The following is a 55,796-nucleotide window of genomic DNA, read 5'->3' on the forward strand; positions in this document are numbered from 1 at the left end:
CCGCCCCCACCCCCCCCCCCCCCCACCCCCCCCCCCGCCCCCCCCCCCCCCCCCCCCCCCCCCCCCCCCCCCCCCCCCCCCCCCCCCCCCCCCCCCCCTCGCGGGGGCCGGCCCCCCCCCCCCCCCCACGGTTCATAGGCCAGCCTACATGCCGAGCGAAGCTTTGTAGAGCTTGATCTGGTTGTCGCGGCCGATCTGGTCGGTCAGCTTCTCCCAGGCCGCCGCAATGGCGTCGGCGCCTTCCTGCGCCTTCATCTTGCCGGCGAAGGTGTTGGCCAAAATATCCTCGGCGGCGCTGTAGTACTGGAAGATGCCGGGGATGCGTGGCTCGATCGCCGCGTTCGGATGGTTGTAGCTGTCGGATTCCGACTTGAGGTAGGAGGTGATGAAGGCCTCGTCGTAGCCGGCCGCCACCCATTCGGGAATGTCGAAATGCGAGTTGCGGTAAGGCTGGAAGCCCGATGGATACATCGCCGTCCAGATCGACAGGTCCTTGCCGCCGAGATGCGCGGCAGCGGACCATGCCGCCTTCTTCTTCTTCTCGTCGGCATCGACGCGGGCCATCACATAGACGCCCCAGCCGAGATAGGCGCAGTTGGGCGCATAGTTCGGGCCGCTGGCGAGCTTGTCCCAGGCGCCGGTCTTCGCATTGTAGACATCGTCGGAGCCGGGCAGGATCGAGAAGCCGGTGACGTCGCCGACGACGGAAGAGTCGTTGGTCTTGACGTTGGAGCCGACGTCGCCCCACCAGGTGACCATCGAGCCGGTGCCGGCCAGGAACTGCTGGAAGGCGGTCGTGTTCGGATCGGCATTGATCTGGTCGGCGGGTTCGGACGGCAGCGCGTCGATGACGTCCTGGATGGCGCGCACCCAGGCCGGATTGTTGACGCGCGGCTTCATCGTGTCGGCGTCGAACAGCCAGGCCTTGTCGTCGGGGTGCTTGGCATAAGCGGTGGCGCGACTGCCGAGGAAATAGAAGCCGAAGCCGCCCCAGGGCTTTGGCGCGTCGAGATAGCCATAGACGTCCTGGTCCTTGAGCTTCTTGCCCTTGAGGAACTTGGTCACCGCCTGAACCTGCTGCCAGGTCTTCGGTACGCCCCATTCACCTTCGCCGCCGCCATCCTTCCAGGCCTTGGCGAGGTCGGCATCGGCGAACACGTCGGTGCGGTAGTTGAAGTTGTGCGCGTCGCCGTCGACGGTCACGCGGTATTGCTTGCCGTCCCAGGTGCCGACCGGCGGCTTCAGATAGCTGACGAGGTCGTCGAAATCGATCTGGGTCTTGACCCAGTCGGGCATTTCCGACGTCAGGCCCTTGCCGCAGACATCGCCTTCGAACGGCGCGCCCATTTCGATGATGTCGAAGTCGACGGTGCCGGTCGCGATCGACTGCTGCAGGCGGGCGTTGTAGTCGGCCTGCGCCAGGTCGATCCAGTTGATCTTGGCGCCGGTGTAGGTCTCCCATGGCTTCAGGAAGCCGCGGAACAGCACATTGTGCAGGTTCTGGTTGTTGAGACCCATGAAGGTCAACTCGACGCCGGCGAATTCGCCTTCCTTGACATTGGCCTTGGTCGCTTCGAGGCAGAGTTCACCGACCTTCTGGAAGTCGGCGTCCGTCGGCTGGCCTTTGCCGACGCCGGGGATCTGCAGGATTTTTGTGCGCAATTCGCTTGCCGCGGAAGCCGGGCGCGTCAAGGCGCCAAGTCCGGCGCTGGATGCGGCTGCGATCGCGGCCATGCTGGCCGCGCCCTTCAATATGTCGCGCCTTGTGGCGCCGGCTCGAACCAGTTTGTCGTAAAGACCCGTTCTCATCGCCTATTCCTCCCAGAACATCAGTGTGAATAAATCGGCCAACTGTCGGACGCCGGAGCGCCAACGATGCTCCCGTTTCGGAAACGAATTAGGCAGGACCCCACCCTGCGTCGATTGAGGTTCCGATTGCGGATCGGATACCGACATTTTGACCAGCGCCTGCCACTATTCTCACAACCCAACGCCGTGTCAACGAGAGCGGGTTTTTATCTATAAGGGACCGACTTGCCCTGACAGGTCGCGTTGGTTAGCTTCTGCGCCTACGGCTAATGGAGCCGATGGGGGAGATATGGCGCAAGTCGCGATCAGCAAGGTGGCCAAGGCCTTTGGAACGGTCAAGGTTCTGCACGAAGTCAGCGTCGATATCGCAGACGGACAGTTCGTGGTGCTGGTTGGCCCTTCGGGTTGCGGTAAGTCCACATTGCTCAGGATGGTGGCTGGGTTGGAGACCGTCTCCGCCGGTACGATCGCCATCGGCGACCGCGTCGTCAATCATCTGCCGCCGGCCAAGCGCGACATCGCCATGGTGTTCCAGAACTATGCGCTCTATCCGCACAAAACGGTCGAGCAGAACATGGCCTTCGCGCTCAAGCTCAGGAAAACCGATCCGGCCGTGGTCGCCGAGCGGGTCAAGCGCGCCGCCGATATCCTCGACCTCAATCCCTATCTGAAGCGCTATCCCCGCCAGCTTTCCGGCGGCCAGCGACAGCGCGTGGCCATGGGCCGTGCCATCGTGCGCAATCCGCAGGTCTTCCTGTTCGACGAGCCGCTGTCCAATCTCGACGCCAAGCTGCGCGTGCAGATGCGCACCGAGATCAAGGAACTGCACCAGAGGCTGAAGACCACCACCATCTACGTCACCCACGACCAGATCGAGGCCATGACCATGGCCGACAAGATCGTCGTGATGCGCGACGGCCGCATCGAGCAGGTCGGCGCGCCGTTGGAGCTGTTCGACAGACCGGCCAACCTGTTTGTCGCCGGCTTCATCGGCTCGCCGTCGATGAACCTGCTCAAGGGCACCATGCGCAAAGGCGACAAGCCCGGTGTCGACATCGCAGGCACGCTGTTCCCGATCGCATCGGGCAACGCCGCACAGGACGGGCAAGCCGTCGTTTATGGCGTGCGACCGGAGCATCTCGAAATCCATCCCGACGGCGTGCCGGCGAAGATTTCGGTGGTCGAGCCGACCGGCTCGGAAACGCTGGTGTTCCTGCGCTTCGGCGAGGGCGAGATGGTGGCGCTGTTTCGCGAGCGCCACGACTTCAAGCCGGGCGATACGCTGAAGCTGAAGCCAAGGCTCGACCAGATCCATCTTTTCGACGCAGAGACCGGCAAGCGTCTCTGATCCCAACTCACGAGGAATACCATGCTCAAAGGCATCAACCCGCTGCTCAATGCCGACGTGCTGCAGGCATTGCGGGCAATGGGGCATGGCGATGATCTGATCATCGCCGACACCAATTTTCCGTCCGATTCCGTGGCGCGCCAGACGGCGCTCGGCCGCGTGCTGCGCATCGATGCCTCGGCGGCGCAAGTGGTCAAGGCGGTGCTGTCGCTCTACCCACTGGATACATTCGTCGACGACTCGGCCGCGCGCATGGAAATTGTGGGCAAGCCCGACGAAATTCCGCCCGTACAAAGCGAAGTGCAAAGGGAGGTCGACAAGGCCGAGGGCAAGTCGTGGCCGATGATCGCGGTCGAGCGCTATGCCTTCTACGAGCGCGCCAAACAGGCCTATTGCGTCATCCAGACAGGTGAGCGCCGCTTCTACGGCTGCTTCGCCTTTCGCAAGGGCGTCGTGCCGCCGGATGCGCAGTAGCGGCATGGCTTCGGGCAAGCCGGTCGTCATGAAGCCTGTCGTCATATTGGGTGTTTTCGTCGCCGACACCGCCTACAGGGCGCAGCGGCAGCCGCGCATGGGCGAAACCATCCTCGGCACATCCTTCACGCTGGGGCCGGGCGGCAAGGGTTCTAACCAGGCGGTTGCCGCCGGCAAGCTCGGCGCCGACGTCACCTTCCTCACCCGCCTCGGCGTCGATCCCTTCGCCGACATGGCGAGGCAGACCTGGGCGCAGGCGGGCGTGAAAAATGCCGTCATCGATACGCCGGAAAGCTACACCGGTGCGGCCTACATCTTCGTCGAGGAGACCACCGGCAACAACGCCATCATCGTCAGCCCCGGTGCTGCCATGCTGATCTCTCCAGCCGATATCGAAGCCAATGCCACGCTGATCGGCGGTGCCGGCGTCTTCGTCACCCAACTCGAACAGCCGATCGAAGCCGCTATGCGGGCGCTGGAGATCGCGCGTGGGGCAGGGGTGACGACGATCCTCAACCCGGCCCCCGCGGCAAAGCTTCCCGACCGCATCTACACGCTCTGCGACTACCTTACGCCCAACGAGACCGAGACGGAGGAACTGACCGGGATGAAGGTGTCCTCGGTCGACGAGGCGCGGCGCGCCGCGGACAGTCTGCTGAAAAAGGGGGTCGGCACGGTCATCGTCACGCTCGGCGACAAGGGCGCGCTTTTGCACTCGAAGGAGCGCTCCGACCATGTTCCAGCCGTCAGCGCCGGCCCGGTGGTCGAAACCACGGGGGCAGGCGATGCCTTCAATGGCGGGCTTGCCGCAGCACTTTCGAGGGGCGTGGAGCCGCTGCAAGCGGTGCGCTTCGCCTGCGCCGTCGCCGGTATCTCCGTGACGCGACCGGGGACTGCACCGTCGATGCCGACATTGCGGGAGGTCGAGGCACTGCTGGCGAGGGGGTGATCTTGCAGGGCCAAGCGTAGGCAAGGGCTGAAAGGACCTGAGTGACCTCAGGTCTCTTGCAAGACAATGTTTTTGACAATCAATGTCGACATTTCTCTGAAGCCAAGAGCTTGATACCCTTGAGAGAAATGGCGCGAGTGACGGGGCTCGAACCCGCGACCTCCGGCGTGACAGGCCGGCACTCTAACCAACTGAGCTACACCCGCGCATGGCGAACACGTGTCAGCCGTGTTCGTCGTTGGGGCGCTGGATAAGGGGTTCGCCACCGGGTGTCAAGCGTGACAGGACAGCATAACAGCAAACAGGAGAAGGTTTTTTGACAGCCGGCGTTTTGTTGGCAAAACCGGCATCCAACCAGGGCATCCTGCGCTCATTTGGCCTTGCGAAGCGGACCCTGACCGCTTAAAGGTCCGGCCCGGAGCGGGCGATTAGCTCAGTTGGTAGAGCGCTTCGTTTACACCGAAGATGTCGGCGGTTCGAGCCCGTCATCGCCCACCATTCCATTAGTCCATTCAATCTGTTGCCAAGACACGGAACCGAGTCGTTCGGTAGGTGCTGCAATCACGGCGGCAACAGTCGAAAATCATTGCCCTCCGGCAGCAACTGCCCGCCATCGACGACGATGGTCGTGCCGGTGATGTAGCTGGCATCGTCGGAGGCGAGGAACAGGAAGGCGTTGGCGACGTCGCGCGGGCTGCCGAGGCGGCCGAGCGGGATGGAGTCCTCCATGTTCTTGATGTAGGCCGCGCCGCGATGCAGCTCGATGGCTTCGGTCAGGATGTTGCCGGGCTCGACGCCGTTGACGGTGATGCCGTAGCCGGAGAATTCCAGTGCCGCGGCGCGGATGAAGCCGTTGATGCCGGCCTTGCTGGCCGAATAGTGGCCATGGCCCGGGCTGGTGACATGCGGGCCGGTGATGGACGAGGTGTAGAGCATGCGGCCGAAGCCTTGCGCCTTCATCGGCACCAGGGCCGCGCGGCTGGCGTTGAAGGTGCCGCGCAGGTTGACCGCCATGACGCGGTCCCAGTCGTCGGCGCTGGTGTTCTCGATCAGTTGCCAGGGATAGATGCCGGCATTCTGCACGATGATGTCGAGGCGGCCATGCTGCTTCAGCGCCAGCGCCACGGCGGCCTCGGCGTCGCTCATTTGCGAGATGTCGGTGCGGATGAAGGGGACGCCCAACTCGTCAGCGGTGGCTTGCCCGGCATCGGCCTCGGTGTCGGCGAGCACCAGCCTTGCGCCTTCCTCGGCAAAGCGTAGCGCGATGCCCTTGCCGATGCCGCGGGCGCTGCCGATGATCAGCGCTACCTTGTCCTGCAACCGATTGGTCATGCGAGCCGTCCTGTCATGCGAGTCTTTGGCGAATGGTTTGCTTGAAGGCGTCGAGCAGCACGGCCGCCAGCACCAGCAGGCCGTGGATCACCTGGGTAAAATTGGCCGGCAGGCCCATCAAATTGATCGCCGTGTTGATGGCCGAGAGCAAAAGCACGCCGGCATAGACGCCGGGCAGGGTGCCGACGCCGCCTTTGAGGCTGACGCCGCCGATGACGACCGCGGCGAAGGCGTTGAACAGCAGCCCGACGCCGAGATTGGCGGTGGCGCCCGACGTGCGGATCGCCAGCAGCCAGCCGGCAAGGCCGGCAATCGCGCCGGCAAGCACGAAGGCGATGATGAGATTGCGGTTCACCCGGATGCCGGCGCGGAAGGTCGCCGTCTCGTTGCCGCCGATCATGATGAGGTGACGGCCGAACGGCGTCTTGGCCATGATCAGCGAAAAGACGACGAAACAGCCAACCGCGATCCAGGCGGTAAGTGGCAGGCCGACAAGGCGCTGGATGCCGAACCAGCGGATGGCCGGTGCAAGATCCTGCGCCGAGCGGCCGCCCGACACGACCAGCACCAGGCCGCGCACCCAGATGTAGGACGCCAGCGTGATGATGAAAGCGCTCATCTTCACCTTGACCACCAGATAGCCGTTGAAGGCGCCGATGAGACCGCCTACGGCCAGCGCCAGCAGCAGCGAAACCGGAACCATCAGCCATTCGGGATGCAGTTGCACGCCCATGCCGATGCCCGACGAGCAGAACAGGATGCCGACCGCCATGGCGCTAAGCGCTGCGACGGATTCGACCGACAGATCCATGTGGCCGGCGATGATCACCAGCGCCAGGCCGATCGACATGACGCCGAGCACGCTGGAAGCCTCGATGATGTTGGCGAAGATGCCGAGCTGAAAGTAGTTCGGGACGAAGATGGAGAAGACCACCAGCACGAACAGCAGCATGAACCAGACGAGGTTGTCGAGTACGAACTCCAGGGCTTTGCGTGTGCGCGGGTTCATGGGCTGATCCGGTTGGCGCATGCCCCGCGAAATCAATTCGATTTCGTCGGGTTCGGGCGCGGATTCAAATTCGCCACGGCGTCTTTTGGACGCGGCGTTGTGAAAGGGTAGGCTCCGGGCCGTTACGGCCCGGAGCGCTTTCAATGACTATTCGACCGGCTTGACGGTGTCCGTCGGCGGCTTCTGGTTGCCCCAGAAGGCCGGGTTGTCGACGTTCTCCTTGGTGATGGCGGCACCGGGGATCTTGATGTTCGGACCCCAGGCTTCCTTGGTCACCGTCGATTTCAGGCCAAGCACGTCGTATTCGCCGGGCTTGATCTCTTGCTTCTTGACGATCTTGTCCATGAACATGGCGACAGCCGCGGCCTGCGCGTAGAGCGGTTGCTCGATTTCGGCATTGAGCCAACCCTTGCGGATCAGGTCGAGGCCGACCGGAGCGCCGTTCGAACTCATCAGCATGACGTCGCCCGGCTTCTTGCCGGCTGCCTCGAGCGAGGCGACGGCGGCGACCGAAAGGTGCGCGGCATGGCTGAAGATCAGGTCGATGTCCGGGTTCGCCAGCATCTGGTCGGCAACGATTGTGCCGGCATTGCTGGCTTCCCATTGCATGGCCGGAAGCGAGATGATCTTGACGTCCGGAAACGCCTTCATCTTCTCCTCGAAGCCCTTCTGGATGTCGAGCGTATAGGGGTCGCCGGGGTCGCCGAGGACTTGCAGCACCTTGCCCTTCACCGAACCGTGCTTTGCCTTCAGCAGCTTCTCGGCCTGGTCGGCGGCGACGTAGCCGATCTCGACCGTTCCGGCGACAGAGGTGAAGTCGGATGGCGTCGAGGTGATCTGGCGGTCGAACTCGACCACCGGGATGCCGGCGGCCCGGGCCGCCTCGATCGACGGTTTCAGGGCATTGAAGTCGACTGCCGCCAGGATGATGGCCGCCGGCTTCAGCGCGATGACATCGTTCATCTGCGATTGCTGGGCGTCGGTCTTGTTGTCGGCGTTCAGCGTCTTCATCTCGTAGCCGGTCTGCTTCAGGAACAGTTCCAGCGCGCTCACCGAGCCGGTCTGGAACTCGTCCAGCAGCGTCGGCACCATATAGTAGACGATACCCTTGGACTGGGCGAATGCCGGCGTGAGCGTGGCAAAGGCCAGTGCAAGGATACCGAAGACAGCAAGAAGTATTCGCTTCATGTCGTTCGCTCCTCTTAAGCCGGACCCCTCTTTTGTCCCTCAGCCTGTCGGTCCGGCACCGGCAAGCGTCTCACCGGTGATCATGTTGATCACCGCATCGGGACTTGTTTTATTGCGTGCGACATCGCCGGCCACGACGCCCTGGCGGATCACCACGATCCGGTCGGCGACCTGAAAAGCCTGCTGCATGATATGGGTGATGATGACGACGCCGATGCCCTGGTTCGCCACCTGGCGGATCATGTCGAGGCCGCGCCGTGTCTGTTCGACGCCGAGGGCGGCGAACGGTTCATCGAGCAGCACCAGCTTGCCGCCCCAGTGCACGAAGCGGTTGAGTTCGATGGCTTGCCGCTGGCCGCCCGAGAGATGCTCGACATTGGCCCGCAACGAGGGAATGCGGGTGCCGGCATTGGCCAGCGCCTTTCCGACGACGGCTTCCATGGCGCGCTCGTCGAGCACGGGAATGCCGAGAAACTTGCGTGTGATCTCACGGCCCATGAAGAAATTGGCGACCACGTCGACATTGGTGCACAGCGAGAGATCCTGGTAGACGGTCTCGATGCCGGCCGCCTTGGCCTCGGCCGGTGATTTGGCAAGGAATTCCTTGCCCTCGAACAGCATGCGCCCGGAGGTCGGCTCCAGTCCGCCCGATATGATCTTCACCAGTGTCGATTTGCCGGCGCCGTTGTCGCCCAGCAGCGCCACGACCTCGCCCTTGCCGATCGAGAAGCTGATCCCCTTGAGCGCTTCGATCGCGCCATAGTTCTTGGTGACGTTGTCGAGCACCAGCAGGGGTTCACTCATGCCGCAATCTCCCTGCCTTTGAGAAGGTCGCGCTCGCGTTCGCGTTCGGCCGCGAACATCTGCCCGAAGCGAGGTGACAGCACCCCGGAAACCGCAAGGGCGGCGGCGCCGCGCAGCACGGAATGCTGTCCGCCGCGCGCGACCACAACCCTGGGCGTCGTGCGGTCCTTGCGGGCCGAGACGGAGTTGTGCAGGCCTCCGGCCGAACCAGCCAGCATTTCGAGCAGGTCGGTGGACGCCAGCCCGCCGAGGATGACCGTCTCCGGGTCGAACAGGTTCTCGATGACGGCGACGGCGTTGTGAAAGATCGGTGCGACTTCGGCGACCCAATCCGCCTCGCTGCCGTTCCAGCGCCGGAGTGCCTCGAGCGACAAATATCTTTCGAGACAGCCGCTGTTGCCGCACGGGCAGGCCTCGCCGCCCGGAATGACGGGAATGTGCCCGATCTCGCCGGCATTTCCCCAGGCGCCGCGCAAGGCGCTGCCCTCATGAACCATGACGCCGCCAAGGCCAACGCCGAAATAGAGATAGTAATATTCGGAAAACTGGGCGCCGAGGCCGTAGAGGCGCTCGCCCATGGCGGCCGCTGCCATATCGGTTTCAAAGAAGGCCGGCAATCCGGTGGAGGCCGCCAGCCGTTCGCGCAGCGCCACATCCTTCCAGCCGGTCATGGTGGTTGGCCCGACGAAACTCATGGACTCCACGTCGAATGGGCCGGGCAGGGCCATGCCGACGCCCAGCACCCGTCCGCCAGCCCGCAGTCTGGTCAATTCCACCACCATCGCCCCGATCAGCTCGAAGGCGTGGTCCGGCGCCGCGTTCGGCGCCTCGCGGTAGATGCTCTCGATCACGTCGCCGCTCAGATTGATCAAGGCGGCGCTGATACCAAGCGGAGTGATGTGGATGCCGACGGCATAGCCGCCCTCGGGGTTGATCCGCAGCGTCGCCGGCGGCAGGCCGCGCCCCTTCGGCTCTTCGCGCAGCGACAGGATGTAGTCCTGATCTTCCAGTTCGCGAACGATGGTCGATACCGTCTGGACGGTGAGGCCGACGCGCCGGGCGATCTCGCCGCGGGCGATCGGTCCATGAAGGCGGATGGACTCAAGCACGATGCGCCGATTGTACGGCCGCCCGAACTCCTGATTGGTCCCCCGCAGTGCCATGCCTTGCGCCCCTTAGGAGAGCGCAGCTTTGCATTGCTTATTTATTCAGTCAAATGGAATTCAAAAATAAATTCACGCCGAAGTTTTCCTGGGGAAGGCCGTGGAGGGCCTATTCGGTTCAGGACCTGCCCACGCGTCGTCCTGGCCGATTGCCGCCGTGGCGAAACCCCTTCAATGGTGAGCGAACCCCGCGACCGTTGATCTGACAAAGATGGAGCAAAGATGATTGAATTGCCGTTTGCCCGAGACGAGTACCAACAGCGGCTTCGCAAGATACGCACCGAGATGGCGAAGCGCGGTCTCGAACTCCTTGTCGTCAACGACGTTGCCAACCAGCATTACATCACCGGCTATGACGGCTGGTCGTTCTACACGCCGCAGGTGGTGCTGGTTCCAATCGAGGAGGTCGAGCCGGTCTGGATCGGGCGCGCCATGGATGCGGCCGGCGGTCTTCTGACCGCCTGGATGAAACCGGAAAACGTGGTCGGCTTTCCGGAAGACCATGTTCAGCGCGTCGATCGCCATCCCATGGACTGGATCGCGAGCTGGATCGTCGCCAGGGGCTGGGGTGTCAGACATATCGGCATCGAACTCGAAGCCTATTATTTCTCTCCCAAGGCGCACGCCCGGCTTGTCGCGGGACTTCCAAATGCAAAATGGCATGATGCCGACCTGCTGGTGAACTGGATCCGCGCGGTCAAATCGGCGCCCGAGATCGCCTATTTGCGCAAGGCGTCCATCTTGGCCGAAGCGGCCGTCACGCGGGCCTTCGAGGTGATCGCACCGGGTGTTCGCGAGTGCGATGCCATCGCCGCCATCCAGGCGGCGCAGATCGCAGGCAGCCCGGATTTTGCCGGCGACATCACCGCGCTTCCCCCGACAATCCTCGGTGGCGAGAATGCCTCGGCGCCGCACATCATGTGGAGCGACAGGCGGTTCGGAGACAACGAGACGATTGCGCTGGAACTTGCCGGCGTCTGCCGCCGCTATGCCGCAGGCCTCGCCAGGACCATGCAGCTTGGCAAGACGCCGACAAATGTTTCGGACACGGCAAAAGCGGTGATCGAGGGCATGGATGCGGTGCTCGACGCGGTCAGGCCAGGAACATCAGCCGAAGCCGTCGAAGCCGCCTGGCGCAAGGTCATCCAGCGCTACGGACTGAAGAAGGAATCGCGCATCGGCTACTCCATCGGCGTCGCCTATCCGCCGGACTGGGGCGAGCATACGATCAGCCTCAGGCCGGGCGACAAGACCGTGCTTGAACCGGGCAATGTCGTTCATTCCATCCTCGGCATGTGGATGGATGGCTGGGGCATCGAGATCAGCGAGACCATCCTGGTCACCGAAACCGGCCATGAGACCCTGACGAAGTTCCCGCGAGAGATCCATGTCAAATCCTGAGGGTTCGGCCACGGCGGGTGGTGTTGCGAAAACCGTGACGACCGATATCGACGCCGGAATTCTCGATCGGATGATCGAGGTCCGCCGCCACCTGCACCGCAATCCCGAGCTTTCGAACCAGGAGGCCGGCACGCAGCGCTATCTCAGGCAGATGCTGGTGGATCAGGGAATTGCCGACATTCGCGACGTCGTCGGCTTTGGCCTTGCCGTCGATATTGTCGGCACCGGCAAGCCGTCAAATCGAAAGGTCGCCATTCGCGCCGACATCGATGCCTTGCCGATCGAGGAGGAGTCCGGCGTCGATTATGCATCGACGAATCCAGGCGTGATGCATGCCTGCGGTCACGACGCCCATGCATCGATGGCTTTCGCAGTGGCCGCGCATCTTCACCGGTCGCGGGACAGTTTTGGCGGCACCGTTCGCCTGATCTTCCAGCCGGCGGAGGAGGACGAACCGTCGGGTGGCAAGCGGGTGGTGGAAGAGGGGCTTCTCGACGACATCGACGCCGCCATCTGCGTCCATGTCGATCCCTACACGCCGTCCGGCAAGATCGCCGTCGGCTCCGGTCCCTACACTCTGGCCTGCGACACGTTCGATGTAGCCGTCATCGGCTCGGCGTCGCACGCGGCAAAACCGCATGAAGGTGTCGATGCGTTGGCCGTGGCTTGCTCCTTGGTGAGCGAATTGCAGAAGATCGTTTCGCGCGAGATCGACCCGTACGATCCGCTGGTGATTTCCGTGACGGCCATCAATGGCGGCAACGCCTATAATGTCACCGCCGGCAAGGTCACGTTGAAAGGCACCATCCGCAGCGGCAGCGATGCAACCCGCGAGCGGGCCTGGCGCCGCGTCCGTACGATAGCCGAGGGAATAGGGACGAGCCACGGCGCGCGTGTCGAGGTCGACATCCACAAGGGCGAACCTGGTGTCGTCAACGATGTCGAGATGACTGAGCTGATTGCCGCCAGCGCCAAGGCCTGCATCGGTGCCGACAACGTCCTCAGTACGCCCGGATGGACGATCGCGGACGACTTTGGCTACTACAGCGAGAAACGTCCTTCGGTCTATTTTCGGCTGGGAATCCGAAACGAGGAGATCGGATCGGTCTTTCCGCTCCATCACGCCCGGTTTCGTGTCGACGAGGCGGCGTTGAAGGTCGGTGCGACCACCCTGGTTGCGGCAGCGACGGCGTTTCTGTCGATGGAAGCGCCTTAGTCAGCCATCATGATGGTCATCGGCGCATGGGGCAGGAGCCCAGGATCGCTTACAGGTACTGAGCGACCTTCTTGCCGACCGTGAGGAAGCGCAAGGGATCGATCGCTTCGCCATTGTGGCGGACTTCGTAGTGCAGATGCGGGCCGGTCGAGCGGCCGCTGCTGCCGGTCTTGCCGATGACGGCGCCGGCGTCCAGTTTCTCGCCGACGGTGACGTCGATTTCGCTGAGATGCCCGTAACGTGTCGCAAAACCATTGCCGTGGTCGACTTCCACCATGCGGCCATAGCCGCCGTTCCAGCCGGCCTTGGTGACGGTGCCGGGTGCGGTGACCTTGGCGGCCATGCCGATCGGGGCTCTGAAATCCATGCCGGAATGCAGTGCCGCGGTGCCGAGGATCGGGTCGGTGCGCACGCCGAACGGGCTGGTGACGGAGTGGCCCGGTGCGGGGTTGGTCAGCGGCAACTGGCGCGCTTCCTTCTTGAGATGGTCGAGGGCGTCAAGCGCTTCGTCCAACTCCTTGACCTTGCTGTCGAACATCATGGAGCTGTCGAGCGGGATCAGCGGTCCGCCGACATCGCTGTCGCCCTTGCCGAAATCGCTGTCGACGGGCAGTCCGGCCGCCTCGAGCGCCTGGGTAATGGCATCGGCACTCTTGTAGGCATTGTCGGCAAGCGTGCTGATGCGGGTCAACTGGTCGCTCTCGATGGATTTCAGCGACTGGTTGATCGAGACGAAGAGCTTGTCGGCACGATCGGCGGCTGAATCGTTGGGCAGCGGATCGGAGCGGGTCGACCACAGCGAGAACGGCCTTGTGTCGCCGGCGCCGGGATCGGCGCTCAGGCTGGCGACCGCATAGTTCCGCGCGGGCTCCTTGATGCTGCCGGTCACTTCGGCGCGTTTGTCCGGCTTCGCAACCGCTGCCGGATCTTCGGCCGGCGCTGCGCCGACTTCGCTCTCGGCGCGTTCGAGCAGCGGGCCAAGGCGGCCGTGACGCTGGCTCAACTGGCTCTGCCGTTCAAGCAGTTCGCTGACCTTGGTTTCCATCAGCTGCTGGTCGAGCAACTGCCGGCTGGTGATGCGGTCGACCTGGGCGCGAAGCGCCGAAATGCGATCTTCATAAGCTTGCTGCATGCGCGCCTGGCGCGCCGTGGTGGCGCCTATCAGATCGTCGCGCAGCACCAGATAGGAGGTGGCCATGAGGTAGCCGACGGCAATGGCGGCGAGCGCCGAGCCGATAAAGGCCGCCAGCCACGGTCGGATCGTGAAATGCCTGATCTCGTTGCCCCGGGCGATGATGACCGTATGGGGCTCCTTACGCCTGCCGAAGACTGCGGACTGACCGGTTGCGTTCACGGGACCAAGCTTTCGTTTACGACACCACGACAGCTTGACTACACATTATTAAGGTTAACAAAGGCTTGCAGCGCCGGCTTGCCCGCAGCGAACGCCCGCCAGGCGTGCGTATGGTTGTAAGGGAAACCGGGCCAACCTCGCCGGCAAAACCTCAAAGCGCGCGAACGGCCTCGAGCACCTCTTCCGCATGGCCCTTGACGCGGACCTTGCGCCAAATCCTGGCGATCCGCCCGTCGCGGCCGATCAGGAACGTCGCGCGCTCGACCCCCATATACTTGCGACCATACATCGATTTCTCGACCCACAGATGGTAGGCTTCGATCACCTTGCGCTCCTCGTCGGCGGCGAGGTCGATGGTGAGATTGTACTTCGACTTGAACTTGTCGTGCTTCTTGACGGGGTCGGGCGACAGGCCGATCACCACGGCGCCGGCCTTCTCGAAGTCCGGCTTCAGCTGCGAGAAGCTGATCGCCTCCTGCGTGCAGCTTGTTGTGTCGTCCTGCGGATAGAAATAGAGCACGATGGGCTTGCCGGACGATGCGGCAAGGCTGACTGATCCGCCGCCGTCCCGCGGCAGGTCGAATTGCGGCGCGAGATCGCCTACGTCGAGGTCAGCCATACCGATGCCCTTGTTTGAGGTTACGCGCGAAGCCACACCGATATAGTGTCGGACGGGGATTCGTCCACGATCGAGTTCGTACAACGGAAAATTGCGTGGATCAGGAGCGACCGCAGCACGAGAAGATCCGGTTCAGGCGTGATGAGATCACCGACCTGGGGACCTTTCCGTCCGCCTGCCGTGTGCCGCCGCTCGGTCAGGCTTCGATCGGACGCGGTTTTCGCATCCTGTCGCGACTGTTCGCCGGTCTGGTCGCTTTCGCGCTGCTGGCCGCCGTGCTCGTTTATCTGGTTGGCGCCTCCGGCATCGGAGCCGACCGGCTTCGCACCGAGGCGGAAACGGCGCTTGAGAAACTGGCGGGCGTCGATGTCAATGTCGCGGTCGGGCCTGCCCGCATCACGCTCGACGGTTCGAGTTTCATCGCGCTTCAGGTCAGCGACGTCAGCTTGAAGACATCGGACGGCAAGCCGATGGCCGATGCCGGCCGCGTGCGCTTCGGCGTGCGTCTGTTCCCGCTGCTGTGGGGAGATGTGCGGCTGACCAGCGCCAGGATCTCGGATGCCCGCATCGTCGTGGCGGCGATGCCGTCAGGCGGCGACTGGACCGCCGGCCTGCGCAATGCGGACGGCCTCATCGATCCGGAGAAGCTGTCCGCCGCGGTGTTCGGAAACATCAACCACGCACTCGATGCCGTGCGGGAGGATTCGCTGCGCCGGATCGATCTTCGCAATGTCGAATTCGTGCTGCCCGAAACCGGAGCGATCAAGCTCGTCAAGATCACCGACGCCACCGTCGTGCAGTCGGGCCCGGGCGGCATGCAGTTCTCGTCCACGGCGGACATCGACGGCAGGACGGCTACCGTTGCCGCTTCCGCCTCCCGCGATATCGCGGCGCACCGCGTCACGGCACTGGATGCGAGCGTCGATCTGGCCGATACCGGCGATATGGCGGCCGCTGCCGGCAAGCTGGGAACCGTCGCGCTGAAGCTGACGGGATCGGAAGGGTTCGGCGCGAACGCATCGCGGCTGACGGCCGCTTTGTCGTCGACGGGTTCTGTCCTCGATCTCGGCACGCGAGGACTGCTGCCGGCGGACGTCGATATCAATGCGACGCTGGTTGCGGGCAGCAACAAGATCCAGGTCGACAGATTGCTGCTGAAGACCGGCCGCTCGACATTCGATTTCGCCGGTTCGATCGGGCCGAAGCCGGCAAGCGGAGCGGTGGGTGAAGAACCCTCCTATCGCTACGACCTGACCAGCGACGGATCGTCGCTTGCGCCTTCGGAGTCGCCCGAGCCGGCGCTCACCTTCCTCGCCCGGATTGCCGGCGTCTACAACACGGTGAGCCACAAATTGGTCGCCGAGCAGATCGCGCTCCGGTCCGCCGGCTCCGGCGAGATGCTTGGCACCGCCGCCGTGGCGTTCGTCGACGGCAAAGTGCCGGGGATCAATCTGGCGTTCAACATCCACGACATGCAGGTCTCTCACGTCAAGCAGCTGTGGCCGTGGTTTTCGGCGCGCAATGCCCGGCTCTGGGTGCTGGCCAATCTGTTCGGCGGCCGTGTCGTCGACGCCAACCTTCAGTTCCAGGTGGTGCCGGGCCGCCTGGGCAACGGCGTGCCGCTTTCGGCCGATGAGGTGTTCGGCCGCTTCCAGATCGAGGGATCGCGCTTCGACACCGCCGGCCGCATTCCGCCGATACGCGACGCGGTCGGCGTCGTCGGTTTCCACGGCAACGATGTCGATATCTCGCTATCCTCGGGCACCGTCTACATGCCCAGCGGCCGCACCGTGGCGGCCAGCAACGGCACGCTGACGGTCAAGGCGGCCAACCGCCCGCCGGTCGTCGGCGCGCTCGATATCGACGTCGACGGCGAAGCGTCGGCCGTAGCCGAACTCGCATCCTACGAGCCGATCAACGCCATGCGCCATGTCGGCATCCTGCCGGAAGACCTGTCGGGCAGCGTCACCGGCCACGTCAAGGCGGATATTCCGCTGCAGTCCGGTGTCGACTCCTCGAAGCTCGATTGGCTGGTGTCGCTCGACTACAGCGGCATGTCCTTGGCCAAGCCTTTCGAGGGCCAGATCGTGACGGATGCCGACGGTTCGATCACGGTCGATCCGGAGAAGGCGGTGATCTCCGCCAAGGCATTGCTGAACGGCATTCCGGCCGAACTCGATCTGGTCGAGCCGCTCAGGGATGACGGGCCGGCGCGCAGCCGCAAGGTGGCTCTGGTGCTTGACGACAAGATCCGCGCCGCCGCCATGCCCGGCCTGAAGCCGCTGCTTGCCGGAACGGTGAAGGTGGCGATCGACAAGAACGGCGGCGGCGACCAGAACGTCTCGGCCGATCTGACCAACGCCAGGCTGGACATTCCCTGGGCCGGCTGGGGCAAGGGGGCAGGGGTTCCTGCCAATGTCACCTTCGTCATGACCAAGTCCGGCGACACCACGACGCTGTCCGATTTCGACCTTGACGGAAAGACGTTCTCCGTCGACGGCAGCATCGTGCTGGTCAATGGCGCCTTGTCGTCGGCGCGGTTCAGCAAGGTCACCTTGAACAGGGGCGACGACGTTGCCGTGTCGGTGAAGCGGTCCGGCAAGGGCTATGCGGTCGAGATATCGGGCAACGCGCTCGATGCCCGCTCGCTGATCAAGCAGTTCACCTCGGACGTCGACACGGCTACCAAGACCACCGGTTCCGATGCCATTTCCGTCAGCGCCGATGTCGACCGGCTGACCGGTTTCCACGACGAGCAATTGTCCAATCTGAAGCTCGACTACAGTGCTGCCGGTTCGCGGGTGAACGGGTTGAAGGTCAGCGCCACGGCAAGTTCGGGCGCCGCCATATCGATCAGCAACACCACCGGCGCCGGCCGGCGCGCGCTCAACATGCAGTCCGCGGACGCCGGCGCCATCCTGAGATTCCTCAATATCTACGAGCATATGGAAGGCGGAACGATCACCCTGGCGCTTGCGGGGCCGAGCGACGGATCGCTGAGGGGCAAGGTCGACACCAGCAACTTTTTCGTCGTCAACGAACCGAAACTCGCCTCCATCGTCTCGACCACGCCGGCCGGTGACAACCGCAGCCTCAATCAGGCGGTCAAAGGCAAGCTCGACACGTCGCGGGTGAAGTTCGAACGCGGTTACGCCGAGATCGACAAGGGCAGCGGCTATCTGAAACTGGCCAATGGCGTGCTGCGTGGACCGCGCATCGGCACGACGTTCCAGGGCACGCTCTACGACCAGAACAACAACATGGACATGACCGGCACCTTCATGCCGGTCTATGGCCTCAATCGCATCTTCGGCGAATTGCCCATCGTTGGCGCGCTGCTCGGCAATGGCCGCGACCGTGGCCTGATCGGCGTCACCTACCGGCTCAAAGGCAATGCCAACAAGCCGCTGCTGGACATCAATCCGCTGTCGGTGATCGCGCCCGGAATATTCAGGTCGATTTTTGAGTATCGGTGAGTGGCGCGGATCATGGTCGCCAGGATATTGATTGCATTGGGTGCTGGTGCCGCACTCTTGGTCATCGCCGGCGGGTCACTCAACGCGTCCAATTTCTGCTTTGCGCAGCGCAGGTTCCTGTCGGAAGACGAGCTCTTGGCGGCTGCCGTTGCGGATATTCCAAAGCTTGTCGAACTTACTCAGGAGAGAGGAAGGTCTCTTCTGAGGTATGCAGACAAGTCTACCGATTTTTCCAATGTCACGATCGTCAACTACAAAGACGCTTCTGATTTTATGCAGAATAACCCAAACAGCTGTCGCATTGGTCGCTTTGACGGACCGCGTGAGCCTCTCTTCCCGCCGGATTGGTGGACCGTAGTGTCAGGCTATGCAGCAAAAATTGTCACCGTGAATTTCAAGCTGCGTTTCCTGACCCCGACGGGCAAAGAATCTTTCCAAAATGATCCTTTTTACGTCTGGATAGATTCTTGTGGGAAAATCAAACCGTACGCCTAGGAGGCGGCCGGCATGGATCGAGTTCTGCTCAAACCGGCCGTACCAGAATGTGTTTTTTCTTTCCCAGAGAAAGCTTTACGACGTTTTCCGGACTCAAATCCTGAGGGGTAACCAGGCGGCGCTCGTCGCTCACCGGCTCGTCGTTCAGGCGCACGGCACCGCCCTGCACATGCCGCCGCGCTTCGCCGTTCGATGCCGCCAGTCCGGCGGTGACCAGCAGCGACAGGATGCCGACGCCGGTTTCAAGCGCCGTTTTGTCGACCTCGACGGTCGGCAGCGACTCCGCGAGCGCGCCCTCCTCGAACGTCTTGCGTGCCGTATCGCTGGCTTGCTCGGCGGCTGCACGGCCGTGCAGCAGGGCGGTGATCTCGGTGGCGAGGATCTTCTTGGCCTCATTGATCTCGGATCCGCCGAGCCGTTCGAGCCGCGCCACCTCGTCCAGCGGCAGCGTCGTGTAGAGCTTCAGGAAGCGCGCGACGTCGGCATCCTCGGTGTTGCGCCAGTACTGCCAGAATTCGTAGGGGCTCAGCATCTCCGCATCGAGCCAGACCGCGCCCGAAGCCGACTTGCCCATCTTGGCGCCCGACGAGGTGGTGAGCAGCGGCGTGGTCAGCGCATAGAGCTGCGCGTCCTCCATGCGGCGGCCGAGATCGATACCGTTGATGATGTTGCCCCATTGGTCGGAGCCGCCCATCTGCAGGCGGCAGCCGAGACGCTTGTAGAGTTCGACGAAATCATAGGCCTGCAGGATCATGTAGTTGAATTCGAGGAACGACAGCGACTGCTCGCGATCGAGCCGCAGCTTGACGGAATCGAACGCCAGCATGCGGTTGACGGAAAAGTGACGGCCGACATCGCGCAGAAAATTGACGTAGTTGATCTCCATCAGCCAGTCGGCGTTGTTGACCATGATGGCGTCGTTCGGACCGCTGCCGAATTTGAGGTAGGGCATGAAGTTGCGGCGGATGCCAGCCAGATTGTCTTCGATGTCCTGCGGGGTCAAAAGCTTGCGCGCCTCGTCCTTGAAGGACGGGTCGCCGATCATCGAGGTGCCGCCGCCCATCAGCGCGATCGGCCGGTGACCGGTCTGCTGCAGCCAGTGCAGCATCATGATCTGGATCAGCGAGCCGGCGTGCAGGCTCTTGGCGGTGGCGTCGAAGCCGATATAGGCCGTCACCGTTTCCTTGGCGAAGATAGTGTCGAGACCGGCATCATCCGAAGTCTGGTGGATGAAACCGCGCTCGCTCATCGTGCGCAGGAAATCCGATTTGAAGGCAGGCATTTTTTCTTTCCCGAAAGCGTCCGGCCAGCGTGGCTCGGGTGTGCATGAACGCGGGCGTTTAGCATCCAAGCGCGATCAGCAAAAGTGGTTTCCGGTTTTGCGTCCGATCGCGCGCCAGACAAAGGTCCGGCGATCAGCAAAAGTGGTTTCCGGTTTTGGTGCCCGCGCGGATGGCATTTGCGAATCCTTGCTTCGCCGTTTGGGCTGGCGTATTGAGGCGCCGCGCAGGGCAGGGCCTGAGGCGCCGCGACGGGGCCATCCCGCAGATCAGATCCGGAAAGCTCCGCGATGAACAGGAACTATCTTTTTCTCTTTCTGTTCAGCGTGCTGATGACTTTCAGCGGACTGGCGAGCCTTCCACCCGTCGACCGGGACGAATCCCGTTTTGTCCAGGCCACCAAGCAGATGGTCGAAACCTCCGACTATGTCGACATCCGTTTTCAGGATGCCTCGCGCTACAAGAAGCCGATCGGCATCTACTGGCTGCAATCGGCGGCCGTGGCGCTGAGCGGCGAGGGGGCGGCGGCGCCGATCTGGGTCTACCGCCTCGTCTCCATGCTTGGCATTGCCTTGGCCGTCGTCGGCATTGCCTGGACAGGCACCAAGCTGTTCGGGGCCAATGCCGGTCTCGCCGCCGGCCTGATGATGGCGGCTATCTTCGCCACCGCCTTCGAGGGCCGTGACGCCAAGACTGACGCCATGCTGCTGGCCTGCTGCGTGGCGGCGCAAGGCGCGCTCGCCCAGATCTATCTGGCAGCGCGCCGGAACGAACCGGTAGCCGCCCACCTGCCGTGGATTTTCTGGGCTGCTCAAGGCCTTGGAATCCTTATCAAGGGGCCGGTGGCTCCGCTCCTGTCGGTGCTGACGGTCGCCGCCTTGTTTGCCTTCGAGCGCGACTGGCGCTGGCTCCTGAAGCTGAAGCTCGTGCGCGGTGCCGCCCTGGTGCTGCTCATCGTGCTGCCCTGGGTCGCCCTCATCACCTGGAAGAGCGGCGGCGCCTTTCTCAGTGATGCCGTCGGCAAGGACATGATGGCCAAGGTCGCCTCGGGGGAGGAATCGCACGGTCTGCCGCCCGGTTTCTACATGCTGACCTATTCCTTGTTCATGTGGCCGTTCGGTCTGATCGCGGTCGGCGCCGGGCTGCAGGCCCTCAACCGTCTGCGCGACGATCCCCGGCTGCGTTTCTGCCTCGCCTGGTACATTCCGTTCTGGCTGGTGTTCGAACTGATCCCGACCAAGCTGCCGCACTATGTCCTGCCGGCCTATCCCGGCATGGCGCTGCTGATCGGCTGGCTGCTGACCTTGCCGCCGCAGGAGGCGAATGCGCCGCTCAGGCGCTGGCAGGATTGGTTGTGGTGGTCGACCGCATTCGGTCTTGCCGTGGTCAGCCTTGGCCTGGCGGCGGTCTGCGTGGGAGCGCCGATCTATCTCACCGGCGCCTTCTCCTGGTGGAGCATCCCGGCCGCCGCGGCGGCGCTGGCGGCAGGATATTTCGCTTTTTCGCGACAGCTGCAAGTGCCGCTCTCCCGCATCGGCGCCATCGCGGTCTGCGCGGGCATCACCTATGGGCTGTTGTTCGGCGTCATCGCGCCTTCGCTGAAGCCGATCTGGCTGAGCCCGGCGATCGAGGCGGCGTTCCAGGCCAACAGGCCTTGCGACACCACGGTGCTCGCTTCGGCGGAATATCACGAGCCGAGTCTGGTGTTCCTGGTCGGCACCAAGACCCTCCTGACCGATGTCGATGGCGTCGCCAAGCATCTGCTCGGCGATCCTGCCTGCGCCCTGGCGCTGGCGCAGGTCGGCGACGAGCAGAAACTGAATGGGTTGCTGGCGGCGCAAGGCAAGTCGGCGAACCGCGTTGCCGAGGTCGACGGCCTCAACTATTCGTCGGGAGACAAGCTGTCGCTCGGCCTCTATCGTGTAACCCAGTGACGGCTCGCCGATGCCCATGACGGCGACAATGGGGTCGAATTTCCTATGCTGGTGAAATCACGCCCGCCCGTTTCGAGCCTGCTCCTTGGGATAGGGCGCCGGTCGCTCGACAATTTTCGCGATACGATGCAGATCGCCAAAAGCCGCCTTGCCACCCGCCCGGCCAGATACCCGAACGTTTTGTGGTCGGTCTGGGTGCTGGTCTGGGTTTTGCTGACGGCGGCAGCGTTTGTTCGTCTCGACACCCCGGCCGGAATGCTTCACGGCAAGTGGTCGGCGGGATTTGCCCGGACTGCCGACTTTTTCACCCAGTTCGGCCTGGGTGGCTGGTATCTCATTCCCTCAGTGCTTCTGCTTGTCGCCGCGAACCTGACGGATTGGCGAAGCCTCTCGCGGCGCTCGCTGATGCTGCTCTACAACTGGACCTGCCTGGCTTTTCTGGTGCTGTGCGCCACCGGCCTGTCGGGGATCGCCGTCAATGTGCTGAAATATGCCATTGGCCGGGCTCGCCCCCTCTATTACGAGGACTTTGGCGTGCTGACCCTGCACCCCTTCGCTTTCGATGCGCGCTTCGCCGGCTTTCCGTCCGGCCATGGTACGACGATGGGCGCGGTGTTCGGGGTCGCTTTGCTGTTGTTTCCGCGGCGCTGGTACATCGCCCTGGCGATCACCGCTTGTATCGCCTCGACCCGTATCTTCGTTGGCGCGCACTATCCCAGCGACACCGTCGCCGGCTTCGGCCTTGGCTGCGGCTTCGCGCTCGCCTGCGGGCTGGTCTTTGCCCGGCTCGGCTTCATTTTCCGGCCGATGCCGTCGGGACTGCCGGTCCGCAAGAGAACGTTTCGGCTGATCGGACCGACAAGGAAGGCTGCCTGAGCATTCGAAGTTCAGTTGCCGTCCAGTCCGCCATAGGATCTGACCAGGCCGGCCATGCCGGGCGACTGGTGGTCTTCGCTTTCCAGCCCCTGTGCAACGCCGACGCGATCGGCGACCGGCCGGTTCTGGCTGACCTTCCACTTGCCGTGGATTTCGCTGATCTCGATTTCCAGCCCGATAATGCCCTTGATCTGCGACTGGATGAAGGGCTCCGGCGCATCGGTCACCGCCCAGGGTGCGGCGCGGGCGCCTTCCTGGGAGACGGTCAGATCGGCGATCTGCTGCGCCAGCCAGTCCTGATCATCCATCACCTTGACGGTGCCGCGAACCTGCACGATGGCGTAATTCCACGTCGGCACCACCTTGCCGGTCTCGCGCTTGGTCTCGTACCAGGACGGCGTCACATAGGCATCGCTGCCCTGGAAGACGATCAGCACGGGGGATGCCGGGTTGTCGGCCAACAGGCGCCATTGCGGGTTGGCCCGCGCCAGATGGGCGCGCAGCCTGCCGTTAGGCCCGATTTCCGCGTCGAGCAGGAACGGGACAGCGTTGGCGACCGGCCCATCGGGCCCGTTGGAAACCAACAGGCCCAGCGGATGCGTCCGGATCAGCCCGTGCAGGATTTCCGGCCGCGTTTCCCTGAAATGAGGAGGTTCGTACATCGCCGTCCGTTCTTGCCTTGTTTATCTCAGCCGCTTCGGACGCGGATCCGACAATTCGCCGGCCAGCCGGCGGTCGAGATAGTCGGCGCATTCCTCGAGCAGCAGGTCGGCATCGTTGGCGAAGAAATGGTTGGCGCCGGGCAACGTCTTTTGCGTGATGGTGATGCCCTTCTGCGTGTGCAGCTTGTCGACAAGGCCCTGCACATCCTTCGGCGGCGCCACCTTGTCGGCATCGCCATGGATGATCAGGCCCGATGACGGGCAGGGCGCCAGGAACGAGAAATCATAGGTGTTGGGCTGCGGCGCGATCGAAATGAAGCCTTCGATCTCCGGCCTGCGCATCAGAAGCTGCATGCCGATCCAGGAGCCAAAGGAGTAGCCGGCGACCCAGCAGCTCTTGGAATCGGGATGCAGCGACTGCACCCAGTCCAAAGCGGCGGCGGCGTCCGACAGTTCGCCGGTGCCATGGTCGAACTCGCCCTGGCTGCGGCCAATGCCGCGGAAATTGAAGCGAAGCGTGGTGAAATCCCGCTTCTGGAACATGTAGAAGAGGTCGTAGACGATCTTGTTGTTCATCGTGCCGCCGAATTGCGGATGCGGGTGCAGGACGATGGCAATCGGCGCGCTCTTTTCCTTGGAAGGCTGATAGCGACCCTCCAGGCGGCCGGCAGGACCGGTGAAAATGACCTCAGGCATAAAATACTCCACTTGGTAATACGAACGCGCGGTGCCTGGAACGTTTCCTCTGGCCTTGACGCAGGGCGAGCGTCTTCTTAGAAGCTAGTTTAGAATTGTTCAAAACTGAGTGGCAAGACATCGAGCCCGGCCACCCGCGCCGCAAGCCGCGTAAATAGGACGGCTCGCCTTGGAATTTCAAGGAAATAACGCCATACGACAGCGGAATGGCTTCTGACGGGATTTGACGGACGAAAATGGCCGGAATACGCGCCTATCTCGACTACAATGCCAGTGCGCCGCTGCTTGCCGTGGCCCGCGAGGCTATGGTCGCGGCCCTTGACGTCGCGGCCAATCCGTCATCGGTTCACGCCGAGGGGCGCGCGGCCCGCCGCCTGATCGAGACCGCCAGGCGTGACGTGGCGGCGCTCGTCAACGCCAAGGCGGAGCATGTCGTGTTCACCTCCGGTGCCACGGAAGCAGCCTCGACGCTGCTGTCACCCGACTGGCAGATGGGGCGCGGCACGGTGCGTATGAGCCGGCTTTACGTGTCGGAGGCCGATCATCCCTGCCTGTTGAACGGCGGACGGTTCCCCGCAGCGCAGGTGACGCGGATCGGCGTCGACGCCAACGGCATCGCCGACCTCGGCGCCTTGGCGTCGGCGCTCGGCGGTCACGACAAGAGCGAAGGCCTGCCGCTGGTCGCCATCCACGCCACCAACAACGAAACCGGCGTCATCCAGCCGATCGATCGCATCGCCGGGATCGTCAAGGCGGCGGGCGGTATCCTTACAGTCGACGCCGTGCAGGCCGCTGGGCGTGTTTCCATCGATCTATCAGCGGGTTACGCCGATTATCTGATTCTGTCGTCGCACAAGATCGGTGGTCCCAAGGGCGTCGGCGCCATCGTCGCCGCCTCTGACCTGATGATGCCGAAGCCGTTGATCAATGGCGGCGGCCAGGAGAAGGGCCATCGCGGCGGCACCGAAAACCTCGCTGCCATTGCCGGTTTTGGCGCGGCCGCCCGCGAGGCCCTGGCCGGATTGCCGGCCATGGATGCGGTGCGCCAGCGCCGCGACGAGATCGAAGCCATCGTCAAATCGCTGGTGCCGGACGCGGAAATCTTCGGAACCGGTGCGCCAAGGCTTGCCAATACGGCATTCTTCGCTATTGCGGGCGTCAAAGCCGAAACCGCGCAGATCGCCTTCGATCTGGCCGGTGTAGCGCTGTCGGCCGGCTCTGCCTGTTCGTCTGGCAAGGTCGGACCGAGCCATGTGCTGAAAGCCATGGGGTACGGCGACAGTCTCGGCGCCTTGCGGGTGTCGATCGGACCGGCGACCGGCGCGGAAGACATCGAGCTGTTTCGCGTCGCACTGGCGGGAATTACCGCACGTAGGGCGGATAGAGAACGGGCCGCGTAGCGGTTGGACGAATTTGGGCCTTTCGGCCTGGTAGAGCCGTGCGTTTCATGCTGGCCGGGTGAATTCCCGGTCGAAGCGCACTATATTAAACTTACGCTGCCGCGAGCACCTCTTCGGGGTTCGTTTTTGGCGGTGCCATAGTTTGAAAACTGTCGGGCCTTGACCCCGGCGTGGATGGAGAACGCATATGCCTGCTGTGCAGGACACGATCGATCGGGTCCGAAAGATCGACGTCGACCAATACAAATACGGATTCCAGACCGAAATCGCGATGGACAAGGCCCCCAAGGGCCTCAGCGAAGACATCATCCGTTTCATTTCGGCCAAGAAGGACGAACCGTCCTGGATGCTGGAATGGCGTCTGGAAGCGTATCGCCGCTGGCTGACGCTTGACGAGCCGACCTGGGCGCGCGTCCACTATCCGAAGATCGATTTCCAGGACATCTATTTCTATGCGGCGCCCAAGAGCACGCCCGGCCCGACCTCGCTCAGCGATGTCGATCCCGAACTGTTGAAGGTCTACGAAAAGCTCGGCATTCCGCTGCGGGAGCAGGAAATCCTTGCCGGCGTGCAGAAGACCGACGCCTCGGAACTCGAGGAGGTCAGCGACAATGTCTACAAGTCGGGACGCGTCGCTGTCGACGCCGTGTTCGATTCCGTCTCCGTCGTCACCACCTTCAAGAAGGAACTGGCGCAGGCCGGCGTCATCTTCTGCTCGATCTCGGAAGCCATCCGCGAGCATCCGGAGCTGGTGAAGAAATATCTCGGTTCGGTCGTGCCGACCTCCGACAATTACTACGCCACGCTGAATTCGGCTGTGTTCACCGACGGCTCGTTCGTCTTCGTGCCCAAGGGCGTGCGCTGCCCGATGGAGCTGTCGACCTATTTCCGCATGAACGAGAAGAACACCGGCCAGTTCGAGCGCACGCTGATCATCGCCGAGGAGGGGGCTTACGTCTCCTATCTCGAGGGCTGCACGGCGCCGCAACGCGACGAGAACCAGTTGCACGCGGCGGTCGTCGAACTGGTAGCGCTCGACGATGCCGAGATCAAATATTCCACGGTGCAGAACTGGTACCCCGGCGACGCCGAGGGCAAGGGCGGCATCTACAACTTCGTCACCAAGCGCGGCGACTGCCGTGGCGACCGCTCGAAGATTTCGTGGACGCAGGTCGAGACCGGTTCGGCGATCACCTGGAAATATCCGAGCTGCATCCTGCGCGGTGACGATTCCCAAGGTGAGTTCTATTCGATCGCCGTGTCGAACGGCTACCAGCAGGTCGACAGCGGCACCAAGATGATCCATCTCGGCAAGAACACGTCGAGCCGCATCATCTCCAAGGGCATCGCCGCCGGCTTCTCGCAGAACACCTATCGCGGCCAGGTCTCGGCGCACCGCAAGGCGACCAACGCCCGCAACTTCACCAACTGCGACTCGCTGCTGATCGGCGACCAGTGCGGCGCGCATACCGTGCCCTACATGGAAGCCAAGAATTCGACGGCGCAGTTCGAGCATGAAGCGACGACGTCGAAGATTTCCGAAGACCAGAAATTCTACGTCATGCAGCGCGGCATTCCGGAAGAGGAAGCGATCGCGCTGATCGTCAACGGCTTCGTCAAGGACGTCATCCAGCAGCTGCCGATGGAGTTCGCGGTCGAGGCGCAGAAGCTGATCGGGATTAGCCTTGAGGGCTCGGTCGGCTGACCGGATATATATTCAGGAAACAAAAAAATGCTTGAAATCAGAAATTTGCACGCCCGCATCGTCGACGATGGCACCGAAATCATCCGCGGCCTGAACCTGACGGTGAGAGCCGGCGAGGTTGCCGCGATCATGGGGCCGAACGGCTCGGGAAAATCGACGCTGTCCTACATCCTGGCCGGCCGCGAGGACTATGAGGTGACCGAAGGCGACATCCTCTACAACGGCCAGTCGATCCTCGAAATGGATCCGGCCGAGCGCGCCACGTCAGGCATTTTCCTCGCCTTCCAGTATCCGATGGAGATACCGGGCGTTGCGACCATGGAATTCCTGAAGGTGGCGATGAACGAGCAGCGCAAGGCGCGTGGCGAGGAGCCGCTGAAGATCCCGGAATTCCTGAAGCGCGTTAAGGAAGCAGCTGCCTCGCTCAGCATGGATATGGCGATGCTCAAGCGGCCGCTCAATGTCGGCTTCTCCGGTGGCGAGAAGAAGCGGGCGGAGATCCTGCAGATGAAGCTGCTGGAGCCGAAACTGTGCGTGCTCGACGAGACCGATTCCGGCCTCGACATCGATGCGCTGAAGATCGTGTCCGACGGCGTCAACGCGCTGCGCGCACCGGACCGGGCGTTCCTGGTCATCACCCACTACCAGCGCCTGCTTGAGCACATCGTGCCCGACACCGTGCACGTGCTCTACAAGGGTCAGGTCATCAAGTCAGGCGACAAGTCGCTGGCGCTCGACCTGGAAGCCAATGGCTATGCCGGCGTGATCGGCGAAGCAGCGTGAGATGCCAGAGGGCAGTTTGATGAATATGCACGCACAACCGCAGCGGACACCGGCCGAAACAGCGTTGATCGACGCCTTCGGCGACCGGTTGTCGCTGCTGCCGGGCGACGGCGCGGTGATGCTGAAGCGCGACGACGCCATCGAGACGATCAAGCACGGCCTGCCGACGCGGCGCGTCGAATCCTGGCACTACACCGACCTGCGCCGGTTGCTGAATACCGTGCCGGACTTCGACCCGGCAGCCATGGCCAAAGCCATCGCCCCGATCGTCGACGGTTCCACCGTGGTGTCGATCCTGAATGGCAAGTCCGACGCCAAAGTGCCGGTTCTTGAAGGCGTCTCTTTCCAGCGCCTGTCGGAAAAGCTGGTCGACGGCAGCGCAGCACCTGGGCTCGACCCCTATGGCAGCGACGATGCCATTGGCGCGCTGAACACGGCTTTTGTCGCCGACGGGTATTTTGTCGACATCGCCGATGGTGTGGAACTTGAAAAGCCGGTCGAGCTGCAGAACCTGCAGGCCGGCGGCCAGACCCATGTGCGCCTGGCCGTTCGTGTCGGCGCCGGCGCCAAGGCCGTTATCGTCGAGCGCCAGACGGGTGATGGCGCTGCCTTGAGCAGCTCGGTCAGCCAGGTCGTGCTCGACGAGGGCGCCGAGGTGACGTGGCTGATCGTCCAGGAGCAGCCGGAAACGGCGACGCATCTGGCGCAGTTCAAGGCCCATATCGGCAAGAATGCGAAACTGACACTGTTCGTCATGAACGCCGGGGGCAAGCTCGTGCGCCAGGAGATCATGGTCAGGACGACTGGCGAAGGCGCCGATTTCAAGCTTCGCGGCATCAACCTCCTGGCCGGCGACACCCACACCGACGTGACCATGGTTCTCGACCATGCCGTGCCGCACACGACCTCGACGGAGATCATCCGCAACGTGGTGACGGGCAAGGCGCGCGGTGTGTTCCAGGGCCGCATCAACGTCCATCAATATGCGCAGAAGACCAACGCGAAGATGGCCTGCAACACGCTGTTGCTGTCGGACGACGGCGAATTCTCGACCAAGCCCGAGCTTGAAATCTTCGCCGACGACGTGATTTGCGGCCATGGCGCGACGGTCACCGAAATCGACCACAACCATTTGTTCTACCTGATGGCGCGCGGCGTCGACGAGAAAAGCGCGCGGGGCCTGCTCGTGAAGGCCTTCGTCGCGGAGGTGATCGAGGAACTGGACGACGAGGCGATCGTCGAGGCGCTGGAAGCACGGCTCGACGGCTGGTTCGCGGCACACGGGTGATCTGATGAACGCACCGGGCAAGATCGGAGATTTCTACGACGTCGAAGCGATTCGCCGCGATTTCCCGATCCTGTCGCGGGAAGTCTACGGCAAGAAGCTGGTCTATCTCGACAATGGCGCCTCGGCACAGAAGCCGCAGGTGGTGCTGGACACAATCCAGCATGCCTATTCCCAGGAATACGCCAACGTCCATCGCGGCCTGCATTTTCTGTCGAACGCCGCGACCGACGCCTACGAAAAGGCCCGAGAGACGGTGCGCCGCTTCCTAAACGCGCCGAGCACCGACAACATCATCTTCACCTCGAACACGACTTCGGCCATCAACACGGTCGCCTATGGCTATGGCATGCCCAACATCGGCGAGGGCGACGAGATCGTGCTGTCGATCATGGAGCACCACTCCAACATCGTTCCCTGGCATTTCATCCGCGAGCGGCAGGGCGCCAAACTGGTCTGGGTGCCGGTCGACGATCTCGGCGTTTTCCACATCGAGGAATTCGAAAAGCGGCTGACCAGCAAGACAAAGCTCGTTGCCATTACCCACATGTCGAACGCGCTTGGCACTGTGACGCCGATCAAGGAGATCGTGCGCATCGCGCATTCGCGTGGAATTCCCGTGCTGGTCGACGGCAGCCAGAGCGCTGTCCACATGCCGATCGATGTGCAGGATCTCGACTGCGACTTTTTCGTCTTCACCGGGCACAAGGTTTATGGCCCGTCGGGCATCGGCGTGCTCTACGGCAAGAAGGACATTCTCGCTGGCATGCGGCCCTTCATGGGCGGCGGCGAGATGATCGAGGAGGTGACGGAAGACATCGTCACCTACAACGAGCCGCCGCACCGCTTCGAGGCCGGCACGCCGCCGATCGTCCAGGCGATCGGGCTGGGTGCTGCCCTCGACTACATGGAATCGGTCGGTCGCGAGCGCATTGCAGCCCATGAGGAAGACCTCAAGAACTACGCGCATGAGCGGCTGCGCTCCATCAATTCGCTGCGCATCTTCGGCGATGCGCCCGGCAAGGGCGCCATCATCTCGTTCGAACTGCAAGGCATTCATGCGCATGACGTGTCGATGGTGATAGACAGGCAGGGCGTTGCTGTCCGCGCCGGCACCCATTGCGCCCAGCCGCTGTTGAAACGGTTTGGCGTAACCTCCACATGCAGGGCATCGTTCGGCATGTACAATACCAGGGCCGAAGTCGACGCTTTGGCCGAGGCGCTTGAAAAAGCGCGCAAATTCTTCGGATGACGATTTTTTTGGGTGACGACCATGGATGATGCAAGCATCGCTGCCGAGACCACTCCGGAAACCGCGCCCAATGCGCTGGTTTCGGGATCGGCCATTCCAGCCGACGAACTGGCGCGGCTGACCGACGACATCGTTTCGGCGCTGAAGACGGTCTACGATCCGGAAATCCCGGCCGATATCTACGAGCTCGGCCTGATTTACAAGATCGACATCGAGGACGACCGCTCGGTCAAGATCGACATGACGCTGACCGCTCCCGGCTGCCCTGTCGCCGGCGAAATGCCCGGCTGGGTGGAGAATGCCGTCGGCGCCGTCGAAGGCGTGTCCGGCGTCGAGGTCAACATGACCTTCGACCCGCCCTGGTCGGCCGACCGCATGTCGGAAGAGGCGCAGGTGGCGGTGGGTTGGTATTGAGGGGTCAGTTGCCTCCTTTGCCATAAATTCTGGCGTAAGCCTCGATCGTTTTCGAAAAGCTTTCGGGACTGGACGGATTTCCGGCGACTATCATGCCACTTCCGACCGGGATCCAAAGTGCATTGTCATGAAGAAATAATTTTCGGCCGCGCCTAGTCAGCTTAAGCGCGTCGCCGGCGCCGGGTTTTAGCAGCAAAAGGACAGCCAAGGGTTGTTGTCCCGTTAGTGCACGGGTTACAGTCCTTAGTTCAACAGCATTTACTGCGGACCAGGGCACCGTTTCGGTTGTGATGCCGGAGTCCTCAATGCCGTCAGGGGATATAACTACGGACCGGCGCTTAAAATAAGTACGGTAGATAGAAAGTCCCATGATAAATAATAGGGCCGTGATGACGAATATGAAGATTCCTTGACTAACCATGCTTGTTTTTTGATATGAGAATAAAAATATAGAAGAAAGAAAAACTGCGATCGCAAAGAGCCTGATGAAATTATTTTTCATCTTGCCGATGTCGTCGACGCAAACCAAAATTCCGCTGGTATTGATCGAGTTGTATATTGAGTAGTTGTCGTTGTTGTCCAAAAAAGTATCTTTCATCGGAAGATATCAATGTGGACATTACGGATAACATCCAAGGCAATCAAGGTCGTGGTATTGAGCCGTGAGGCATTTGAGCGCGGTGCTTCGGGACGCGCTTTGCGGATCCGGGGTTGCGCAGGCCAACAAACTTCACCATTTTAGGGCAAGACTCATTCCACGGGCCTTGAACCCGCGTGAACGTGGAGAACGATATGGGACGCTTTGCCGTCATCACGATGACCGAAAAGGCCGCCGACCGGGTGCGCGAGATTGTCGCCGCCCGTGAGAATGCGCACGGCATCCGCCTCGGCATCAAGAAGGGCGGCTGCGCCGGCATGGAATACACGGTCGATCTGGTGACCGAGCCCAACACCAAGGACGACCATATCGAGCGCGATGGCGCCCATGTCTATGTCGCACCGGAAGCAGCACTTTTCCTGTTCGGCACCGAGATGGATTTCGAGCAGACGACGCTGCGCACCGGTTTCACCTTCCACAATCCGAACCAGAGCTCGGCCTGCGGTTGCGGCGAATCCGTCGAACTCAAGCCGGCCGACCTGAAGGCACTGGCAGAAGCCCGCGCTTCCTGAGTTTTTCCTTCGCCCCGTTTACGGGGAGAAGGTGTCACGAAGTGACGGATGATAGGCAGCGCCGGCCTCTCCAAAGTTAGCGCCGCTCCTCATCTGCCGGCGTTCGTCGTTCGAAGGCCAAGCAATTGGCTTTTTGTCCGCTGCGCGGATCACTCCTCACCTCCCCGTAAACGGCGCGAAGAAATTCACTCCACCCACATGCCCGTCCGCTTGTGCCAGTCGGCGATCGATTCCTCGGGATAGATGTCGAAGACCTTGTCATGCTTGCCAACCACCGGCTCCACCCAGTTCGCCTTGTATTTCAGCATGAGGTGCACCTTGCTTGGCGGAATGGGTAAATCGCTGTCGATCGCCGAAGCGAAGGGATGCACCAGCTCCGGCCATGTCGGGTCGTAGAGCCAAAGGGCTGAGCCGCATTTCTTGCAGAAATTGCGCTCGCCGGTTGAGATTTCGCAATGCGGATGCTCGTCGTCCTCGATCTCCGCCCGAAAGACGCCGAGGCTGCGCTTGCCCCTGATGTTCAGTGTTTCGTTGTCGGCACCGAGATTGATGGCAAACCCGCCGCCGCCCTGCTGCTTGCGGCAGATCGAGCAGTAGCACAGCATGAATGGCGCCGGCGTGTGGCTCTCCACCTCGAAACGGACGGCATTGCAGCGGCAGGAGCCTTTGAGCAGCACGGGCATAGCGGGAAACTCCGATCGACCTCACACAACCTGTCAGCATGATTTTGGTTGCGGCGATGACAAGGCCAAACGCCGGTGACATGATCGCGGCATGGACAATGAACGCATCGCCGAACTGTTCGAAGGCCTCGGCCCGGTCAGCATCCGAAAACTGTTCGGCGGCAAGGGCATCTATTTCGACGGTGTCATCGTCGCCATCGTGCTGCGTGGCGAATTGCTGCTGAAGGCCGACGAGCAAAGCGTGCCCGAGTTCGAGGCCGCCGGCTGCACGCAATGGACCTATACCGGCTCGCGCCACGGCAAGCTGGTCGCCATGCCCTACTGGAGCGTTCCAGACAGCGCTTTCGATGATCCCGACGAGATGACGATCTGGGCACGCCGGGCCTATGAGGCGGGGCGACGGGCGGGGAAGTAGATTCACGCAAGCGCGAGGCCACCCCCTCATCCGTCCGCTTCGCGGCCACCTTCTCCCCGAGGGGAGAAGAGGTCGACGTCGGCGCTGCAAGCTCCTCTCCCCTCGGGGAGAGGTCGGATTGCCCCGAACTGTTCTTTGCAATTCGGTCTTGGGAATCCGGGTGAGGGGGAACCTTCGCTGCGTGACCCTAAAGCGCCTTCGCAATCCTCGCCGCCAGCCGCGCATTATTCTCGACCAGCGCGATGTTCGTCTTCAGGCTCCTGCCGCCAGTCAGTTCGAGAATCTTTCCCAGCAGGAACGGCGTCACCGCCTTGCCGGTCACGTTGAGCGCCTCGGCGGCCTTCTGCGCGGCCTCGATATAGCCGGCCATCTCCTCAGCCGGGATTTCGTGGTTTTCCGGCACCGGATTGGCAATCAGCATGCCACCGGCGAGCCCCAGCGCTGCCCTCGTCTGGTAGAAATGCGCGATCTCTTCCGGCTCGTGCAAGGTCAGCGGCGCGCGGAACGGCGAATGCCTGGACCAGAAGGCCGGCATCGTCTCGCAGCCAAGGCCGACCACCGGCACGCCGCGCGTCTCCAGCACTTCCAGCGTCTTTTCGATGTCGAGAATGGCCTTGGCGCCGGCCGAGACGACGATGACCGGCGTGCGCGCCAGCTCGTCGAGATCGGCGGAAATGTCAAAACTCTTTTCGGCGCCCTTGTGCACGCCGCCGATGCCGCCGGTGGCGAACACTTTTATGCCGACCATATGCGCCGCGATCATCGTGGCGGCGACCGTGGTGCCACCGGTGCGCCCTTGCGCCACGGCAAAACCGAGATCGGCGCGCGACAGCTTCATGGCGTCGCCCGTCATCGCCAGCGATTCGCGCTCGCCGTCCGAAAGCCCGATCTTGATGCGGCCGCCAACCACGGCGATCGTCGCCGGCACGGCGCCGCCATCGGTGATGATCTTTTCGACGTCGGCCGCCATGGCGCCATTGTCGGGGTAGGGCATGCCATGGGTGATGATGGTGCTTTCCAGCGCCACCACCGGCCGGCCGGCAGCCAGAGCCTGCGCCACCGGCGCGTGGATGTCGATGAAGGGGCGGGCGGTCTCAGGGGTCATCAGGGTCTCCAATCCGGAATGCGGCGCGTCCGTGGGGACACCAGGCAACATCGCGGCACTATGAATTCGCCGGTCTCATGCCACTTCCCTGGCATCCGGCACAAGAGCCAGCGCTTCCGCGAAGCTTGAGGCGGTGAACTCGGGAACGGCGTTGGCGCTTTCGATGGCAAGCGTCGCCCCGGCGATGCCTTCGCGCAGGGCCACCCGCAGCGGCAGTCCGCGCAGCAAGGCAGCGACCGTTGCGCCCGCCAGCGCATCACCGGCCCCGGTGACGTCAGTGACCTTTCGGGGATTGGGCGGCATGATCGAAAAGGCGCCTGTTTCATCGAACCCCAGCACGGGCGCCTCGCCCGCCGTCACCACGCCACTGACGAGGCCGCTGCATCGCAACCCGTCGACGACCTCGCGCTGCCTGGCATTCGCGGCGACGCCGGCCAGCACCATGGCCTCGCGCCGGTTCATGAAGACCAGCGAGAGCTTCTTCAGCACCGGTATCAGCCGCACCACCTTGGCCGGCGAGATGGCAATGGCGAAAACCGGCTTGCCCGCGGCGAGCGCGACCAGCCGTTCCAGCGCCGAAGAGGGCAGATTGGCGTCGCACAGGATCGCGTCGGCGGCGGCGATCACCTCCCGCACCTTGGAGCGCCTGATCTGCTTGGGAAACGCCAAATCATAGAGCGCCATGTCGGCAAAGCCGACGATCAGCTCGCCTTCGATGTCGATCAGCGCGGTGTAGCTCGGCGTCGTGCGGTCGAGGAAGACCGCCGACAGGTCGGTAATGCCTGTCTCGGCGATGGCTCGCGAAACGGTATCGGCAGCGGCATCGCCGCCGCGAACCGACATCAGCGACGCGGAGACGCCGCGCCGCACGGCGCTGCGCAAAGCATTAAAGACGCCGCCGCCGACATCCTCGCGCATTGTGCCCGGATTGGAGGCGGCAGGCACGTAAGCGCCGGACACCTGGCCGCGTCGGTCGATATGGGCGCCGCCTATGGCCAGTATTTTCGCGGATTTCAGCATGCCGGCGATATGACCTTTGTTATTCCAGCCGCACAAGCGCTAGGCTGTGCGACGGAGCTTCGCATGCGAGGCGGCGATTCGGCAGGTCGAAACAACCGAGCCGTCTGGCCCAACGTGCGGTGCATTCCTGATCGAATCCCTGGACAAAAAAAGAACAAATCCGGATATTGCTTGTTTTTCAGTTATTTGACCCCTCTTGCCAAATGAGAACAAAAAAGGTACAAATAGGCAGGGATTACGGATTGTCCGGCCTTCATTGACGACCAAGGGGTGATGTATCATGGCTCAGAATTCTTTGCGGCTGGTAGAGGACAAGGCAGTGGACAAATCAAAGGCTCTGGATGCGGCGCTGTCGCAGATCGAGCGGGCTTTCGGCAAGGGCTCGATCATGCGGCTCGGCGCCAACGATCAGGTCGTCGAGATTGAAACGGTGCCGACCGGCTCGCTTGGCCTCGACATCGCGCTTGGCGTCGGTGGCCTGCCGCGCGGCCGCATCATCGAGATCTACGGGCCGGAAAGCTCGGGCAAGACGACGCTTGCCCTGCACACCGTTGCCGAAGCCCAGAAGAAGGGCGGCATCTGCGCTTTCGTCGATGCCGAGCACGCGCTTGACCCGGTCTATGCCCGCAAGCTTGGCGTCGATCTCGAAAACCTTCTGATCTCGCAGCCTGACACTGGGGAGCAGGCGCTGGAAATCTGCGACACGCTGGTGCGCTCCGGCGCCATCGACGTGCTGGTGGTCGATTCGGTCGCGGCGCTGACGCCACGCGCCGAAATTGAAGGCGAGATGGGCGATTCGCTGCCCGGCCTGCAGGCCCGCCTTATGAGCCAGGCGCTACGCAAGCTGACCGCGTCGATTTCGCGCTCCAACACCATGGTCATCTTCATCAACCAGATCCGCATGAAGATCGGCGTCATGTTCGGCTCGCCTGAAACCACCACCGGCGGCAATGCGCTGAAATTCTACGCTTCGGTGCGCCTCGACATCCGCCGCATCGGCTCGATCAAGGACCGCGACGAGGTTGTCGGCAACCAGACCCGCGTCAAGGTGGTCAAGAACAAGCTGGCGCCGCCCTTCAAGGTGGTCGAATTCGACATCATGTTTGGTGAGGGCGTCTCCAAAACCGGCGAACTGGTCGATCTCGGGGTCAAGGCTGGTATTGTCGAGAAGTCTGGCGCCTGGTTTTCCTATAACTCGCAGCGTCTCGGCCAGGGCCGCGAAAATGCCAAGCTGTTCCTGCGTGACAATCCCGACACGGCACGCGAGATCGAGTTGTCGATCAGGCAGAATGCCGGGCTGATCGCCGAGAAATTCCTCGAGAATGGCGGCCCTGAGCGCGGCGATGATGACGGTTTCGAGGAAGAATCCGGAGCGATGTAACAGCTTCGTGCGCGATGCCGGCCGGAGTTCGGCCATAATCGCGTTCTATTATCTCAGGCTTATGTAATCGAGTTCCGTGTTATTGCGTTTCGAAACCGCCGGCCCAGTGCCGGCGGTTTTGCGTTTTGGCGGCGGAACCAGGCCGGGTCGAACGGCCGGCAAAGGCCGTGGATTGGACCAATTCCGTGTTTCTGGACAGGGTGAAGCGCGGCGGCTAAAAGGCCAAGTCCTAATCTTCTAGAACGCAGAGCCCATTTCCGCCGGTTTGCCGGCGGCTCTTCCGAAAAGGCAGCATCATGAGTGGCGTGAACGAAATCCGGTCGACATTTCTCGACTACTTCCGCAAGGAGGGTCACGAGATCGTCGCATCGAGCCCGCTGGTGCCGCGCAACGACCCGACGCTGATGTTCACCAACGCCGGCATGGTGCAGTTCAAGAACGTCTTCACCGGTCTGGAGAAGCGGCCCTACTCGCGCGCCTCGACCGCCCAGAAGAGCGTTCGCGCCGGCGGCAAGCACAACGATCTCGACAATGTCGGCTACACCGCGCGCCATCTGACCTTCTTCGAGATGCTCGGTAATTTCTCCTTCGGCGACTATTTCAAGGAGCGCGCCATCGAGCTTGCCTGGAACCTGATCACCAGGGAGTTCGGGCTGAACAAGGACAAGCTGCTGGTCACCGTCTATCACACGGACGACGAGGCGGCCGGCTTCTGGAAGAAGATCGCCGGTTTTTCCGACGACCGCATCATTCGCATCGCGACCTCGGACAATTTCTGGGCGATGGGCGACACCGGACCGTGCGGGCCGTGCTCTGAAATCTTCATCGACCGCGGCGAACACATCTGGGGCGGCCCTCCCGGCAGCCCGGAGGAAGATGGCGACCGTTTCCTGGAATTCTGGAACCTGGTGTTCATGCAATATGAACAGGTGACGAAGGAGGAGCGCATCGACCTGCCGCGTCCGTCGATCGACACCGGCATGGGCCTGGAGCGCATGGCATCCATCCTGCAAGGGGTGGAAAGCGTCTTCGAGACCGATCTGTTCCGTCACCTGATCGACGCGGCCTCGTCCGCGATCGGGCATGGTCCCGACAAGGAGACGGTCGCGTCCTACCGGGTCATTGCCGATCATCTGCGTTCGTCCTCCTTCCTGGTGGCGGACGGCGTGCTGCCTTCGAATGAAGGCCGGGGCTATGTCCTGCGCCGCATCATGCGCCGCGCCATGCGCCATGCGCAGCTGCTGGGTGCCAACGAACCGCTGATGTGGAAGCTGGTGCCGGCGCTGGTGCGCGAAATGGGCCAGGCCTATCCGGAGCTGCTGCGCGGCGAACAGTTGATCACCGAGACGCTGAAGCTCGAGGAGACCAGGTTTCGCAAGACGCTGGTGCGCGGCCTCGGCCTGCTCTCCGAGGCGACGGAGACGCTGCATGCCGGCGACATGCTGGACGGCGAAACGGCCTTCAAGCTCTACGACACCTACGGCTTCCCGCTCGACCTGACGCAGGACGCACTGCGCCAGCGCAGCATCTCGGTCGATCTTGCCGGCTTCACCAATGCGATGGAGCAGCAGAAGGCCGAGGCGCGCAAGCACTGGGCCGGCTCCGGCGACGCGGCGACCGAGACCATCTGGTTCTCCGTGCGCGAGAAGGCGGGCGCCACCGAGTTCCTCGGCTATGAGACTGAAGCTGCCGAAGGCATCATCCAGGCGCTGGTCAGGGACGGCAAGACCGTGGACAGCGCCGGCAAGGGCGACGCGGTGGCGATCGTCGTCAACCAGACCCCGTTCTATGCCGAGTCCGGCGGCCAGATGGGCGACACCGGCGTTGTTTCAGGCGAGGGCTTCTCGATCGACGTTTCGGATACGCAGAAAAAGGCCGACGGGCTGTTCGTCCATGTTGGCAAGGTGGCCAGCGGCACGGTCAGGACCGGCGCCGCCGTCGAGCTGAAGGTCGACCATGCCAGACGCTCGCGGTTGCGCGCCAACCATTCCGCGACGCATCTGATCCATGAAGCGCTGCGCGAGGTGCTGGGCAGCCATGTCGCGCAGAAGGGCTCGCTGGTCGCGCCCGAGCGCCTGCGCTTCGACATCTCGCACAACAAGCCCATTTCACCGGAGGATCTCGAAGAGGTCGAGCGCATGGCCAACGAGATCGTCGTCCAGAACGGCCCGGTGTCCACGCGCCTGATGTCGGTCGACGATGCCATTGCCGAAGGCGCCATGGCGCTGTTTGGCGAGAAGTACGGTGACGAAGTGCGCGTCGTGTCCATGGGCACCGGTGTGCACGGCGCCAAGGCCAACCGGCCCTATTCGGTCGAGCTTTGCGGCGGAACGCATGTCCGGGCGACTGGCGATATCGGCCTGGTGCGTGTCGTGTCGGACAGCGCGGTCGCCGCCGGCGTGCGCCGCATCGAGGCGCTGACCGGCGAAGCCGCGCGCAAACATCTCGACGAGCAGGATAGGCGGCTGAAGGCGGCGGCAGCGGTGCTGAAGATTTCACCGGCCGACGTGCCGGCGCGCGTCGAGACGCTGCTCGAAGAGCGCAAAAAGCTTGAGAAGGAACTGACCGAGGCGCGCAAGAAGCTGGCGCTGGGCGGGGGATCGTCAGCCGATGCTCCAGCCGCCAATGAGACGGTCGCCGGTATCGGCTTCCTCGGCAAGACGGTCTCCGGTGTCTCGCCGAAGGATTTGAAGCCGCTGGCCGATGCCGGCAAGAGCTCGCTCGGCTCCGGCGTCGTCGTCTTCGTCGGCGCCGGCGAAGACAACAAGGCAAGCGTCGTGGTGGCCGTCACCGACGACCTCATCGATCGCTTCAGCGCCGTCGACCTTGTCCGCGTGGCCTCCGCCGCATTGGGCGGGCAGGGCGGCGGCGGGCGGCCCGACATGGCCCAGGCCGGTGGCCCCGACGCTTCCAAGGCCGATGATGCGATTGCAGCAGTGAGGGCGGCACTCGAAGCGGCGTAGGCTAGTGGGCAGTTCAGGGGGGAGCCCTACCTTCCCAAGTAGCGCTGCCCCTCATCTGGCTGCCGCCATCTTCTCCCCGTAAACGGGGAGAAGGGCGCTTTCGTCGCGGCTTTCGCCAATCGCCAGCGTTGCAAAAAAGAGGCGCCGGCGTTGCGGCCAGCCTCTTTCTCCCCGTTTTACGGGGAGAAATGCCCGGCAGGGCAATGAGGGGCGGCGCCGGCGTTGAGGAAGTTCACTCGGCCTAAGCGACCTTTTCAGTCCGCGTAAAGCTCGCACGATCAGCGACGCGCGCATACCAGTCCCGAATATCCGCGAACCGCGCCAACAGATCGCGCCCTTGCGTGACCTTGACGAAATAGGCGATGATCGGCGCGGCGTGCAGGTCCGCCAGCGTCAGCTGGTCGCCAAGCAGCCACGGACCTTGTGGCTTCAGCGATCTCAGCACCGTCTCGGCCTGAGCAAGGCCGCCGGCGATCAACGCCGAATCCGGCTCAGCCTTCTCCAGCCGCTCGACGGCAACATCCCAGACCATCGCGCGATAGCCATAGGCGTCGAGCATGCCTATGATTTGGCCCATCCTGGCGCGGCCGCGCGCGTCGGCAGGCTGCAGCGCCGGTCCGTCGAAGGCCTCGTCGATATAGCGAGCAATCGCATTGGTCTCGAAGAGGCGAAACCCGTCATAACAGAAGGCCGGGATGCGGCCGAACGGATGATGCTCGAAATACCAGGCGGGAACGCCCTCGGCGGCAAAGACATCGACCGGCACAAGCTCGTAGTCGATGCCTTTTTCCGCGAGTACGAGGCGGACGATGCGTACATAGACGCTGTAGTCCGCCCCGTAGACGATGGGCTTGCTCGACGATGTGGTGTTGAACCTATGACCGATGCGGATAACGATCTACTCTTTTATCTTTGCAACGGGCTTGCCATCTTCCCCAATCACGAGCGTGATCTTGCCTCCAAGGTCCGCTGGCGCGGGAGCGACATTGGCGGCTTGCCCCTCATACTTCGGCATGGAGTCCAAAAGCTCTTTGCCCTTGGCACTCTTTAGTCGTTCTTGCTGATCGAACCACATAGCCATTTACATCTACCTGTTTGGCTTAGATATTGAAATGCAGCGCATCCATGGAAGACAGGTTTGCAATTCGACACGCCTCAAGTCGTTGTCGTTAGCTAATACTGTCGCACACTCAGATCAAGATCGAGGGTAGGCTTTTGGGCGACATGTTTTACGCCATCGCCTTCTGCAGGTTCTCGTCGATCTTGTCGAGGAAACCGGTGGTCGACAGCCAGGGCTGGTCGGGGCCGATCAAGAGCGACAGATCCTTGGTCATGAAGCCGGACTCGACCGTCTGGATGCAGACCTTTTCCAGCGTTTCGGAAAAACGCTTCAGGTCGGCATTGTCGTCGAGCTTGGCGCGGTGCGCGAGGCCACGCGTCCAGGCGAAGATCGAGGCGATCGAGTTGGTCGAGGTTTCCTCGCCTTTCTGGTGCTGGCGGTAGTGGCGGGTGACGGTGCCGTGCGCGGCTTCGGCTTCCACCGTCTTGCCGTCCGGTGTCATCAGCACCGAGGTCATCAGGCCGAGCGACCCAAAACCCTGCGCAACCGTGTCGGACTGCACGTCACCGTCATAGTTCTTGCAGGCCCAGACATAGCCGCCCGACCATTTCAGGGCAGAGGCCACCATGTCGTCGATCAGGCGGTGCTCGTACCACAGCTTCTTCGACTTGAACTCGGCCTCGAACTCGGCCTCGTAGACCTCCTGGAAGATGTCCTTGAAACGACCGTCATAGGCCTTGAGGATGGTGTTCTTGGTCGACAGATAGACCGGATAGTTGCGCAGCAAGCCGTAGTTCAGCGAGGCGCGGGCGAACTCGCGGATCGAGTCGTCGAGATTGTACATGGCCATGGCGACACCGGCGCCGGGCGCGTCGTACACATCGTGCTCTATCACCTGGCCGTCCTCGCCGACGAATTTGATGGTCAGCTTGCCCTTGCCGGGGAAGCGGAAATCGGTGGCGCGGTACTGGTCGCCGAAGGCATGGCGGCCGACGATGATCGGCTTGGTCCAGCCGGGCACCAGGCGCGGCACGTTCTTCATGATGATCGGCTCGCGGAAGATGGTGCCGCCGAGGATGTTGCGGATGGTGCCGTTCGGCGACTTCCACATCTTCTTCAGCTTGAACTCCTCGACGCGCTGTTCGTCGGGGGTGATCGTCGCGCATTTCACGCCGACGCCGTGTTTCTTGATGGCGTTGGCCGAATCGATGGTCACCTGGTCGTTGGTGGCGTCGCGGTGCTCGATGCCGAGGTCGTAATATTCAAGCTTAAGGTCGAGATAAGGGTGGATCAGCTTGTCCTTGATGAACTGCCAGATGATGCGGGTCATCTCGTCGCCGTCGAGTTCGACGACCGGGTTCGCCACCTTGATCTTCGCCATGGAAAGAATGCCTCGTTGCTGGATATGGGACGGCCTTGCCCGCGCGGCGTTGGGCCGGGAGATGTCGCCCGTATATCAAAGCGCTTTTGGCCACGCAAACGGCGATCGGTCACGAATTGGAGGCCAGAGCCGTCGTCATTTGCGAATGCTTCATTTTCCCGGCCGAATGTGGCAGGGACGCTGAAATGCCGCAAACAGCAGTTCATTGACAATCATGCCCGTCATCAAAGATCCCGATAGCATTGCAGTCGCCGGCCCGGCGATCATCCTCGTCGAGCCTCAGCTTGGCGAGAACATTGGCATGGTCGCGCGCGCCATGGCCAATTTCGGTCTGTCGGAGCTGCGCCTGGTCAACCCGCGTGATGGTTGGCCGAGCGAGAAGGCGCGCGCGGCGGCCAGCCGCGCCGATCATGTCATCGACGCTGTCACCGTCTTCGACGATCTGGCCTCGGCGCTCGCCGACCTGAACTTTGTCTTCGCCACCACGGCCAGGCAGCGCGACGGCTTCAAATCCGTGCGCGGGCCGGTGGAGGCGGGCAGGCTGCTGCGGGCGCGCCACGTGATGGGCCAGCGCACCGGCATCCTGTTCGGACGCGAACGCTTCGGCCTCTACAATGACGAGGTCGGCCTTGCCGACGAGATCGTCACTTTCCCGGTCGATCCCGATTTCTCCTCGCTCAACATCGCCCAGGCAGCACTTCTGATGTCCTACGAATGGATGAAGTCCGGCCTGGAGGACGAGACCAGGACCAATTTTTCCGGCCCGGACATGAAACCGGCAAGCAAGGAAGAATTGCACGGCCTGTTCGCCTATCTCGAAGGCGCGCTGGAAGCGCGCGGCTATTTCCGGCCGGCGCCGAAGAAGCCGAAAATGATCGACAATCTGCGCGCGGTGCTGACACGCCCTGGCTTTGCCGAACCGGAGCTCAAGGTGCTGCGCGGCATCATTTCGTCGCTCGACAGGTTTTCTCCGGCGATGCCGCGCGGCGACGGGTCCCCTGGCGACGACCCGCGGCGCTTGCCCGCGGCCGCCGCGCGGGCCCGCAAGGCGGAAGCGGCGCGCCTTGCCGACACCGGCAAGGACGATGACATACCGCCGCTTGGCGGAAAAGGAACCGACAATGACTGAGCGGCCGATCCTGATGTTCGATTCGGGCATCGGCGGGCTTACCGTGCTGCGCGAGGCGCGCGTGCTGATGCCCGATCGCCGCTTCATCTATGTCGCCGACGACGCTGCGTTTCCCTACGGCGCTTGGGAAGAGCCGGCGCTGAGGGCGCATATACTCGAATTGTTCGGCAAATTGCTTGAGCGCTTTGCGCCGGCCATTTCCGTCATCGCCTGCAACACCGCCTCGACGTTGGTGATCGATGCGCTGCGCGATAGATTTCCCGAGCATCCTTTCGTCGGCATGGTGCCTGCGATCAAGCCGGCGGCGGAACGCACGCGCTCAGGGCTGGTTTCGGTGCTGGCGACGCCTGGCACCGTCAAGCGCCAATACACGCGCGACCTGATCAGCAAATGGGCGCAGAAATGCCATGTCCGCCTGGTCGGCAGCGACAGGCTGGCGGGACTGGCTGAGATCTACATGCGTGAGGGCTTCGTCGATGAGGAGGCCGTACGCACCGAGATCACGCCGTGCTTCGTCGAACATGATGCGCTGCGTACGGATATCGTCGTGCTCGCCTGCACACACTACCCCTTTCTGGCCAATCGCATGCGCAAGACGGCGCCCTGGCCGGTCGATTGGCTCGACCCCGCTGAAGCGATTGCGCGCCGGGCACTGTCGCTTCTCGCCGACATCGATCCGAGCGGTCGTGGCGAGATGCTGCCTGAAGGACCCGACCTTGCCGTCTTCACATCGAAAAGAGCCGATTTCCCGACCCGTCGCCTGATACAGGGCTTCGGGCTGGCTATGTCGTGATTGCGAAGCGGAACATCACGGCAGTCGTTGCGTTTTTCTCCAGATTCCAACGGGAGAAAGAACCATGCCAGCCACCTCGAAAGCCCAGCAGAAAGCCGCCGGCGCGGCTCTGTCGGCCAAGCGCGGCGAGACCAAGAAGAGCGAACTGCAGGGCGCTTCCAAGGGAATGTACGAATCGATGAGCGAAAAGCAGCTCGAGGAATTCGCCGAGACGAAGCGCAAGGGCCTGCCGGAGAAGAAGTCGAAAGACTAAGGATTAAGCATCCGGAATCAAAGAGCCCGCGGCCAAAACCGCGGGCTTTGAATCGATGTCGGCCGCCTGAGACCGGATAGGAGCCTACCAGCGCCCGCTGCAGCGCTTGATCTTGTAGCGTACGACCTTCTTGTGGCCGTGCCGCCAGATAACCTTCTTCTTGATCACGATGCGGCAAGCCTGGTGATGTCGGTGTCCATGCCAATGCCTGGCTTCCGCCGGCTCCGGTGTCAGGACCGCCATGGATCCCGCCAACACAGCGGCTCCTGTCAGGGTAAGGAAGAATTTCTTCATGCGAATGTAGCTCCTCTGCTCCGGTCCTTCCTGATGCCGCTGGCGCAACCTCCCGCCACATCCGGCACTGTACTCAACCCAGAGACGCTATATCGTCGCCACGGCCTACGCCAGCCACAAGCTTGACACCGGTTAAATCTCCGTTTAATCAGCGCGCCAACACCGGGCCGCAATGCCCGGTGGTTTTCTTTATGTGCGCAAGATGCGTGGAAATCCAATTCTACTATCTTGTTTGAACTGACGTGTCCCGTGGGTTTTCCGCCGCGTTGCGTGGGAAAACCCTGTCAGGTCTCGAAAACGGAGGCCAGAGGAGGGCGCGTTTCCTTCACCCGGACCATGAGGTTCCGGGTGTATTGTTTTGAAAAGGGAATGCGATGAGCAAGCGCGAATCCGCGAAGTACAAGATCGACCGCCGTCTCGGCGAAAATATCTGGGGCCGCCCGAAGTCCCCGGTCAACAAGCGTGAATACGGTCCCGGCCAGCATGGCCAGCGCCGCAAGGGCAAGCTTTCCGATTTCGGCCTGCAGCTGCGCGCCAAGCAGAAGCTGAAGGGTCACTATGGCGACGTTTCGGAAAAGCAGTTCCGCAAGGTTTATGAAGAGGCTGACCGCCGCAAGGGCGACACCTCGGAGAACCTGATCGGCCTGCTCGAATCGCGTCTCGACGCGGTCGTCTACCGCGCCAAGTTCGTGCCGACCATTTTCGCCGCCCGTCAGTTCGTCAACCACGGCCACGTCAACGTCAACGGCAAGCGTGTCAACATCGGCTCGTATCGCTGCAAGCCGGGCGATGTCGTCGAAGTGCGCGAAAAGTCCAAGCAGCTGGTCATCGTTCTGGAAGCGGTCGGTCTCGCCGAGCGCGACGTGCCGGACTACATCGAAGCCGATCACAACAAGATGGTCGCGACCTTCTCGCGCATCCCTGGCCTGGCGGACGTTCCGTTCGCCGTGCAGATGGAACCGAACCTGGTCGTCGAATTCTACTCGCGCTAAAACGAGCGCGTTCTGCGACACCAAGAAAAGGCCGCCCGTCGAGGCGGCCTTTTCTTTGTCGGTCATGTCCGCTAATCCGGCGCTCTGGCCACTGAAAGCGACATGCCATGAACATGCTTCCAGACATCGAACCGATCGCCGACAGCGAAGGCGGCTTCCATCCGCTGTTCGCCGACGTGCCGTCCTCGGTCGAATTCAACAAATTGCGCAAGCGGCTGCTGCGGCTGACCCGGCAGGCGATCGAGGATTTCTCGATGATCAAGCCCGGCCAGCGCTGGCTCGTCGCGCTCTCGGGCGGCAAGGATTCTTACGGCCTGCTCGCGGTGCTGCTCGACCTCAAATGGCGCGGGCTCTTGCCGGTCGATCTTCTGGCCTGCAATCTCGACCAGGGCCAGCCGAATTTCCCCAAACATATCCTCCCGGACTATCTCAACAGCCACGGCATTGCGCACCGGATCGAGTATCAGGACACCTATTCCCTCGTCACCGACAAGCTGCCGGCGGGCAGCACCTATTGCTCGCTCTGCTCGCGGCTCAGGCGCGGCCATCTCTACCGCATTGCGCGCGAGGAGGGGTGCTCGGCACTGGTGCTCGGCCACCATCGCGAGGATATTCTCGAAACCTTCTTCATGAATCTCTTCCATGGCGGCCGTCTCGCCGCCATGCCGCCAAAACTGCTCAACGACGACGGCGACGTCATGGTGCTGCGGCCATTGAGCTACTGCGCCGAGGTCGATCTGGAAAAATTCGCTGCCGCCATGCATTTCCCGATCATTCCCTGCGATCTCTGCGGTAGCCAGGAAGGCCTTCAGCGCAACGCCATGAAGGCGATGCTCGAGGACCTGGAAAAGCGCATGCCCGGCCGCAAGGATACGATGCTGCGCGCGCTGTCGAACAGCAGGCCATCGCACCTGCTCGACAGGAAGCTGTTCGACTTCGCTGCCCTCAACGACACCCTCACCACAAGGCAAGCCGATGACATTTGACGACACCGCGATCGATTGGCTGGCCGGCATTCTGGCCGAGGCGGCGCTGACCGAAATCATGCCGCGCTTTCGCCGGCTGGGCGATGGCGATGTCAGGCAGAAGACCTCGGCCGCCGACCTGGTGACCGAAGCCGACGTCAATGCCGAGCGGCTGATCACCGCGCGCCTGCGCGAGCGCTATCCCCAGGCGATGATCGTCGGCGAGGAGGCCTGTTCCGACAATCCGGCACTGCTCGATGGTCTGGGCGATGCCGATCTGGCCTTCGTCATCGATCCGGTCGACGGCACTTTCAACTTCGCCTCCGGCGTGCCTTTGTTCGGCGTCATGCTGGCGGTCGTGGTCCAGGGCGAGACGGTTGCCGGCATCATCCACGATCCCGTCGGCAAGGACTGGCTGATTGGCGCCAGGGGCGCCGGCAGCCATATCCGGCATGCGCATGGCAGTCTGGAGAAGGTGCATGTAGCGGCACCCGCGCCGATCTCGGAGATGACCGGCTCGGTCTCCTGGCAATATATGCCCGAGCCGGAGCGGTCGCGGCTGGCGCGCAACCAGACGAAGATCCTGTCGCAATTCGCCTATCGCTGCGCCGCGCACGAATACCGCCTGCTGGCGAGCGGCCATGCCCATTTCGTCGTCTACAACAAGCTGATGCCGTGGGACCATCTGGCCGGCGTGCTGATCCATGCCGAGGCCGGCGGCCACGCGGCGCGCTTCGACGGCAGCACCTATCTGCCCTCGCATCTCGGCGGCGGCCTGCTTGTCGCGCCCGATCGCGAAAGCTGGCACGAATTGCGCCGCGAACTCTGGGCGCAATAGGAACGATTCCTGCGTTAGCCGAAGGAGCGGTGCAATTTCACGCAAATCCGGAGGCTCTCGAATGAAACCTCGGTTCGCATTTGTCGCCGCGGCTCTTGCCGCCGCTCTGTCTACCAGTTCCCAGGAAGCAAGATCGCAGGAACGCAGTTGTCGCAGTTCCGATCCCGTCGACACGATAAAGGAGATGTCGGACGCTATCTATGCCTGCTGGAAACCGCCACCCGGAACCGCGGGCATGTCCCTGACCCTGCGGTTCTCGCTTCGCCGCAACGGCACACTGATCGGCAAGCCTCGCGCCACGTATTCCGATCTGGGAACCGATGCCCAGCGCAGCCGGGCCTTCGTGGCATCCATTCTCAGGGCACTCGATGATGCTCTGCCATTGCCCTTTTCGGACAGCATGGGTGAAGCAATTGCGGGGCGTATGCTTGCCCCTCGGTTCACGGCAGCTCTTGAGGGTGCATCCTAGTGCAAGTCGGTGATGTGCCCTGAAACGGGCGCGTTCTGTGGCTGGAACATCTTGCCGCGCTCGGCGATGAAGATCATCAGCAGCGCCGCGACCGAGACGCTGCAGAAGCCGGCGGCCAGCGGCGTCACCGTGCCATTGAAGGCCTGGCCGATCAGCGTGCCGAGAATGCCGCCGAGAAACGTCTGCATGAAACCGAGGATCGACGACGCCGTGCCGGCCAGTTGCCCGAGCGGCTCCATGGCCAGCGCGTTGAAGTTCGCGCCCAGCGCACCGAACGGAAGCATGGCGCAGGCAAAGAAGGTGATGAACAGCCAGAGCGGCATCTTCATTTCCAGCGAAACGATCAGCCAGGCAAGGCTGATGACCAGGAACAGCAGCAGCGCGCTCTGCGACAGGCGGCGCATGCCGATGCGGCCGACAAGGCGCGAATTCAGAAAGTTGGAGAAGGCGAGCACGCCCGCGACGCCTGCGAAGATGACCGGGAACATCTCGCCGACATGGAAGATGTCGACATAGATCTGCTGCGCCGAAGCGATGAAGCCGAACATGGCGCCGAAGATGAAGGTGCTGGCGAAGGCATAGCAGATCGCAATGCGGTTGGTGAGCACGATGCGGAACCCACCGACAATCGAGTTCACGGTCAGCGGCCGGCGATGTTCGGGATGCAGCGTTTCAGGAAGGCGCAGCAGCGACCAGGCCGAGACGAGGAGCGCACCGACGGCCATGGTGACGAAGATCCAATGCCAGGTCGCAAACAGCATGATGAACTGGCCGATGCCGGGAGCAATGACCGGTATCGCCATGAACACCATGAAGATCAGCGACATCACCTCGGCCATGCGCCGGCCGTCGAACGTATCGCGCACGATCGATACGGCGATGACGCGGGTGGCGGCCGCACCAATGCCTTGCACGGCCCGGCACAGCAGAAGTGTCTCAAAGCTTGGCGCAATGGCGGCAGCCGCGGCCGCGGCGACATAGATCACCAGCCCGGCGACCAGTGGTGCGCGACGCCCGAAGCGATCCGAGATCGGCCCGAAGAACAACTGTCCGCCGCCGAAGCCCAGAATGTAGGCCGTTATGACGTACTGCCGGTGGTTTTCATTTTCGACGCCGAGCGTGGCGCCGATCTGCTGCAGCGCCGGCAGCATGATGTCGATGGCCAGCGAGTTCAGCGCCATCAGCGCCGCGCACAGGGCGATGAACTCCCAGCGCGGAATGGGCAGTTTGCTTGCCGATTGCGGCGCTGGTTTTGGCTGGTCCACGGCAAGTCCGATCTTTCAAACGAAAATGCGCCGGCGGGCCGGCGCATTGGCTCGTCTTGGTCCTGGGTTCAGGACATGAAAATTGCCGAGGTGGGGCTGCCCCGGGGTGCCTGGTGCTCGATGCCCAAAATCAACGTCGATTTTCGGGCATGCACAAAACAGAAATCAGGCGGCGCCTTTGACGCTGACGCCCTTCTCGACGAGGAATGTCTGCAACTCACCGGCCTGGAACATCTCGCGGATGATATCGCAGCCGCCGACGAATTCGCCCTTGACGTAGAGCTGAGGGATCGTCGGCCAGTTGGAGTATTCCTTGATGCCCTGGCGCAGTTCGGCCGAGTCCAGGACGTTCACGCCTTTGTAGTCTGCGCCGATATAGTCGAGGATCTGGACGACCTGGCCGGAAAATCCGCATTGCGGGAAACCGGGCGTGCCCTTCATGAAAAGGACGACGTCGTTGCCCTTCACTTCATTGTCGATGTAGTCGTTGATGCCGCTCATGGAATATCCTTTCCCGCCTGTGGGAGTCAGGCTCGAAACATACCCTTCAAATAAACCCAACGATTGCTCGAAACAAGACGTTAGCCGCGCCGCGGCTGAAATGGCGCAAAGGATGGGCCGTGTTGGGCCAAGCGCTAAGGGTCAGTCGGGAACGCTGGTCTGCAAGGCGAGCGCGTGCAGCACGCCACCCATATTTCCTTTCAGCGCGTCATAGACCATCTGGTGCTGCTGCACGCGGCTTTTCCCCCGAAAGCTCTCGGCCACCACCTCGGCCGCATAATGGTCGCCGTCGCCGGCGAGATCGCGGATCGTGACCTTGGCGTCCGGAATGCCGTCCTTGATCAGTTTTTCGATGTCGTGGGCGTCCATTGCCATGGCAAAATCCTGTTTCGAGCGGCCGGTGTCAGGCCATAAGATGAGAGTCGGGCGAGCCTAAAGCCTTTCCGGTCCGGATTGAAGCCGTTCGTCCCACCAACGGCAAGACGGCCCGACGGCTTCAGAGAAAGACTAAGCCGGTGGGCTTGCTTCATCCTCGGCAACGTCGTCGCGTGTCGAGAAAGCACGGCCAAGGCTGAAGGCAAGCACATAAAGCGGCGCGTTGAGCACGAGGCCGACAATGGGGAGATAGCTCGTCATTTGCCAAGCCGGCGAGAAGAACCCCTGGCCATAACCGTCGCAGACAAGCGACGAGCCGTACTCCCACAACGCGCCTACGACCACCGCGCTGGCAAAAAGCTTGATGCAGGTGACGATATGCCTTGCCCGTGCCGGATCCGGCGCCAGGCGGTCCCACAGAACCAGGCAGACGATCGGGATCGCGTAGATGAGATTCTGGGCGATGAGCATGGGGATGGCGCCATTGGCCGCGGCAAGGAACTCCGCGCGCGTTTCCAGCCGCATGCACACCTCGCTTGAGGTTGTCGACAGCAGGAAAAAGACGAATGGTCCCAGGAACCAGAAGAAGAACAGCGACGGCCAGAAAACGACTGCAAGCAGCGCCCGGGCAGCCAGTTTCCTGTGCTTGATCATGAGTTTCCCGAAAAACCGTTCCCACTTTTCGGGATCATGCTCTCGTCAACTGGCCTGGTCCATGAAGCGGGGGAACCAGCCTTCGTGCGCCGCGGAGAGTTCGCTGACCGGGATTGCCCTGGCGTCGCCAAGCTTCAGCGCGCTGCCCCCGGTCGAGCCGATCCACGGCGCGAAGATGCCGAGTTCGCCCTGCTGCTTGCGAATGGCGTCCCATTCGTCGCCATGCGGATCGATCGACAGCGTCAGGAGATAACGGCCCTGGTCCTCGCCGAACCAGACCGGGATCGGGTCGGTGCCGACAAGACCGGGAACGGCGGCGCCGATTCCGGACGCCATCGCCATCTCGGCAAGTGCAACGGCGACACCGCCATCGGAAACGTCATGCGCCGCTGTGACGATGCCGGATGCGATGAGCGCTCGCACATGGTCGCCGACGCGTTTTTCGTGATCGAGGTCGACCGGCGGCGGCGGGCCATCCGTGCGGCCGTGTACGTCACGCATATAGACCGATTGCCCGAGATGCGTTCCCCAGGACGCCGGTGCGCCGACCAGCAGGATCATCTGGCCCTCGGCCGCAAAGCCGGTCCGCACCATCTTCGACCAGTCGGCGATCAGCCCGACGCCGCCGATGGTCGGGGTTGGCAGGATGCCCTGGCCGTTGGTCTCGTTGTAGAGCGAGACATTGCCGGAGACGATCGGGAAGCCAAGCGCGCGGCAGGCGTCGCCGATGCCCTTCACCGCGCCGACCAGCTGGCCCATGATCTCGGGCCGTTCCGGGTTGCCGAAATTGAGGTTGTCGGTGGCGGCCAGCGGCAGAGCGCCGGTGGCGGTCAAGTTGCGCCAGCATTCGGCCACCGCCTGCTTGCCGCCCTCATAAGGGTCGGCCTCGCAATAGCGCGGCGTCACGTCGGAGGAGAAGGCGAGCGCCTTGGTGGCATGGCCTTCGACCCGCACCACGCCGGCATCGCCGCCTGGAAGCTGCAGCGAATTGCCCTGGATCAACGTGTCATACTGCTCCCAGACCCAGCGGCGCGAAGACAGGTCGGGCCCGCCGAGCAGCTTCAGCAGCGCGTCGGCAACGTCGGCTTGCGGAATGTCATTGGCGGCCAGCGGCGCCGGCTTTTTCGGCTCGACCCACGGCCGGTCATATTCCGGAGCCTTGTCGCCGAGATCCTTGATCGGCAGATCGGCGACCTGATCCCCCTGGTGCAGCACGCGGAAGCGCAGATCGTCGGTGGTCTTGCCGACGATGGCGAAGTCGAGCCCCCATTTGTGGAAGATCGCCTCGGCTTCCTTTTCCTTTTCCGGGCGCAGAACCATCAGCATGCGCTCCTGGCTTTCCGACAGCATCATCTCGTAGGCGCTCATGCGCTCTTCGCGCACCGGCACCTTGTCGAGATCGAGCTCGATGCCGAGGTCACCCTTGGCGCCCATTTCGACCGCCGAGCAGGTGAGGCCGGCGGCACCCATGTCCTGGATGGCGATGACTGCGCCCGAGGCCATCAGTTCGAGGCTGGCTTCCAGCAGGCACTTTTCGGTGAAGGGATCGCCGACCTGCACTGTCGGGCGCTTCTCATCGATCTTGTCGTCGAATTCGGCCGAGGCCATGGTGGCGCCGCCGACACCGTCGCGGCCAGTCTTGGCGCCGAGATAGACGACCGGCAGGCCGACACCCTTGGCTTCCGACAGGAAGATCGCATCGGTCTTGGCAAGGCCCGCCGCAAAGGCGTTGACCAGGATGTTGCCATTGTAGCGAGCGTCGAAATTGACCTCGCCGCCGACCGTCGGCACGCCGAAGGCGTTGCCATAGCCGCCGACGCCGGAAACCACGCCTGAAACGAGGTGCCGGGTCTTGGGATGGTCAGGCGAGCCGAAGCGCAGCGCATTCATCGCCGCGATCGGCCGCGCGCCCATGGTGAAGACGTCGCGCAATATGCCGCCGACGCCGGTCGCCGCGCCCTGGTAGGGCTCGATATAGGACGGGTGGTTGTGGCTCTCCATCTTGAAGACGACGCAGTCGCCATCGCCGATGTCGACCACGCCGGCATTCTCGCCCGGCCCCTGGATGACCTGCGGACCAGTGGTAGGCAGCGTGCGCAGCCACTTCTTCGAGGATTTGTAGGAGCAGTGCTCATTCCACATCGCCGAGAAAATGCCGAGTTCGGTGAAGCTCGGCTCGCGCCCGACAAGATCGAGGATGCGCTGATACTCGTCGGGCTTGAGCCCGTGTGAGGCAATGAGCTCGGGGGTGATCGGCACGGAATTGGAAATGGTCATGGGCGGCGATTTATATCCGGGACATTGGGATTTTGAGTCCCGTCTTATCGCAAGCCTTGCGGCCGATACACCCATGGATTGACGAAAAACGACGGAAAACCGGACAAAGCCACGCAGCGTCAGGAGAAGCTGTCGTAGCCAGCGCGGCCTTCATCGAGAAGTCGCCGGATCGCCGCGACGCCTTCAGCGATATCCCCGCGCTGTCTCGGCTGCGAAACGCCAAAGCGGACGCCATGGAAAACCTGCTCGGAACGGCCGGCCTTGAATTCGTCCTCGTCGTCGATCAGCACGCCGTGCTCCAGACAGGCGTTCTTGAAGGTGCCGGAAAGCCAGGGGTCGGGCAGGGCCAGCCAGACAAAGGGCACCCTGTCATGCGACTTGACCGCGAAGCCGGCCAAAGTCTCGCGCACGATGGCGATGCGGGCGCCGATTTCGGCGATGCTGCGCTTGCGTATCTCGTCCGCCTGACCTGACAGCACCAGCCTTGTATTCACCTCCGCCAGCAGGAAGGGCATGCCGCCGGTCATCATCTTGTGGGCGACACGGATGCGGTGGCGGTAGGCGGGCGGGCAGGAAAGCCAACCGCCGCGCACACCGGCTGCGACCGACTTCGACAGGCCGCCCGCGACAATGGTCCGTTCAGGCGCATACTCGGCCAGCAATGGTGTCGGATCATCTGTCAGATTGCCATAGAGGTCGTCCTCGATGAGGACGACGTTGTATTCGCGTGCGACATGGGCGATCGCCTCGCGGCGCGCCGCCGACAAGGTGGCCAGCGTCGGATTCTGAGCCGTCGGCATCAGGAAGATCATCTTGGGATGCTTTTGCGCGCAGACGCGCTCGAAATCCTGCGGATCGATGCCTTCCTCGTCCGATGCCACCAGCGCCGTGCGCCTGCCGATCAGGCCGGCGCTGCGGGAAATCTGCGAGTAGGTGAGGTGCTCGAAGGCAATATAGTCGCCAGGCATGGTGAGCGCCGCGATCGCCGCCATCACCGCCGCATGGGTGCCGAGCGTGGGAACGATGGTGTCGGCACTCGGACGAAACGAATTGCGCGCCAACCAGCGGGCGCCGGCTTCGTACCATCGGTCGGGGAAGTCCCGCGTGTAGCTCGAAATCTCATGCGGATGGTCCTGCGCCGTGCGCGACAGGACACCGGCGACAATGTCGCCCTGGCCGATATCAGGTGCTGCGGTGCTGTCGAAACGCAGCTTGCCCTTAGGCGCATCGATATAGCGCGTGCCTTCGCCGCCGACGTCCGGAGCCGGAAAATCCGGCTTCGCGCGCTGGCCGAGCACATAGGTTCCACGCCCGACTTCGCCGCTCACCAGCCCACGCTCGCGCAGCAATTGATAGGCCCGGCCGACCGTGCCGACGGTGGTGCCGATGTCGTAGGCGAGGTCGCGTTGCGGCGGCAGCTTTGCGCCGGCATCGATCACGCCCCGATCGATGTCCGTCTCGATGGAATCCGCCAGGCGCTGATACAGCGGCCCGGAGCCGGTGGTGAGATCGGGAAGCCAAGTTGTCATGGTGACAATTTTCTATATTGCACCGAGGGGATGAGTCAATACATATCAATCGCGTGCAAAAAAGGGTACAATCTAGAACGTTGGCAGAAAGAAAATGAATACAATCGCGACAATACGTCATTCGAGCGCTGCATTATCAGGCCAATCCACACGCCCATCGGCTCAGCGCGGTTTTGTCAGCCGTCTTGTGCGCGTGCTGAGGTCGATGGCAAGATGGATCGACAACCTGCTGGATCGCCGCCGCAGCCGGTTTGCGCTGCTGGAGATGACCGACGACCAGCTCAAGGATATCGGCGTCACGCGCTGCGACGCCCACCGCGAGGGCATCAGGCCGTTCTGGGACTGACCCTGATCCCAAAAGTGGGAACCGGTTTGGGAAAGATGATGGTCCCGGGAAATGCGGACAGGACGTCCGCACAGTTCTAACGGACGCTCGATGCCCTGGTGCGTGCAACGGCATGGTCCGCAAGGACGGCGACCACGCACAGCACGAGGAAAAGTCCGGTGATGGCTGCGGCCGAGATGGCGACGCCGGTCGCGCCGTTCTTGGCGATGTCCAGGAAAGGGTAGGGCACCTCGCCGGCAAACGGCGCCCGCACCAGCGCATAGACCAGATAAGCGATGGGATAGATCACCCACCAGGAAATGTCGCTCCAGCGCGTCCTGCCGTCAGCGCCCGATATCAACCACCACAGCACGAAGAGCACCGGCGTCACATAATGCAGCAGGACGTCGCAGAGCAGGAACAGCCCCTGCGGCTGCCAGAGTTGTGCCAGGACCGTTGCGTAGATGATGAAGACCAGCGCGATCGAAACCGCAACGCCGGCCCGCATCCGCGCGCCTGCAAAGGCCGGCAGCCAGGCATAGAAGGTGGGTGACAGCAGCGACGTGTACACCAGCACCGCGCCGATGTTGGTCAGGATGGTGAAGAAGCTGGAGACGAAAATGATTGAGCCAAGCAGGCTGCGGCCGGCTTCCATCGATGCCGGAATGCTGATGCAGAACTGCAGGATGAGCCCGGCCAGACCGATGACCAGACCCGCGATCTGCAGGAACCGGCCCATGGGCTAGGCCGTCGCGGCGCAGGCCGGATTGCCGGCCTGCCAACGGGCGATGTCCGAGCCGATGCGGGCGCCGAGCGGATCGTTCATCAGCGGTCCGAAGACGTCGACGCGGCTAGAATTGCCTTGCGCTTGCACGACCAGCAAAGGTTTGCCGCCATAGTGCTTGGCCGGCACCAGCAGGAAACGCGGCGTGCCGCTGAACGAATTCAGCTCATTGGCCATCTGGTACGGTTTGAAGGCTGGGTCCTTGCTGGCGATCCAGCATTTATGGGCAGCGATCGCCACTTGTTCCATGG

Annotated in this window: 54 protein-coding genes and 2 tRNA genes (1 of these 56 running past the window's edge); 28 read left to right on the forward strand and 28 right to left on the reverse strand. The window is 62.7% G+C overall.

Translation table 11 applies throughout. The features are described 5' to 3' along the window. Positions 1-144 precede the first annotated feature (144 nt). Positions 145-1,809 (reverse strand): ABC transporter substrate-binding protein, encoded by a 1,665-nt coding sequence (locus AC0L3E_RS17670; RefSeq protein WP_127266588.1) that lies wholly within the window; start codon positions 1,807-1,809, stop codon positions 145-147. Positions 1,810-2,098: 289 nt separating this feature from the next. Here AC0L3E_RS17670 and AC0L3E_RS17675 point away from each other — a divergent pair, with 289 nt between their 5' ends. Genes AC0L3E_RS17675 through rbsK form a run of 3 tightly spaced genes read left to right on the forward strand, consistent with a single transcriptional unit; the run spans position 2,099 to position 4,580 of the window. Further along, positions 2,099-3,157, forward strand: a complete 1,059-nt coding sequence (locus AC0L3E_RS17675) for an ABC transporter ATP-binding protein (protein WP_127322988.1) — start codon at positions 2,099-2,101, stop codon at positions 3,155-3,157. Positions 3,158-3,178: 21 nt separating this feature from the next. Further along, the gene (locus AC0L3E_RS17680; RefSeq protein WP_127266590.1) at positions 3,179-3,631 is read left to right on the forward strand and encodes an RbsD/FucU family protein; all 453 of its coding nucleotides are present in this window, start codon (positions 3,179-3,181) and stop codon (positions 3,629-3,631) included. 4 nt (positions 3,632-3,635) lie between these two features. After that, entirely contained in the window at positions 3,636-4,580 is a 945-nt protein-coding gene (gene rbsK, locus AC0L3E_RS17685; protein WP_473605273.1) for a ribokinase, read from the forward strand. 129 nt (positions 4,581-4,709) lie between these two features. Here rbsK and AC0L3E_RS17690 read toward each other — a convergent pair. After that, positions 4,710-4,786: transfer RNA gene (locus AC0L3E_RS17690), tRNA-Asp, on the reverse strand. 216 nt (positions 4,787-5,002) lie between these two features. Between AC0L3E_RS17690 and AC0L3E_RS17695 the strand changes: the two genes are divergently transcribed. Next, positions 5,003-5,078: transfer RNA gene (locus tag AC0L3E_RS17695), tRNA-Val, on the forward strand. 63 nt (positions 5,079-5,141) lie between these two features. Here AC0L3E_RS17695 and AC0L3E_RS17700 read toward each other — a convergent pair. From AC0L3E_RS17700 to AC0L3E_RS17720, 5 genes are all read right to left on the reverse strand, one after another. Beyond that, positions 5,142-5,912, reverse strand: coding sequence for an SDR family NAD(P)-dependent oxidoreductase (locus AC0L3E_RS17700; RefSeq protein ID WP_128310000.1), 771 nt, complete (start codon positions 5,910-5,912; stop codon positions 5,142-5,144). Between the two features lie 13 nt (positions 5,913-5,925). Continuing rightward, a complete protein-coding gene (locus tag AC0L3E_RS17705) occupies positions 5,926-6,921 on the reverse strand; it encodes an ABC transporter permease (protein WP_164898763.1) in 996 nt (331 codons plus the stop codon). Positions 6,922-7,068: 147 nt separating this feature from the next. Beyond that, on the reverse strand, positions 7,069-8,109 hold the full coding sequence (locus tag AC0L3E_RS17710; protein WP_127329643.1) for a sugar ABC transporter substrate-binding protein: 1,041 nt from the start codon (positions 8,107-8,109) through the stop codon (positions 7,069-7,071). Between the two features lie 39 nt (positions 8,110-8,148). Beyond that, entirely contained in the window at positions 8,149-8,913 is a 765-nt protein-coding gene (locus tag AC0L3E_RS17715; protein WP_013532175.1) for an ATP-binding cassette domain-containing protein, read from the reverse strand. Continuing rightward, entirely contained in the window at positions 8,910-10,076 is a 1,167-nt protein-coding gene (locus AC0L3E_RS17720; protein WP_128309252.1) for an ROK family transcriptional regulator, read from the reverse strand. Before AC0L3E_RS17720 ends, AC0L3E_RS17715 begins: the two co-directional genes overlap by 4 nt. Positions 10,077-10,298: 222 nt before the next feature. Here AC0L3E_RS17720 and AC0L3E_RS17725 point away from each other — a divergent pair, with 222 nt between their 5' ends. After that, entirely contained in the window at positions 10,299-11,477 is a 1,179-nt protein-coding gene (locus AC0L3E_RS17725; protein ID WP_128309253.1) for a M24 family metallopeptidase, read from the forward strand. Next, positions 11,464-12,693 carry a M20 metallopeptidase family protein gene (locus AC0L3E_RS17730; protein ID WP_128309254.1) on the forward strand — a complete coding sequence of 410 codons (1,230 nt, stop codon included), beginning with the start codon at positions 11,464-11,466 and terminating at the stop codon, positions 12,691-12,693. The genes AC0L3E_RS17725 and AC0L3E_RS17730 overlap by 14 nt, the downstream gene beginning before the upstream one ends. A gap of 49 nt (positions 12,694-12,742) precedes the next feature. Here the strand turns inward: AC0L3E_RS17730 and AC0L3E_RS17735 are convergent, their stop codons facing one another. Beyond that, a complete protein-coding gene (locus AC0L3E_RS17735) occupies positions 12,743-14,047 on the reverse strand; it encodes a M23 family metallopeptidase (protein WP_127268135.1) in 1,305 nt (434 codons plus the stop codon). A 151-nt stretch (positions 14,048-14,198) separates the two neighbouring features. Next, entirely contained in the window at positions 14,199-14,666 is a 468-nt protein-coding gene (locus tag AC0L3E_RS17740; protein WP_127258257.1) for a peroxiredoxin, read from the reverse strand. Between the two features lie 95 nt (positions 14,667-14,761). Here AC0L3E_RS17740 and AC0L3E_RS17745 point away from each other — a divergent pair, with 95 nt between their 5' ends. Then, positions 14,762-18,142, forward strand: a complete 3,381-nt coding sequence (locus tag AC0L3E_RS17745; protein ID WP_473605274.1) for a hypothetical protein — start codon at positions 14,762-14,764, stop codon at positions 18,140-18,142. A gap of 12 nt (positions 18,143-18,154) precedes the next feature. Then, positions 18,155-18,637: a hypothetical protein gene (locus tag AC0L3E_RS17750; RefSeq protein ID WP_473605275.1), complete on the forward strand. Its 483-nt coding sequence runs from the start codon at positions 18,155-18,157 to the stop codon at positions 18,635-18,637. Between the two features lie 28 nt (positions 18,638-18,665). On the opposite strand, the gene tyrS is transcribed toward AC0L3E_RS17750, so the two are convergent. Beyond that, the gene (tyrS, locus tag AC0L3E_RS17755) at positions 18,666-19,919 is read right to left on the reverse strand and encodes a tyrosine--tRNA ligase (protein WP_473605276.1); all 1,254 of its coding nucleotides are present in this window, start codon (positions 19,917-19,919) and stop codon (positions 18,666-18,668) included. Positions 19,920-20,207: 288 nt separating this feature from the next. On the opposite strand from tyrS, the gene AC0L3E_RS17760 reads away from it, so the two are divergent. Then, entirely contained in the window at positions 20,208-21,851 is a 1,644-nt protein-coding gene (locus tag AC0L3E_RS17760) for an ArnT family glycosyltransferase (protein WP_473605277.1), read from the forward strand. 45 nt (positions 21,852-21,896) lie between these two features. Then, on the forward strand, positions 21,897-22,727 hold the full coding sequence (locus AC0L3E_RS17765) for a phosphatase PAP2 family protein (protein ID WP_128289738.1): 831 nt from the start codon (positions 21,897-21,899) through the stop codon (positions 22,725-22,727). 11 nt (positions 22,728-22,738) lie between these two features. Here AC0L3E_RS17765 and AC0L3E_RS17770 read toward each other — a convergent pair whose 3' ends face one another. After that, on the reverse strand, positions 22,739-23,389 hold the full coding sequence (locus tag AC0L3E_RS17770; protein ID WP_127319484.1) for an FMN-binding negative transcriptional regulator: 651 nt from the start codon (positions 23,387-23,389) through the stop codon (positions 22,739-22,741). 21 nt (positions 23,390-23,410) lie between these two features. Further along, positions 23,411-24,085 carry an alpha/beta hydrolase gene (locus tag AC0L3E_RS17775; protein WP_023669128.1) on the reverse strand — a complete coding sequence of 225 codons (675 nt, stop codon included), beginning with the start codon at positions 24,083-24,085 and terminating at the stop codon, positions 23,411-23,413. A gap of 236 nt (positions 24,086-24,321) precedes the next feature. Between AC0L3E_RS17775 and AC0L3E_RS17780 the strand changes: the two genes are divergently transcribed. The 6 genes from AC0L3E_RS17780 (at position 24,322) to AC0L3E_RS17805 (ending at position 30,924) form a co-directional block, all read left to right on the forward strand. Beyond that, positions 24,322-25,485, forward strand: a complete 1,164-nt coding sequence (locus AC0L3E_RS17780) for a cysteine desulfurase family protein (protein ID WP_473605278.1) — start codon at positions 24,322-24,324, stop codon at positions 25,483-25,485. Between the two features lie 187 nt (positions 25,486-25,672). After that, positions 25,673-27,190 (forward strand): Fe-S cluster assembly protein SufB, encoded by a 1,518-nt coding sequence (sufB, locus tag AC0L3E_RS17785; RefSeq protein WP_127319478.1) that lies wholly within the window; start codon positions 25,673-25,675, stop codon positions 27,188-27,190. Between the two features lie 27 nt (positions 27,191-27,217). Continuing rightward, a complete protein-coding gene (sufC, locus tag AC0L3E_RS17790; RefSeq protein WP_128308886.1) occupies positions 27,218-27,973 on the forward strand; it encodes a Fe-S cluster assembly ATPase SufC in 756 nt (251 codons plus the stop codon). 19 nt (positions 27,974-27,992) lie between these two features. Continuing rightward, positions 27,993-29,261: a Fe-S cluster assembly protein SufD gene (gene sufD, locus AC0L3E_RS17795; protein ID WP_128308885.1), complete on the forward strand. Its 1,269-nt coding sequence runs from the start codon at positions 27,993-27,995 to the stop codon at positions 29,259-29,261. Positions 29,262-29,265: 4 nt separating this feature from the next. Then, a complete protein-coding gene (locus tag AC0L3E_RS17800; RefSeq protein WP_128308884.1) occupies positions 29,266-30,510 on the forward strand; it encodes a cysteine desulfurase in 1,245 nt (414 codons plus the stop codon). Between the two features lie 21 nt (positions 30,511-30,531). After that, on the forward strand, positions 30,532-30,924 hold the full coding sequence (locus tag AC0L3E_RS17805; protein ID WP_127329623.1) for an SUF system Fe-S cluster assembly protein: 393 nt from the start codon (positions 30,532-30,534) through the stop codon (positions 30,922-30,924). Between the two features lie 4 nt (positions 30,925-30,928). Here the strand turns inward: AC0L3E_RS17805 and AC0L3E_RS17810 are convergent, their stop codons facing one another. Then, the gene (locus AC0L3E_RS17810; RefSeq protein WP_128308883.1) at positions 30,929-31,522 is read right to left on the reverse strand and encodes a hypothetical protein; all 594 of its coding nucleotides are present in this window, start codon (positions 31,520-31,522) and stop codon (positions 30,929-30,931) included. 194 nt (positions 31,523-31,716) lie between these two features. On the opposite strand from AC0L3E_RS17810, the gene sufA reads away from it, so the two are divergent. Then, positions 31,717-32,094: a Fe-S cluster assembly scaffold SufA gene (sufA, locus tag AC0L3E_RS17815; RefSeq protein WP_128308882.1), complete on the forward strand. Its 378-nt coding sequence runs from the start codon at positions 31,717-31,719 to the stop codon at positions 32,092-32,094. Positions 32,095-32,279: 185 nt separating this feature from the next. Here sufA and AC0L3E_RS17820 read toward each other — a convergent pair whose 3' ends face one another. After that, a complete protein-coding gene (locus AC0L3E_RS17820) occupies positions 32,280-32,777 on the reverse strand; it encodes a GFA family protein (RefSeq protein WP_127329619.1) in 498 nt (165 codons plus the stop codon). Positions 32,778-32,868: 91 nt separating this feature from the next. On the opposite strand from AC0L3E_RS17820, the gene AC0L3E_RS17825 reads away from it, so the two are divergent. After that, positions 32,869-33,192 (forward strand): TfoX/Sxy family protein, encoded by a 324-nt coding sequence (locus AC0L3E_RS17825; protein ID WP_127270731.1) that lies wholly within the window; start codon positions 32,869-32,871, stop codon positions 33,190-33,192. Positions 33,193-33,379: 187 nt separating this feature from the next. On the opposite strand, the gene AC0L3E_RS17830 is transcribed toward AC0L3E_RS17825, so the two are convergent. Together AC0L3E_RS17830 and AC0L3E_RS17835 are read right to left on the reverse strand one after the other, a co-directional pair. Continuing rightward, a complete protein-coding gene (locus AC0L3E_RS17830) occupies positions 33,380-34,297 on the reverse strand; it encodes a pseudouridine-5'-phosphate glycosidase (RefSeq protein WP_128310135.1) in 918 nt (305 codons plus the stop codon). Between the two features lie 75 nt (positions 34,298-34,372). Further along, positions 34,373-35,317, reverse strand: a complete 945-nt coding sequence (locus tag AC0L3E_RS17835; protein ID WP_127381284.1) for a carbohydrate kinase family protein — start codon at positions 35,315-35,317, stop codon at positions 34,373-34,375. A gap of 280 nt (positions 35,318-35,597) precedes the next feature. On the opposite strand from AC0L3E_RS17835, the gene recA reads away from it, so the two are divergent. Both recA and alaS read left to right on the forward strand, forming a co-directional pair. Continuing rightward, positions 35,598-36,698 carry a recombinase RecA gene (gene recA / locus AC0L3E_RS17840; protein WP_027036993.1) on the forward strand — a complete coding sequence of 367 codons (1,101 nt, stop codon included), beginning with the start codon at positions 35,598-35,600 and terminating at the stop codon, positions 36,696-36,698. A gap of 296 nt (positions 36,699-36,994) precedes the next feature. Next, positions 36,995-39,661, forward strand: coding sequence for an alanine--tRNA ligase (alaS, locus tag AC0L3E_RS17845; RefSeq protein ID WP_473605279.1), 2,667 nt, complete (start codon positions 36,995-36,997; stop codon positions 39,659-39,661). Positions 39,662-39,902: 241 nt separating this feature from the next. On the opposite strand, the gene AC0L3E_RS17850 is transcribed toward alaS, so the two are convergent. The 3 genes from AC0L3E_RS17850 to AC0L3E_RS17860 form a co-directional block, all read right to left on the reverse strand. After that, positions 39,903-40,547, reverse strand: a complete 645-nt coding sequence (locus AC0L3E_RS17850; RefSeq protein WP_128308300.1) for a glutathione S-transferase family protein — start codon at positions 40,545-40,547, stop codon at positions 39,903-39,905. 12 nt (positions 40,548-40,559) lie between these two features. Further along, a complete protein-coding gene (locus tag AC0L3E_RS17855; RefSeq protein WP_128308299.1) occupies positions 40,560-40,742 on the reverse strand; it encodes a hypothetical protein in 183 nt (60 codons plus the stop codon). Positions 40,743-40,890: 148 nt separating this feature from the next. Continuing rightward, entirely contained in the window at positions 40,891-42,102 is a 1,212-nt protein-coding gene (locus AC0L3E_RS17860; protein ID WP_127321786.1) for an NADP-dependent isocitrate dehydrogenase, read from the reverse strand. Between the two features lie 214 nt (positions 42,103-42,316). Between AC0L3E_RS17860 and AC0L3E_RS17865 the strand changes: the two genes are divergently transcribed. The 3 genes from AC0L3E_RS17865 to AC0L3E_RS17875 all read left to right on the forward strand — a co-directional run bounded on the left by AC0L3E_RS17865 (position 42,317) and on the right by AC0L3E_RS17875 (position 44,277). Continuing rightward, a complete protein-coding gene (locus tag AC0L3E_RS17865) occupies positions 42,317-43,231 on the forward strand; it encodes an RNA methyltransferase (protein WP_127321787.1) in 915 nt (304 codons plus the stop codon). After that, positions 43,224-44,024 (forward strand): glutamate racemase, encoded by an 801-nt coding sequence (murI, locus tag AC0L3E_RS17870; RefSeq protein WP_023810327.1) that lies wholly within the window; start codon positions 43,224-43,226, stop codon positions 44,022-44,024. The genes AC0L3E_RS17865 and murI overlap by 8 nt, the downstream gene beginning before the upstream one ends. Before the next feature lie 64 nt (positions 44,025-44,088). Next, positions 44,089-44,277: a DUF3008 family protein gene (locus AC0L3E_RS17875; RefSeq protein ID WP_023810328.1), complete on the forward strand. Its 189-nt coding sequence runs from the start codon at positions 44,089-44,091 to the stop codon at positions 44,275-44,277. Between the two features lie 84 nt (positions 44,278-44,361). Here AC0L3E_RS17875 and AC0L3E_RS17880 read toward each other — a convergent pair whose 3' ends face one another. Further along, positions 44,362-44,571, reverse strand: coding sequence for a hypothetical protein (locus tag AC0L3E_RS17880; RefSeq protein WP_127332070.1), 210 nt, complete (start codon positions 44,569-44,571; stop codon positions 44,362-44,364). Positions 44,572-44,945: 374 nt separating this feature from the next. Between AC0L3E_RS17880 and rpsD the strand changes: the two genes are divergently transcribed. The 4 genes from rpsD to AC0L3E_RS17900 all read left to right on the forward strand — a co-directional run bounded on the left by rpsD (position 44,946) and on the right by AC0L3E_RS17900 (position 47,835). Further along, a complete protein-coding gene (gene rpsD / locus AC0L3E_RS17885; protein WP_023759539.1) occupies positions 44,946-45,563 on the forward strand; it encodes a 30S ribosomal protein S4 in 618 nt (205 codons plus the stop codon). Between the two features lie 107 nt (positions 45,564-45,670). Further along, positions 45,671-46,549: a tRNA 2-thiocytidine(32) synthetase TtcA gene (ttcA, locus tag AC0L3E_RS17890; protein ID WP_128308298.1), complete on the forward strand. Its 879-nt coding sequence runs from the start codon at positions 45,671-45,673 to the stop codon at positions 46,547-46,549. Beyond that, a complete protein-coding gene (locus AC0L3E_RS17895; RefSeq protein ID WP_127332066.1) occupies positions 46,539-47,366 on the forward strand; it encodes an inositol monophosphatase family protein in 828 nt (275 codons plus the stop codon). The genes ttcA and AC0L3E_RS17895 overlap by 11 nt, the downstream gene beginning before the upstream one ends. A gap of 61 nt (positions 47,367-47,427) precedes the next feature. Next, positions 47,428-47,835: an energy transducer TonB gene (locus tag AC0L3E_RS17900; protein ID WP_127810648.1), complete on the forward strand. Its 408-nt coding sequence runs from the start codon at positions 47,428-47,430 to the stop codon at positions 47,833-47,835. On the opposite strand, the gene AC0L3E_RS17905 is transcribed toward AC0L3E_RS17900, so the two are convergent. From AC0L3E_RS17905 to AC0L3E_RS17930, 6 genes are all read right to left on the reverse strand, one after another. After that, positions 47,832-49,100 (reverse strand): multidrug effflux MFS transporter, encoded by a 1,269-nt coding sequence (locus tag AC0L3E_RS17905; RefSeq protein ID WP_127810647.1) that lies wholly within the window; start codon positions 49,098-49,100, stop codon positions 47,832-47,834. The genes AC0L3E_RS17900 and AC0L3E_RS17905 overlap by 4 nt on opposite strands. A gap of 165 nt (positions 49,101-49,265) precedes the next feature. Next, complete coding sequence (gene grxD, locus AC0L3E_RS17910; RefSeq protein ID WP_006332883.1) at positions 49,266-49,601, reverse strand: Grx4 family monothiol glutaredoxin; 336 nt, start codon at positions 49,599-49,601, stop codon at positions 49,266-49,268. Positions 49,602-49,742: 141 nt separating this feature from the next. Further along, positions 49,743-49,976, reverse strand: a complete 234-nt coding sequence (locus tag AC0L3E_RS17915; RefSeq protein ID WP_010909092.1) for a BolA/IbaG family iron-sulfur metabolism protein — start codon at positions 49,974-49,976, stop codon at positions 49,743-49,745. A gap of 132 nt (positions 49,977-50,108) precedes the next feature. After that, a complete protein-coding gene (locus AC0L3E_RS17920) occupies positions 50,109-50,630 on the reverse strand; it encodes a hypothetical protein (RefSeq protein WP_128308297.1) in 522 nt (173 codons plus the stop codon). Positions 50,631-50,675: 45 nt separating this feature from the next. Next, positions 50,676-52,907 carry a phosphoribosylformylglycinamidine synthase subunit PurL gene (purL, locus tag AC0L3E_RS17925; RefSeq protein ID WP_127408863.1) on the reverse strand — a complete coding sequence of 744 codons (2,232 nt, stop codon included), beginning with the start codon at positions 52,905-52,907 and terminating at the stop codon, positions 50,676-50,678. Between the two features lie 119 nt (positions 52,908-53,026). Then, positions 53,027-54,436: an aminotransferase-like domain-containing protein gene (locus tag AC0L3E_RS17930; RefSeq protein ID WP_127381292.1), complete on the reverse strand. Its 1,410-nt coding sequence runs from the start codon at positions 54,434-54,436 to the stop codon at positions 53,027-53,029. 94 nt (positions 54,437-54,530) lie between these two features. Here AC0L3E_RS17930 and AC0L3E_RS17935 point away from each other — a divergent pair, with 94 nt between their 5' ends. Then, a complete protein-coding gene (locus tag AC0L3E_RS17935) occupies positions 54,531-54,782 on the forward strand; it encodes a DUF1127 domain-containing protein (RefSeq protein WP_128308296.1) in 252 nt (83 codons plus the stop codon). A gap of 76 nt (positions 54,783-54,858) precedes the next feature. Here the strand turns inward: AC0L3E_RS17935 and AC0L3E_RS17940 are convergent, their stop codons facing one another. After that, complete coding sequence (locus AC0L3E_RS17940) at positions 54,859-55,500, reverse strand: Pr6Pr family membrane protein (RefSeq protein ID WP_352583746.1); 642 nt, start codon at positions 55,498-55,500, stop codon at positions 54,859-54,861. Positions 55,501-55,503: 3 nt separating this feature from the next. After that, positions 55,504-55,796: the 3' portion of a hypothetical protein gene (locus AC0L3E_RS17945; protein ID WP_127398768.1), read on the reverse strand. 115 nt of this gene lie beyond the right edge of the window; the window shows 293 of its 408 coding nt (coding positions 116-408); the start codon falls outside the window, past its right edge; the stop codon is at positions 55,504-55,506.

This window comes from Mesorhizobium sp. WSM4822, from assembly GCF_055811155.1.

Coding starts and splice junctions, on each gene's coding strand:
- AC0L3E_RS17700 (WP_128310000.1), bottom strand. CDS start 5,912: ATGACCAATCGGTTGCAGGACAAGGTAGCGCTGATCATCGGCAGCGCC.
- AC0L3E_RS17740 (WP_127258257.1), bottom strand. CDS start 14,666: ATGGCTGACCTCGACGTAGGCGATCTCGCGCCGCAATTCGACCTGCCG.
- AC0L3E_RS17800 (WP_128308884.1), top strand. CDS start 29,266: ATGAACGCACCGGGCAAGATCGGAGATTTCTACGACGTCGAAGCGATT.
- AC0L3E_RS17750 (WP_473605275.1), top strand. CDS start 18,155: ATGGTCGCCAGGATATTGATTGCATTGGGTGCTGGTGCCGCACTCTTG.
- AC0L3E_RS17940 (WP_352583746.1), bottom strand. CDS start 55,500: ATGGGCCGGTTCCTGCAGATCGCGGGTCTGGTCATCGGTCTGGCCGGG.
- AC0L3E_RS17880 (WP_127332070.1), bottom strand. CDS start 44,571: ATGAAGAAATTCTTCCTTACCCTGACAGGAGCCGCTGTGTTGGCGGGA.
- AC0L3E_RS17770 (WP_127319484.1), bottom strand. CDS start 23,389: ATGTACGAACCTCCTCATTTCAGGGAAACGCGGCCGGAAATCCTGCAC.
- rbsK (WP_473605273.1), top strand. CDS start 3,636: ATGGCTTCGGGCAAGCCGGTCGTCATGAAGCCTGTCGTCATATTGGGT.
- AC0L3E_RS17900 (WP_127810648.1), top strand. CDS start 47,428: ATGAAACCTCGGTTCGCATTTGTCGCCGCGGCTCTTGCCGCCGCTCTG.
- AC0L3E_RS17765 (WP_128289738.1), top strand. CDS start 21,897: ATGCTGGTGAAATCACGCCCGCCCGTTTCGAGCCTGCTCCTTGGGATA.
- murI (WP_023810327.1), top strand. CDS start 43,224: ATGACTGAGCGGCCGATCCTGATGTTCGATTCGGGCATCGGCGGGCTT.
- AC0L3E_RS17680 (WP_127266590.1), top strand. CDS start 3,179: ATGCTCAAAGGCATCAACCCGCTGCTCAATGCCGACGTGCTGCAGGCA.
- purL (WP_127408863.1), bottom strand. CDS start 52,907: ATGACCATTTCCAATTCCGTGCCGATCACCCCCGAGCTCATTGCCTCA.
- sufB (WP_127319478.1), top strand. CDS start 25,673: ATGCCTGCTGTGCAGGACACGATCGATCGGGTCCGAAAGATCGACGTC.
- AC0L3E_RS17915 (WP_010909092.1), bottom strand. CDS start 49,976: ATGGCAATGGACGCCCACGACATCGAAAAACTGATCAAGGACGGCATT.
- AC0L3E_RS17780 (WP_473605278.1), top strand. CDS start 24,322: ATGGCCGGAATACGCGCCTATCTCGACTACAATGCCAGTGCGCCGCTG.
- AC0L3E_RS17675 (WP_127322988.1), top strand. CDS start 2,099: ATGGCGCAAGTCGCGATCAGCAAGGTGGCCAAGGCCTTTGGAACGGTC.
- AC0L3E_RS17810 (WP_128308883.1), bottom strand. CDS start 31,522: ATGAAAGATACTTTTTTGGACAACAACGACAACTACTCAATATACAAC.
- recA (WP_027036993.1), top strand. CDS start 35,598: ATGGCTCAGAATTCTTTGCGGCTGGTAGAGGACAAGGCAGTGGACAAA.
- AC0L3E_RS17720 (WP_128309252.1), bottom strand. CDS start 10,076: ATGGCACTGCGGGGGACCAATCAGGAGTTCGGGCGGCCGTACAATCGG.
- rpsD (WP_023759539.1), top strand. CDS start 44,946: ATGAGCAAGCGCGAATCCGCGAAGTACAAGATCGACCGCCGTCTCGGC.
- AC0L3E_RS17825 (WP_127270731.1), top strand. CDS start 32,869: ATGGACAATGAACGCATCGCCGAACTGTTCGAAGGCCTCGGCCCGGTC.
- alaS (WP_473605279.1), top strand. CDS start 36,995: ATGAGTGGCGTGAACGAAATCCGGTCGACATTTCTCGACTACTTCCGC.
- AC0L3E_RS17705 (WP_164898763.1), bottom strand. CDS start 6,921: ATGAACCCGCGCACACGCAAAGCCCTGGAGTTCGTACTCGACAACCTC.
- AC0L3E_RS17855 (WP_128308299.1), bottom strand. CDS start 40,742: ATGGCTATGTGGTTCGATCAGCAAGAACGACTAAAGAGTGCCAAGGGC.
- AC0L3E_RS17820 (WP_127329619.1), bottom strand. CDS start 32,777: ATGCCCGTGCTGCTCAAAGGCTCCTGCCGCTGCAATGCCGTCCGTTTC.
- AC0L3E_RS17935 (WP_128308296.1), top strand. CDS start 54,531: ATGAATACAATCGCGACAATACGTCATTCGAGCGCTGCATTATCAGGC.
- AC0L3E_RS17715 (WP_013532175.1), bottom strand. CDS start 8,913: ATGAGTGAACCCCTGCTGGTGCTCGACAACGTCACCAAGAACTATGGC.
- sufD (WP_128308885.1), top strand. CDS start 27,993: ATGAATATGCACGCACAACCGCAGCGGACACCGGCCGAAACAGCGTTG.
- AC0L3E_RS17865 (WP_127321787.1), top strand. CDS start 42,317: ATGCCCGTCATCAAAGATCCCGATAGCATTGCAGTCGCCGGCCCGGCG.
- AC0L3E_RS17760 (WP_473605277.1), top strand. CDS start 20,208: ATGAACAGGAACTATCTTTTTCTCTTTCTGTTCAGCGTGCTGATGACT.
- AC0L3E_RS17670 (WP_127266588.1), bottom strand. CDS start 1,809: ATGAGAACGGGTCTTTACGACAAACTGGTTCGAGCCGGCGCCACAAGG.
- AC0L3E_RS17725 (WP_128309253.1), top strand. CDS start 10,299: ATGATTGAATTGCCGTTTGCCCGAGACGAGTACCAACAGCGGCTTCGC.
- AC0L3E_RS17835 (WP_127381284.1), bottom strand. CDS start 35,317: ATGCTGAAATCCGCGAAAATACTGGCCATAGGCGGCGCCCATATCGAC.
- AC0L3E_RS17830 (WP_128310135.1), bottom strand. CDS start 34,297: ATGACCCCTGAGACCGCCCGCCCCTTCATCGACATCCACGCGCCGGTG.
- sufC (WP_128308886.1), top strand. CDS start 27,218: ATGCTTGAAATCAGAAATTTGCACGCCCGCATCGTCGACGATGGCACC.
- AC0L3E_RS17730 (WP_128309254.1), top strand. CDS start 11,464: ATGTCAAATCCTGAGGGTTCGGCCACGGCGGGTGGTGTTGCGAAAACC.
- ttcA (WP_128308298.1), top strand. CDS start 45,671: ATGAACATGCTTCCAGACATCGAACCGATCGCCGACAGCGAAGGCGGC.
- AC0L3E_RS17860 (WP_127321786.1), bottom strand. CDS start 42,102: ATGGCGAAGATCAAGGTGGCGAACCCGGTCGTCGAACTCGACGGCGAC.
- AC0L3E_RS17805 (WP_127329623.1), top strand. CDS start 30,532: ATGGATGATGCAAGCATCGCTGCCGAGACCACTCCGGAAACCGCGCCC.
- tyrS (WP_473605276.1), bottom strand. CDS start 19,919: ATGCCTGCCTTCAAATCGGATTTCCTGCGCACGATGAGCGAGCGCGGT.
- AC0L3E_RS17775 (WP_023669128.1), bottom strand. CDS start 24,085: ATGCCTGAGGTCATTTTCACCGGTCCTGCCGGCCGCCTGGAGGGTCGC.
- sufA (WP_128308882.1), top strand. CDS start 31,717: ATGGGACGCTTTGCCGTCATCACGATGACCGAAAAGGCCGCCGACCGG.
- AC0L3E_RS17875 (WP_023810328.1), top strand. CDS start 44,089: ATGCCAGCCACCTCGAAAGCCCAGCAGAAAGCCGCCGGCGCGGCTCTG.
- AC0L3E_RS17895 (WP_127332066.1), top strand. CDS start 46,539: ATGACATTTGACGACACCGCGATCGATTGGCTGGCCGGCATTCTGGCC.
- AC0L3E_RS17710 (WP_127329643.1), bottom strand. CDS start 8,109: ATGAAGCGAATACTTCTTGCTGTCTTCGGTATCCTTGCACTGGCCTTT.
- AC0L3E_RS17930 (WP_127381292.1), bottom strand. CDS start 54,436: ATGACAACTTGGCTTCCCGATCTCACCACCGGCTCCGGGCCGCTGTAT.
- AC0L3E_RS17920 (WP_128308297.1), bottom strand. CDS start 50,630: ATGATCAAGCACAGGAAACTGGCTGCCCGGGCGCTGCTTGCAGTCGTT.
- grxD (WP_006332883.1), bottom strand. CDS start 49,601: ATGAGCGGCATCAACGACTACATCGACAATGAAGTGAAGGGCAACGAC.